Genomic DNA, 57,671 nt, shown 5'->3' with positions numbered 1-57,671 from the left:
AGTCACCGAGTCACCGAGGAAATCAAGAAGAAGAAAGAGGAGGAGCGGTGCGACCCCGCGCCACCTGCGGGCGCTAGGGAACGCGCACCAAGAGATTATGAGAAAGTTTTTTATCACTAATTATCCGAACATGATATAACATTACGAAACTAAATAACTTAAGCAGTAAGTATTACGTTGCTGTTTGGCTTCATAAAGTGCTTTATCTGCTCGACTAACTAGGGCTTCAAAGCGATTAGATAGGGTAGGAATTGTGGTGGAAATTCCAATACTCATCGTGACAAACTGACTCACCGAAGATCGAGAATGTTCTATCGCTAGTTTTTGAACAGCTTCGTGAATTTCTTGAGCGACTTGAATTGCACCTTCAGCATTCGTATTGGGTAAAAGCACAACAAATTCTTCGCCGCCATAACGAGCAACTAAATCGCTAGAACGTTTGAGGCTTTGCTGAATTGTTTTCGCGACTTGTTGCAAACAATAATCTCCAGCTTGATGTCCGTAGGTGTCGTTATAAAGTTTAAAATGATCGACATCTAGTAACAGTAATGATAAAGAATGTTGTTCTCGTTGCGCTCGTTTCCACTCCTGATCTAAATATTGATCAAAATATCGACGGTTAGCAATTTGTGTCAATCCATCGAGGATTGCTAATTGTTCGAGTTGCTGATAAAGTTCCGATTGTTTAATGGCAATTGCTAATTGATCTGCAACAGCACTCGCTAATTCAATTTCCCAGGTTTCCCAAGAGGTATGATGATCGTTTCTCACCAAGCTTAAACTGCCCCATAATACCGAATCAAAGTGTAACGGTATCATCAACCAAGTTCCCGGAAAAGAGTCAGCATAGTCTTGATTAAACGCTTCTGGATAATACTTAGCATTATCAATTCTAAACACCTTTAGCTGCTTTAGTCTCGTGGTCATTTCATTCTCTTGAGCGGAAAATTCTAACCCAAAAGCACTTGGAGCATCGGGAGAAAGATGGTAGTCAGCGACATTTCGCCACAGCTTTTGATCAGCTAAATATCGAGCAATAATGGTTCGTTCAACTTGCAGTAATTTACAGACTTCTTCGGTGGCAGTTGAGAAGATTTTTTCTAAATTTAAAGAGGTACGAATGGCTTGAATGACTTGATTAAGAGCTTGTTCTCGTTGAGCTTGACGTTGAGTTTGTTGATAAAGTTGGCTTTGTCCGATCGCAATTCCAACTTGAGTAGCGAGTTGTTCCAGCAATTCGGTTTCATGGGGTTGCCATTGTCTCGGTTGATCGCATTGATGAGCAATTAATAACCCCCATAATTTTTCCCCTTGCAAAATCGGAACGACTAAATTTGACCTCACCTGAAACTGAGATAATAAATTGATATAACAGTCAGTCAGATTTGCTTTTAAAATATCTTCTATCGCTCTAATTCGACCTTGTTGGTACTGTTCAATATAAGTTTTTGAAAAACAGGGATCGTAGATATTTGTGTCTAAAATTGATAATTCCGGCGTGATTACCGACTCGACGATCACAACCCCACTCCAGTCTGGTTCAAAACGAAAAATAACCGTTCGATCTGCTTGCAAAAGTTGTCGAACTTCCATTACAGTTGTATTGAGAATTTTATCTAAATCAAGAGATTGACGAATCCGTTGAGCGGTGGCGGCTAAAAGTTTCTCTCGTTCGATAGTTTGTTGTAATGTAATTTCTACTTGTTTGTGTTCTTTTAAAGCGGCTTGACGTTCACTAATATCAACCATAACGCCGCGAAGTTTGATAGCTTGACCGTTTTCAATTACAATACTCGCAATATCTTGTACCCATACAATACGTCCATCTGCGGCTATCATCCGATACTCGATTTGGCTATCCTGTAAAGACTCTACCATTTGATACTTAGAGTCAAGTACCCGTTGACGATCTTCGGGATGAATATGATTGTTCCAGAAATTAGCTTCACTCAACCAAAATTCGATGGGATATCCTAAAATTTGTTCGGCTTTTTGACTGACAAAAGATATTTTTTGAGTAGACAAGTCAAACTCCCAAACTAAGCCGTTGAGAGAATCAACTAACGACTGATAGACTTGTTGAGACTGTTGTAATTGATCATCGCTTTGGATGTTTTTCTGTTCGGTAATCTCAGAAAAATTATACAATATTGTTGTTTTATCGAAATATAACCACTTAATTTTGACTAAAATTCTGCGTTTTTTACCGTCTTTATCGGTAACTGGAGATTCGATATTACTTTGTTCTTCGGTTGTCTTTAATAAACTCTCATTCAGCCCTATCTGTGCGAACAGTTGACTCAAATTTCCCATGTTTTGGACTTCGGGCAGGCTATAGCCAAACAAAATATTAACGTTTGGGCTAATATAAATAAACTCTCCAGCCTGATCGGTAATTACAACAACATCAGAAATATTACTAAAAATATGCTGATGCAAAGCTTTTAACTGTTGCAGTTCTTGTTTAAGTGAGTCTCGTCTCAAGTTTGAGGTGAATTTCTGGACGTGATATCGATGGGATTTTTCTCTTTTTATTGATTTAAAATTTCGGGGATGTATTTTCATATAAATCAAACTTTTTTTGCGGGGTAATTTTCAAGATTAATGGGTTTTGGTAATTTGAAAAAATACAAATTTATTTTGATTAAACCCGGATTAAATATCCCAAATTATGCAAATTTAAGTACATATAACTGATTTGTTTTGTTTGAAAAATAACGAAAAAAGCCTTAGAACATACAATCTCAGCTAGCTGAAAACAGGGTTGACGATTGAAAAGCACAAAATCCATCCTTCTAATTTACCAGATTTTGAGTCTAATCAAAAGATATATTAAGAATTGTAAATCTAACTTTTCTAACATTTTTCAATGAATCTCTTTTTTGTTCTGGCTATAACAAAACATATAATCATTAGTGTTTTTTAATTTTTTCTCTTCCCCATAATCTTGATAACCCCTAAAAATTAAATCATTTTATTTTGGAGTTAACTTATATTTTTAATAACTAATTTTTACTATTTAAATATGTAAATTTTAGCCGTCATTAAGATTTATTTTTATATCTACAAATTTGCTGTCTATAAAATAAACCCCCGGCGTTTGCCGAGGGCTAATCTGTTGCCGAATTTATTCAAGATCAAAAAAGGATTATCGACGGAATTTAGTCTGAATTCCCCAAACTCCAATTGCTAGCAAACTTAACACAGAAACGGGTTCCGGCACTGTTTTCAGAGGAATCTGTGTGGTAAAAGTGATCCCAATAGGACGGAGTAACTTGTCATTCGGCGCAACAAAAACTGCACTGGTATTTCCGACAGAAGGCAACGGTTCGACCGTAATGCCATCGTAGCGCAGAATCGCTCCAACATTACCATTTGTAAAATCAAAACCGACTGCATAAAGGATGTTATTAGGGTCAAAAGTTAAATTCCCAATAAAATTATTACTTGGAATTGTTCCCGTGTAGTTTGTAGATAAAACACTCACTAAATCACCCGTTTCTAGATCGTAGCGGCGAATATCATTGGCAAAATCACTGACCCATAAATCTCCCTCAAACCCCAACGCTAACCCCAATAAACTGACAAAGCCAAAACTATCGGGTGAGGGCGTCGGTTCAGCAAATACCGTCGAGGTTTTTGTGGCAAGATCAAAACGCAACACCTGACTGGGAAGACCAGCACTAAAGTCAGCTTGACCATTGGTGGCAATACTCCCCTGAGTGGTCACATAGAGGTTGCCATCAGGGCCAAAATTCAAGTCATCTGAATTTGGCGTGGAGACCCTCGGCTATGCCGAGGGGAGGAAACGCCTCTTTAATTGCAGCTTTCACATACTATATGCTAAGATGTGACGCATGACAGAAAAAGCCTGCCGTTACCGATTCTATCCAACTCCCGAACAGGAAAGTCTGTTGAGGAGAACATTGGGGTGCGTAAGACTGGTGTACAACTTGGCACTGGCGGCGCGAACTCAAGCGTGGTACGAACAAAAGGAACGAGTGGGCTATTCTCAAACATCTTCAATGCTGACGGAGTGGAAAAAAGAGAAGGAATTAGACTTTTTGAATGAGGTCAGTTGTGTTCCACTTCAGCAAGGTTTAAGGCATCTACAAACTGCATTTACCAACTTCTTTGCGGGTCGAGCAAAATACCCAAACTTCAAAAAGAAACGTAACGGAGGCAGTGCTGAGTTTACCAAGTCAGCCTTCAAATTCAAAGAAGGTCAAGTCTATTTGGCTAAATGCTTTGAACCCTTACCTATCCGGTGGAGTCGTCAACTTCCTACTGGTTGTAGCCCGTCTACCATAACGGTTAAATTAGATCCGAGCGGAAGATGGTTTGTTTCTTTGAGGATCAACGACCCAACAGACCAGAAGCTCAGGCCCATCGATAAAAAAGTGGGAATAGATCTGGGAATTACCAGTCTGTTCACCACTTCTGACGGGGTTAAAGTTTCCAACCCCAAACACTTTAATAAACTACACAAAAAACTCCGACTTGCTCAAAAGTCTTTAAGCCGAAAAATTAAAGGCTCAAAAAACAGAGAGAAAGCCCGAGTTAAAGTTGCTAAAATTCAAGCTAAAATTGCTGATTGTAGGCGTGACCATACTCACAAGTTAACCACTCAACTCATTCGTGAAAATCAAACGATAGTGGTTGAGGACTTGGCGGTAAAGAACATGGTCAAGAATCACAAATTAGCTAGAGCAATTAGTGATGCTAACTGGGGAGAACTTGTCCGACAACTTACTTATAAAGCCTCGTGGTATGGACGAGAGTTGATCAAAATAGATCGATGGTTTCCTAGTTCAAAACGATGTTCCAACTGTGGATACATTGCAGAAAGAATGCCGTTGAATATCCGAGAATGGGATTGCCCTAAATGCAATTCTCACCACGACAGGGATATCAATGCAAGTATAAATATTTTGGCTGCGGGACTCGCAGTGTCAATCTGTGGAGCGACCATAAGAGCCGAACAGAGTAAATCTGTTAAGCCAGGTGCTAAGAAGCAGAAACCCAAATAGCGATGTTTGGGAATCCCTCGTCTCCGGCGAGGGAGGATGTCAACAAACAGGAGAATATTATTTCCTTCTGTATTCCCCACTAATAAAGCAGCTTGACTGGGTAAAGCATTCACACCGGGAAACGCTAAAGTCCCGATAATAGCCGCAGCAGAAGCAATGCGTGGCGTTTTTGTCATTGGGTTTTTCAAGTTCTTAACATTGGATTAATACAAGCAACACCCCCAAATCAGATCAATAAGGGGTTTGAGTTCGTATTGTCCCAATATAGATAGCCTAAACCCCAGAAAACCAGAGCCTTGTGTAAAATCCAATAGGGAGAGTTGTAAAAATCATGTAAATCTCTCAAAGTTCCTGGGTTGACCCTGCGACGGTCTCGCAAAAGGGCTGATAAGGCTTAAAATACCAGTGAACCCTCTTGATCAACTTTAATTGTTGTCCCTGGTCTTGATCTGATCAAGATGGCTATACCCGTGATGATCACTGTCTCTAATGTAAATTGGGCATGGGAGCCTATTGAATCGGATTCTCAGATCGACTGCTAATCTAAAATTTACTACACCCGACTCAACTTGAACCCTGAGTTTAATCCCTCAAATCCATGAGTACCTCCATTTATCCGGGCATGATCCTGCGAAATCATTATCACATTATGCGCCAATTGGGGCATGGTGGTTTTGGACGCACCTACTTAGCAGAAGATCAGTATCGGTTTAACGAACTGTGTGTGTTAAAGGAATTCGCCCCGCAAGTTCAAGGAAGTTATGGCTTGCAAAAGTCTCAAGAACTCTTTGAACGAGAAGCCCAAATTCTCTATCAACTCAAACATCCGCAAATTCCTTGTTTTCGAGAACTGTTCCGTGAGAAAATTGATGGCAAGGGTTATTTGTTTGTCGTTCAAGATTATGTCAAGGGTTCAACCTATCGAGAATTAATCACCCAATACAAAAGCCAGGGAACTCGCTTCAGTGAACTGGAAGTCACACAAGTTATGTTGCAGCTATTACCTGTGCTGCAATACATTCACTCTCATGGGGTGATTCATCGCGATATCTCTCCCGATAATGTGATTCGACGTCAAGCTGATGGATTACCGGTTTTGATTGATTTTGGAGGTGTAAAACAGATTAAAGCCAAGGTTGATTCGGAATTGGGTGTTCGTCAGCTTCCGCCCAGTCCTGCGACTCGTTTGGGAAAACTGGGTTATGCTCCCGAAGAACAAATGCAGATGGGAATTGCTTCTCCTCACAGTGATTTGTATGGCTTGGCGGCGACGGTGGTGGTTATGTTGACGGGAAAAGAACCCCAGCATCTGATTGATAGTTATCATCTCACCTGGAATTGGCGATCGCAAGCAACCGTCAATCCGAAGTTAGCCGCAATTTTGGATAAAATGTTGGCGTACAAACCCGAGGATCGCTATCAAAGCGCCTCGCAAGTCCTACAAGCGCTCAACGATACCCCAGTTGTACTCCCTCATATTCCCACACAAACCCCGCCCGAGATCGATCATTTGCCTGTGGTGTTAACCCAGCCTCCGCCCGTAGAAATGCCAATTCCTACCCCTGTTGCTGCGACTCCAAACACAGTTCTCCAAAAAACCCAATATCAATGGCTGAAACTTCCCTGGAATTTATCTTCAACTTGGAGAACGGTACTGTTAGTCTCGGTTTCTATGGTGGTTATGGGGGGAATCGGTTGGATGAGTGGTTCTTACTGGATGAATCGCCTCCCCAAATCAGAGGATAGCAAATTTACAGCGATGGGTGAACTGCAACGTCAGGAGTTTATCCAAAATCGCCGTCAAGAGTTAGGTGTCGATTATCAATATTTGATTGAACTGGTGAATGAGGAATTTTATCATCGTTATCCCACTCAAAGGGGCCGAACGTTAACGTCTGATTCTGCTGATGCTTCCTGGCGAAAACGATGGGATAAAACGGCTTATGATGTGTTAAATCGACTCGCTGTAATTAGTGATGAATCTCGCCGTAAATTAGGACAGTACACCGTCGCTGATCTTGAACAGTGGAAGAGGGATGCCGATGCGTTAAATTTAAGTAGTCGTGCCTTAGAAGATTTATCGGATGCTCGATTTTTCTATTTATTTTCTGAACAACCTCGTGGTCAAAATTTACTGGATTTGCCTATTGGTCAGGTTTGGCAAGCCTTAAGTGCGGATCAATTAAAGTTGTTACAGCAAGGGCAGAATCTAAAAGAGGTTCAGTTTGATGATAATGCCAGCAATAAACTGATACAAGGAGTCTTACAACCGGGTGAGGGAAAAGTCTATATTGCTTGGCTAAAACGGAAGCAAAATTTACGGATAAAATTAAACGTGCCACAGAAATCTACTTTTCTTTCTGTCTATACTCCGAGTCGCCGCAAAAAAGCTAAAACAATACTGGAAGATGCGAGACTTCAGAGTTGGTCAGGACAGTTAGATGATACAGGTTATTATGAAATTGTCGTAGTTTCTGATTCAAAAGATCCGATTAATTATGAGTTGATTCTCGACGTTGAATAAGGTTATCTAAAATCCTTAAATGTTGGCTATAGATGATTGATAGGGAGTTTTTACAGTGATCAGTCTTGTAGGGGTAATTCATAAATTACTCCTACCAGTTATAGCGCTACGCGCTAGGCAAAAGGCAACAGGCAAGAGGTGAAGCAGTGCGATCTTGGTGGTTTCCATCAAGGAGCAACTGCTGAACCCGAAGGGCAAAAGTGCCAGCAGAAAATATTTTCAGCATTTACCAATGTCCTAACCGTTATGCGTAGTGCTATAACAGTTATTTCCCTTTTGCATGAATGCAAGATTGTCTATTCCCTGTCTCCTGTTTCCTAACAGCATTTCTCGATTCTCAAACAGATTCAGGGTTCAGCAGTTGCTGTTGATTCTTTCTCAAGGGTGACATCTTCATAGAGGTCAGTTAAAGATACCGTTAAATTTAAACTTTGCAGAGGAAAAGTGGCTTCGCTAGGAGTATAGGTTTTAAAAATCCATCCCCCTTGTTCGTTGCGTAGGAAAATTTCAACTCGTTGATGTTTAGTGTTTACTAAAACATATTCTTCCAGACTGTCTAAAGTTTGGTAGTCGTTGAATTTGTCTCCTCTATCAAAGGCTTCGGTACTTGCAGAAAGCACTTCAATAATTAGTTTAGGAAAGCGTTTATAGGTAGCAGTTTCTTGGTCTTGGGGGTCACAAGTTACGAGAATATCGGGATAATAAAAGCAGTTGCATTGTTCGAGACGGGCTTTAATATCGGCAAAATAAACACGGCAGTTTGTTCCGCGTAGGTGGCTGCGAATGAGAGTAAACAGGTTTCCTGCAATTGTGTTATGGGTGTCGGTTGTTCCTGCCATTGCGTAGATTTCGCCATCAATATATTCGTGTTTGACAGGGCTTTGAGTTTCGAGTTCCAGGTATTGTTCTGGAGTTAGGGGATAATGGTCAGAAAGGGCTATCATCGTTTTGGTGTTCCGCGTAGGTGGTTTTGGACAATGGAAAAATTAAGGCTTGTTGGAGATCTTGTTTGTTTGAGGGATAATTCTAATATAGCGATTGTCTGTAGAATTTGAGGTGAATCGTTGACGTTGAATAGAATTGACTCTCCGTTATTAAGCCCCCATTCCTGAATATTGTCGCAGTCCTTTTCGCCATAACCAACGGTTCAATCCAAACATTACAATACCCCAACCTAACATGACTAATAATCCTCGCCCAATATCGGTTGTTGTTCCGACTAATACTGACGCGGGAAAATGGACTAAGTAAGGAAACGGTGTCCAGAGAATAATTTCTCGCAGGGTTGGCGGAAACATTTCTAGGGGGGCGATGATTCCAGACAAAAAGGAATAGGGAAGAAGCCAAATATTTTCTAAGGCGGATGCCCGTTCTATCCAGAAGGTAGTTAGGGCTAAGGTATATTGAATCACAAACCGCAAGCAAAAAGCAACTAAAAGTATTAAAATAAAGGTTAAAATTGTGGTAAAATTAGGTATCCAAAACGCTTGAGGATAAAGGCTAAAAAACAGCAATATCAATCCTATAATAAACGGAAATCGAGCAAATCGTTCGGCGATGTGAGAGATAAAATGATGCCAAACGGGATCAATCGGTTGTAATAATCGCGGTGATAATTTTCCTTGGACGACTTCTTGCTCAAATTCCCAAATCACCCAAACCACGTTAGATTGTCGAACAATAAAAGCCGCTAGAAAATAACGGGCAAATTCAACTGGTTCTAGGGCGAGTTCTTGAGATTGAGCGGCTTTTATCCAGATTCCCATGACTATAAAAGGCAATGAACCTGACAATGCCCATAAAAAAAGTTCTGCCCGATACTCTAACATATAGGCATAGTAAGTTGTAAGTAAAGTTTTGGCAGTTTTCCACATTTTTGAATGTTAATCTGTTGTTTTACTGAATTAAAATATTTTTCTGAATGGTAATAATCTCTTTATTATTTTCTAAAATCAAAAGATTCATAAATAGCTTTAAATTGCTAGGAGACAATAGGGAGGGAAATAAAAATTTTGAGGCTTTATTGATTTTTCCTCGTTGAACTGCCTTTAAACCCCCCTGAAGTTTAAGATAGGTTTTTAGTTGCTGAGAATCAGAAATCTCTGCTTCTAAATCTGGATTGACTGAGGAAGAATGACTTTTTAATTCAGAAGCTAATCCCGAGAGTTTAGACTGCTGACGAGTTGCTATTGATAACAACAGCATTTTCCAAGCTTTCGGTGATAAAATAGCAGAAGAAACCATCTTCAACGCCGGATTAATTTTCGCAGTTTTCAAGGCAACTAATCCCCAATGTAATCTTAAATAATTGCGAATCTGATCAAGTTCAGGAAGCCGATGATGATGCTTTTGATGAACCAGATGATAAATTTTCTCTTTCATTAAAATATTCATTTTTAGTCGCTTTTCTGGGGTCAGCTTTTGACTATAAGCTCCCGACCAAATCGTTCGGAAACCTAGACAACGATTAATAAAAATAGCATCACCAAACTGAGCTATTTTAATCCAAGAATCAATATCATCACAATTCAAATCTACACTGGAATCCCAACCCCCCGACTTAATAAACGCATCTCGCTGATAAGCCACTTGTACAGGAGTCCCAAAGGGAACTTGTTCCACTAACATTCCATAATGAATGTCTTCTTGAGGAATATAAAATGCTTTTCCGGGGCCAACAATTCGAGTTCGACTGAGTTCTCGTCCATTGGGGTCAATCTGTGCAGCTTGGCAAGAACAAATAACCGCTTTCGAGTGAGTTTCTGGTGTAATTGTCGTTTGATGAATGGCGATCGCTTGCCGAATTTCTTCTAAACAATTGGGTGCAAGATAATCATCATCATCAAGAGGCTTGATCCACTCTCCCGATGCCACACTTACGCCTAAATTCATGGTTTTGCAGTGACCACTATTGCTATGATTACGATGGTAAATTAAACGGCGATCGCTGTGTTGCGGCTGAGATTGACACAAACCCTTGACATATTCTTCAGTCCCATCGGAGGAACAATCATCTGCAACCACCACCTCACAGGGTATCGTTTGCTTTAAAGCTGAGTCAATCGCCCGTTTTAACAAATTCAAGCGATTGTAAGTGGTGATGACGATACTAAACCGGATTTCCACTGTAGACGCTTCTTGAGGCATCGCTGAATAAGAGTAGATGAGTAGAGGTTTCCCCAGAATCTTGCCTAGACCAACCTGAGTTAATCCCAGCTAGGAGTTTGACTCCACAGTAGCATTACTGGATCAGATTAGGCCAGATCGATTTGAACTGAGATCTTGCACCTGGATCACAAACCCGGTTTCGACTGCTTGATCACACCAATTCCACACCCTCCCCTTGAGGAAAAGGCATGGAATCTAATGCAGCGAAGACAACTTTAATCTTTAAATCTCAGCAAACGTCCCGTGTAAACCGTAGGGAATGTGATGTTTGAGATGCAGTTTAGCAACGGGCTGATTAATATCTTTTGCATCTAAAATCACTATATCAGATCTATGATAACACGCATCATAGACTAATGTCAACAGCCAGCCATCATCTTCATTCACACCGTTGGGATGAGGAACAAACACAGGTTCACCGGAAAAGCCGTGAGGGGCTGCACTCCAGAGTTGACGTTCACCTGTCTGTAAGTCTAGCTTGAGAACCGCTTGTAGGGGTGCATTTCCTTCCGCGTCATGGGCGGCGCCGATATAAACATAACGATAAGCACGCCCCACCCATTCGGGATGTAAGCTGGGAAATTCACAACAACGACTGTCGATTTGTTGACGTTCGACTTTACCTGTTTTTAGATTAATATCAAAATGCCACAATTGCCCCGGCGCGAGGGTGGTAAAATCAGTCTCTTGGAAATCAGCTTGCGGATCTACACCCGGAAGCGATTGATAACAAATAGAATCAACACAAATTTCATCCTCTTTTTCATAGGCATTGGCGTGATGGAAAACAAACCCAGACTGAGTTTCAAAACACCTAATTCCGGGTTGTTGTTTTTGATTTCGAGGAATCACTAAAATCCTTGTCGGTTGTTTCGGTTGAAATTCAACACATTCTCCCGCCCCACAAAACCCAAACAGAAAAGGTAGAGGATTAAAACGAACGGGATTTTGAAATAAAATACAGTAATTTGGAGTAATGGCGAAATCGTGAATAAAGGCAAATCCCGGTACTGAATGGGCGTGTTTGCGTAAAAGTTTGCCTTGGGGATTGAGTTCGTAGATTGTAATTGTAGTGGATAATCCGGGTTTAATCGAGAAGTTAACTAAACAAGGTTCACCGCCATCAAACTCACAATGAGGATCAATACAAGGATGAGCGGAAAACGCATCACCCGGTTGTAAAATGCCATTGAGGTTATCAAGTCCAATGGTTTCTAAAGTTTGGGGATGGAGTTCATAAGGTTCGGCAGCTTCCCACAAGGCTAACAATTTACCGCCCCAATAAATCACTTGAGTATTGGCAATATTTTTTAACCGAAAATCAAAGGCATTCGCCAACAAACCGCCCGGTTTCTGAGTTCCAAATACACCCCGATAGAGGGGTTTTCCTGCTTTTTGTTCTTCAACATAGGCCTGAGTCCGCACATAACGGTTACGATAATGGGCGCGACCCTGAGAAAATGTAATGGCTGAAATCATGCCATCTCCGTCAAACGGATGACGCAGGGGATAACCGTTAATATCTAATAAACCGGGGCCATTTCGATACAGGGTTCCTGCTAATTCAGGCGGAATTTCTCCTTCAATATCTTCTATGGGATAGTCGTATTCATTGGGTTGAGATTGATAGCCTTTTTGCCAGTCTTTGGTGTTGTAAGATAATCCTTTTTTAACAACAGGTTTTGGCGTTTCTAGGTTGGTCATTGTTCCTTGGGCGACTGTGAGAGGTTGAATAGAGGTTCAGACAAAAATTGACTCAGACGTTCTTGGATTTTACCCTAATCTCGAATTCCAATTCCTTCATATTCGGGGACATAATCGGGAACATGGTGATGTCCTATTTTTGCAGAAATGGGCGTTTGGGGATGAGAATCTTCTCCCTCATTTTGGGCGTTAACATGGGGCAACCAGTTAATAAAAGGCAGGGGAAGAAGTGTAGAAAGATTTGTCAGAATTACCAGTAACCAAAGGTTGTCAAATTGATTTTCGGTGACTCCAAACAGATGCGTTAATAATGCGCCAGATTCATAGGAGAGGAGTCCGGCTAAATTGGAAACCGACATTAATAAGGCAAATAATGTTGCTTCCACTCCTGGCGGACACAAACGCGCTGCTAACACTAAAACAGGCATATAGGCGATTTGTCCGATGACGGTTAAAATCAGACTATCGCCCAAACTAAACCAATAATCATCTATTCCTAAAGCACGGTTCGCATGAGTCACTAGCAACAGGGTTGTCATCCCGAGAAGTGATGATAAAATGGTAGACCAAGCGAATATTTTCCGAAAGGGAACGGTTTTAAAAAAGCGTTGAAACAGGAAAACGCCTAACAAAGAAGCAATACTGGTGACGAGGCGAACTCGCCCTAAAAATTCGGGTTGAAATCCCAGTTCGTTTGTGGTGAAATAAAAGAAGGCAGAATCCGCCGTTGGAGTGGCTTGCCAGATGAATACAAACGCCATCGGAAGCCAAATTGTTTTTTGGGTTACGGCTTGACGGAGTTGACTCAATTGTTGTTTAACAGTCTCTAAATTAGAGCGATCGCCATTCACTTTTTCTTCTGTAATTAACCAAGCCACACCGCAAACAATTAAAGGGAAACTTGCGGTAATCAGAAATATTGTTTGTACGCTAAAAATTTCTAAGAGAAAACCACTTAAATAGGCGGTAATTAATCCCCCTAAAGCCGAAGTTCCCCAACACAAAGATTGTAGCGAACCCACATCACTCAGAGATTCTTGACGCGCCCTTTCAACAACTAATGAGTCTACAATCACATCACTGATGGCGACAGAGAGGGAACTGAGGGTAATGACTAAAGTGGCTGCGAGGGGACTATTAACTACGGTTGCTAGAGCAATCCAGGCGATCGCACCGAGAAAACCTGATAAGATTAGATAGGGTCGGCGACGATAGCCCAAAATCGGTAAACCGTCGGAGATGAAGCCAAATACAGGTTTGATCACCCAAGGTAAAGCAATGATTCCCAACATCGCTGAGACTTCCGCAGGTGTCATTCCTAAATCATCTTTGAGAAAGAAGCTAACGGCGAGTCGTGCGAGTCCCAGAATGCCTTGAACGAAGTATACGAGTAAGATTGCCATCAGTTGCGGGGTTGGCTTGTTACCGAAAAATATATTTTTCTTGATATTGGCTTTGATTTCGGCTAGCCCCGTCGAAGATATAAGCATTTGGTAAACAAAAGTTAAGAAATATAAATACTTATAACACAGGTTTTGCCAGGACTGGTATCTGCCTATCGGGTTAATCTCCTCTCTCCGATGGCTGATAGTAGAGTATTTTAGCGGTTTTGCCAAAAATCGGGAGCAAAATCAAGGCGTTTGCAGTCTATCGATTCGGGATTCTACAAGTAAATGGAGTAATCCGAAACTGCTGATCGCTTTGGGTTGGCAGTTTTCCTAAGAATTTCCCCGTATTTTAGGGATATTGGGGATTGAGGGCGCAAGTTTGTGGAAAACGTTAAATAGATAGTTATTAAAAGGGCAAATTCAAGTCAATCGTTTGATAATGGGAATATTTTTGAGGGTTTTCTGGATCTTCAGACCAAGATAATGGATTTTCAACGATATATTTTCGGATATTATACAACGATAATTCATCTCGAATAATATGTTCATAATAGTTACGCTGCCAAATAGAAACGCCTGAAACTTGACGAATTTCATTAATTCGTTTTGTCACGACTGCTTTAAAACCCGAAATTAATGTAGACAAAGAACGGGGTTTTCTTGCGCCCGGATTGTTTTCAAACTGTTCGCCGAAACCGTTCTTAATTTCTGTTTTAATAATCACAATCGCGTGAAAATGATTCGGCATAACAATCCATTCATCCAATTCAATTTCTTCTCGGATTTCGGCAGATTTTAACCATTCTTTAGCCACAATAGAACCAATAGAATTCAGGTACATTTTCCCATTTTTTATTTCGCCGAACCAACATTGGCGATCGCGACTACATAAGGTGATAAAATAAAATCCCGTTTGAGAATAATCATACCCTTTAAGACGAATGGAACGGCGATGATGTTGGGAATGATATTGATTCATATTTGTTTAGTTTAATGGAATAGTTCTCCCCTATTTTTCCCTTCGTAGGGGCGCTCTTGTTTGCGCCCATACAGCCCCCAACCTAACATTTTTCCGAGAGATTAGGAATGATGAAATAGTTTTCCCCTATTTTTCCCTTCGTAGGGGCAGGGAGGGCGCAAGAGGGCGCAAGCAAGAGGGCGCAAGCCTTGCGCCCCTACAATAATTGAATTATTGGATATCGTAGCCGAATTTATTCGGGTCAACTTCGGTTAAATTCAAATCATTTAACCCGTATTCTACCCAACGTTGAGAAACCATCGCCGCCACATCAACATCAGACTCCAATGCTTCGCCCCATTCGTGATCGGTTTCGGGAGGAATTTTTGTGGTTGCATCTATTCCCATTCGTCCCCCTAAACCAATTTTTTCGCTAGCAAAATCTAACGTATCAAAAGGCGTATTGGGGAGAATAAATACATCTCGTGATGGATCAACTTTAGACGAAATTGCCCACACCACTTGACGCGGATCGCGAATATTAATGCTTTTATCGACAACAATCACAAATTTGGTATAAGTAAACTGAGGTAATGCACTCCAAAAGGCTAACGCCGCCCGTCTGGCTTGACCCGGATAAGCCTTATCAATCGAAATAATTGCCGCTTTATAACTTAACGCTTCCATCGGTAAGAAAAAGTCAACAATTTCCGATACTTGTTGTCGTAAAATCGGGGTATAAATGCGGTTTAAGGCGATCGCCATCATCGCTTCTTCTTTGGGCGGACGACCGCTAAACGTGGTTAAATAAATTGGGTCTTGGCGATGGGTCATGCAGTGAAATCGAATTAACGGGGAATCTTCAACACCGCCGTAATATCCCATATGATCTCCAAAGGGTCCATCGGGTAACATTTCACCGGGAGTAATGGTTCCTTCGAGTACAAATTCTGAGTCGGCGGGAACTTCTAAATCAACGGTTTTACACTTAGCCAATTGCACGCCAGAACCCCCATATAATCCCGCAAATAACCATTCGGATAAATCAACAGGAATGGGTGTAGCCGCCGCCATGATAATTAACGGATCAACGCCTAATGCGATCGCAATTTCTAATTTTTTGCCGTTTTCTGCGGCTTTTCTCAGGTGTCTCGCCCCGCCGCGAACCGATAACCAATGAACGGTCATGGTTGTTTTAGACTGCAATTGTAAGCGATAAACCCCAACATTTGGAGTTCCGGTTTCGCAGTCTTTTGTTATCACTAATCCCAAGGTAATAATCTTACCCGCATCTTTGGGATAGGGGCGAATCATGGGAATTTTGTTTAAATCTAAGTCTTCCCCTTCGAGGATAACTTGTTGACAAGGGGGAAAGAAATTGCGTCCGGGTTTGGCTTTAACGACATCAAATAAAACCTTACCAAAATCAACGGCTTGAGATAATTTTTTAGGGGGTTTGGGTTGTTGTAGCATTCCCAATTTTTTACCCAATTCTTCTAATTCTTGGGGGTTTGACTTGTTCATCGCCAAACACACTCGTTGTTCAGTTCCTAACAGGTTGATAGCGACCGGATGAGGCGATCCTTTGACGTTCTCAAACAGTAAACCCGGGCCACCCGATTGTAACATTCGGTTAGAAATTTCTGCAATTTCTAAGTCAGGGTCAACTAAAGCGTTAATGCGTCGTAATTGTCCCCGTTCTTCTAACAGTTTTAGGAATCCCCGTAAATCTCTCGCCATGATTTGATCTTAAAGATGAAGTCTCTTTAATCTATTATGAAGGGTTTTGCGCTAAAATCCTGCGATGCTTTTATCTTTTTCAAAATCAATCCCAAGATTCTCAAAAATAAAAACAGTTAACCAGATCATAACACAATTTACTCATTTTGATCTTGTATAATGATAGAAAGTTTTGGGGAGAGATTGCTAAATGTCTAATCAAACGCCATCCCTCAAACGTGAAATAGGGGTTTTTGGTGCAACCTTAATGGGGTTAGGTTCGATTATTGGCACTGGGGTATTTGTCAGTATTGGAATTGCAACGGGAATTGCCGGGCCATCTGTCATTTTAGCGGTGGCAATTGGGGCAATTGTGGCGTTATGTAATGGGTTAAGTAGCGCCCAACTGGCGGCTAATCATGCGGTGAGTGGCGGAACCTATGAATATGGTTACAAATATCTCAATCCGACTTTAGGCTTTATCGCAGGTTGGCTGTTTTTGTTGGCAAAAAGTGCATCTGCGGCAACAGCAGCGTTAGGATTTGCGGGTTATTTCCTGAATACTTTGGGTTTAAATTCGGGTTTATTAGTGCCGACGGCTTTCATTGCAGTGATCATGATAACGGTGATTGTTTTAAATGGGATTCGTCGTTCTAATGTCGCAAATTTAGGGATTGTTTCTCTAACGTTATTTTCCTTGATTTTATTTATTCTCACGGGTTTACCGATCGCCTTATCTCCGACGGGCGTTAACAATTTAACGCCTTTTTTTACGGATGAAAAGCCCATCGCCGCTTTACTCCAAGCCACCGCATTAATGTTTGTTGCTTATACGGGCTATGGACGTATCGCCACCTTAGGCGAAGAAGTACGAGAACCCCGCGAAACCATTCCGAAAGCGATGGTTGTCACGATGATTGTCACGATGTTATTGTATTTGGCGGTGGCAGTGGTGGGAGTGGCAGCCGTTGGCGTTGAGGGGTTGAGTGATGCGACGCAGAAGGCAGCCCCGTTGGAAGTAGCGGCGAGTCAGTTTGGTATACCGGGAATTCGTCAAATTGTCGCAGTCGGGGCGATAACGGCGATGTTGGGCGTGTTGCTGAATCTGATTTTGGGGTTATCGCGGGTGTTATTGGCGATGGGGCGACGGCGAGATATGCCCCCTCAAGTAGCCCGACTCAACGCTTCTGGGACGACTCCAGTCATTGCGGTGATTGTCGTGGCGGTGATTATTGGATTGTTGGTGTTGATTGGCAATGTCAAAACCACTTGGTCGTTTAGTGCGTTTAATGTGTTAATTTACTATGCGATCACCAATTTAGCGGCACTGCAAATTCCGCCCGAAGAACGACTTTATCCAAAGCCGATAGCGGTTATCGGGTTAGTCTCCTGTTTTTTTCTGGCGTTTTGGGTGGAGTGGCAAATTTGGTTAGTCGGGCTGGAATTAATTGCAGGGGGCTTGCTGTGGCGAATCCTGTTGGATATCTTTCAGCCTGAAAGCAGGTGAGTTTTCTAATGCGATCGCATTCCCTGCGTCCAACGTGCTACTCTTAAATATAGCATCAGATATCTTGATCGTGCGTGCAGGATCATGCCCCATCCAAATAGCCAACTTGGGACGAATGATTCTACTGTAGTTGATACGGTTTGCCATTTTCTTTACCGAACTCTGGTTTCCCTCCAGAAGCAGCATCCCCAATGGCTGAATCCTCGCTACCAAACTGTTCCCTGGCATCAACCCCACTACCAATCTATCTTTCTCAAGAAGATTTCACAAGGGTTGAGTCAGGTAAAGCCGCCTGAGAAATTATTGGCGAAAGTTCAAGACTATCTCAAGCTTTTGCTGAGTGAGGAATTTATTCTATCGACTCAGTATGAGGTTGTGATCGCCCAACTTGAACAACTGATTTATCCGAACCCGAAGCTTACTCCTTATCCGCATCCGAGTGAAATTAACCCTCAACCTCTGTATTTTAATGGACGCAGCTTTTCCAACAGTGGAATTAGTATTCTGTTGTTGGATGTGGAAAACCTACAACTTGATATCGAAACCGAGAAGTTTTTAGAAACCATTTGCACCTGTCCCCTACAAATTAAAGTGGCTTTTGCGAATTGGCGGAGTATGGGGAAAAAAGATATTGAATTTCACCAACGGGGCTATCAACTGATTCATGTTCCGCCGGGAAAAGACAGTGCTGATTTAAAAATGGCAACGGTCGGTTCTTCTATTTTTGTCTATTATCCCACAGCTCAGGAAGTTTTAGTTTGTTCGTCTGATCGCGCCTTAACTCATCTGTGCAATACGCTACAAGGTCATGGGTTAACGGTATATCAAGTTAAGAAGAAAAAAGATAAAATACTCGTGTTCAATAACCGCACAGGTGAAACACAACAATTTGCTTTAATCTCCGCTCCTGAAATTCCGCCATTAGATCAATTTATTATCCAGTTACAAGAATTAATCCGAGCTGAACAAAAGCGGATTCAGAGTCAATGGATTAAACTGTCACGACTTTCGGCTTTATATAAAGATACCTATCAAATCACAATTAGTCAAGTGGTTTCTGCCCATTATGCCGAATATAAAGCCAGAGACATCTTTATTAAGAATCCTCAAACCTTTGTACTGCATCAACCCTCTGACAAGTCCCAAACCTATGTCACCTTATTTGAAATCAGTTCAATCCCAGAAAAGTTAATCTCCCCTGTCGAAAATTCTACCAATGATTTAGGGCGGATTCAATCGGTTCAGCAGCTAGAAAAAGCCCTCGTTGAGATTGTCAAAGAACTCACCGCACAAACTTCTAGTCCTTGTATTTCGCTGTCAATACTAGGCAGTTACTTCAATAAAAAATACGGTCAAGCGATTACCCAAGTGATTAAACAGTTCCAGCCGGGAGGCAAATTTCCCAAGTTTATAGAATTGTGTAATTCCTTTAGTTTAGAACAAACAGAACGAGGTTTAACTGTTTGTTTATTAACGGAAAATCTCCCTTCATCTTCCGAAGAAGAATAAAGGGAGAAGGAGAAAGGCACTTAAAATCTGTTTATTTAATCGATATATAAAAACTCTTGCTTGAGAATTTCTCGCCAGGTCTTCGGCCCAACAATCCCATCCGCAACTAATCCAAACTTACTTTGAAATTGCTTAACTGCGGCTACCGTTTTCGCCCCAAAAACACCATCAATCACTAAATTCGCTTCAATATTATTCAGGCGAGTTTGTAAGTCTCTTACGCTATCTCCCGTATTTCCAGCCTTTAAAATCGGGAAAGAACGATCTGGATTATCTAAAGGGGCAGTTGTCATTTGTAATAAAATACTCCAAGTTTTTGGCCCAACAATCCCATCAATTGTTAAATTATTTTCCTTTTGAAACTGCTTGACTGCTGCTTCAGTACCAGAACCAAAAATACCATCTATTTTGAGACTGGAACCTACAATATTCAGGCGACTTTGTAGATAGGTGACATCATCTCCAGTTTTACCTAATTGTAACTTCGGTAAAGCATGAGCGGCTTCAGAATGAATACTGAGTGATTGCATGATTAATACTCTCTAAGGTTGGTGGACTGGAATAAATCTAATCTAATCTGCTTTTTAGGGAATGGGGAGTCACTCGTTTAAGCAACTCCTGCAAATATTCTCCACAAATTAGCAGCCAGAATACACTAAAGCATTCATGGTTTGCGGGCCAACAATCCCATCAACTGCTAATCCCATTTCTGATTGAAATTTCTTAACAGCCGCTTCTGTAGCAGCCCCAAAGATACCATCTACTTTTAATTTTGCCCCAAAAATATTAAGCTGTGCTTGGATATTTTTAACGGCTTGTCCTTGGCTGCCCCGACGTAGAATAGTTGTTGTTACTTGCATGATTGATTCTCCGATGAACTTGTTTCTATAGTTCTAATATAATTGACTAAAAACCGATTGTGTAGTCACTCATTTGAGTTAATTTATTTTTAATGCTGCAAATATAAGCTTCTGTGAATACAAGCAAGCGAGGACGCTTGCACTACTTCTGTACTCCTGAAATAAAGGTTATCTCAAGTCATAAAAAATCGGTACAAACCAGAAACTGGGTTTCTACCCACATTTGAGTTAATTGTTTTCCGTTGTTGTGATGATAATCTAATCTAAAACAAAAATTCCCCTTCATCTCTAAATCAGAGATAAAAGGGAGAGAAAGGGCTATTTGAGAGGGAAAATGGTTAATTCATTTAGAAAATGCAGCTATTAGAAAAATTCATGGAACAAAGCATTCCAAGTTAAAGGGCCAACAATCCCATCAGCAGCCAGCCCAAAACGGCGTTGAAATTGCTTAACAGCCGCTTCAGTGGTTGAGGCAAAAATACCATCAACAACTATATTAATCTCAAAATTATTCAAACGATTTTGTAACCGAATCACATCATTTCCGACCCGTCCAAAACTGAGAATCGGTAAAGATTGTAGAACCTCAAAAGGAACGCTAGTGGCTTTCAATAAACTATTCCAAGTTTGCGGCCCAACAATCCCATCAACCCATAATCCACTCTCTTTTTGAAATTGTTTCACTGCGGCTTCTGTGGCAACCCCAAAAATACCATCAATCACTAACTTCGGGGTAAAAATCTTCAAACGTTCTTGTAAATTTTTAACGATTTTCCCTTGACTACCCCGACGCAAAATCGGCAGAGATTGAATCGTTTTAGGGAAAAAATCTGTGGTTTGCATCTTAAAAACTTCCTGTGGATTTGTTTTCATACTTCTAATGTAATCACCGGCTTATACATTGGACAGTCACTTCTTTGTGCGAATGTCTGGCAAAATTATCAATATTGTCGTTAATTTGAGGGACAGATTGAGTCTATTTTTAAGGAATTTTGAATAAATCTACCCTTTGTCTTTCCCAGACTCAGGCGGTTGTGACTATACTAAGAAGGGAGTTTTAAGAAATGTAACGAGATGCGAGACAAAGTTGCGGTGATTATTGGGGCCACAGGTGGAATTGGTTCAGCCCTTGCCCAGAAGTTAGCCCCATTGGGCGTTAAACTGGTGTTAGTGGCTAGAGACAGCCAAAAATTGCAGAATTTAGCCGAAGAATTAGCGACACCCGAAGTTTTGGCGGTTTCTACTGATATTACAGACCCGCAGCAAGTTGAGGGACTGATGCAGAAAGCCGAAAGTCACTTCGGACAGATTGATATCTTGGTGAATGCAGCCGGCGCCGGAATTCTCAAACAGTGGAATAAAATCGAACCTGCTGACCTGGATGCGATGTTGGACTTGAACCTCAAGGGCAGTTTTTACACGACTCAAGCCGCAGCAAACGTGATGAAACAGCAAAAATCCGGTCATATTTGTAATGTGATAGGAATTTTGGGCAAACACTCAATGGCGATGGGAAGTGCCTATTGTGCTTCTAAATTTGGGGTGGTTGGTTTTAGTAAATGTATGGCGGATGAAATGCGGCGATATGGGATTAAATTTACACTATTCTATCTTGGGGGAGTTGACACGCCCTTCTGGGATAGTGTTAGCTTAAAAGTTGATCGCGCAAAAATGCTCAGACCTGAAACGGCAGCCGATGCCATTTTATTTGCACTTTCAGCCGAACCTCAAGCGGTTCCAATGGAGATTAATATTCAGCCGGATAGTCATTTATTCTTCTAATCTGAGGGAATAGAAAATGAGGAACGGCCCATTGATTCCGAACACAAAATAGGGCGGATTATGATGCACTTTGATCATGTTCATTTTTATGTGACCAATGCCAAAGCATCACGGGATTGGTTTATTGACAAGTTGGGTTTTCAAAGTCTGGGATGCGTGACAAACCCTGATACTCATACGGAGATATTACAACAGGGAACGGTTGATTTTCTCTTGTCTTCTCCGGTGACTGCGGCGAGTCCGGTGGCTGAATATTTGCATCAGCATCCCCCTGGTGTTGTGGATGTGGCGTTTCTGGTTGAGGATGTCGAAGCTGCGGCAGAACAGATGATCGCTGAGGGTGTTAAAATTATTCAACCGATGCAACAATATTCTGTTGAGAATTATCTCCTCAAATGGTTTGTGATTGTTGGCTGGGGTGGATTGCATCATACCTTAGTCGAACGACAAAATCATCCTCATTTTAAATGGCTACCGCATATTCCTTTTGCAATTCCTCATTCTTCTATTCCTTCCTCTATTATTGGAATTGATCATGTCGTTTTAAATGTTGAGGCGGGAGATTTACAAGCGGCGGTTAACTGGTATCAACGGGTGCTAAAGTTTCTCCCTCAACAGACTTTTGATATTCAAACAAAGCGTTCCGGCTTGCAGAGTCAAGTGTTGGTCAACCAACAGAATAATGTCAAGTTTCCCATTAATGAACCCACTTCTAACAATTCACAAATTCAGGAATTTTTAGATTTAAATCGAGGTTCAGGTATTCAACATATTGCCCTAAAAACGAACAATATTATAGAAACAGTAGGTGAGTTGAGACAGAAAGGATTAGCGTTTATTTCTGTTTCCCCTCACTATTATAATCAGTTACAGGAAAAATTGCAAGATCATTTATCCCGCGAAGATTGGCAGAAAATCCAAGAGTATAAAATTTTGATTGATCTGCCGAGTCCTGAATCAATGTTATGGCAAATTTTCACCCAGCCTATTTTTGATGAACCGACATTCTTTTTTGAATTTATTGAACGTAAAATTACTTTAGTTAATAAAAATCCAGTCGAAGCTGAAGGGTTTGGAGAAGGTAATTTTCAAGCCTTATTTGAAGCGATAGAACAAGAACAAATTAACCGAAAAAAATAGCCTAATAAAGTCCATCTATATAATATTTCTCCGTCTCTCAAAAATCTTCGTGTCTTCCTGTCTTTGTGTTTAATTTCCCCGCCAATCATCATTCATCAGGGAGTTTGGCGTTAGAGGACAATAAAATCTCAGCATCAGATGAAGGAAGCGGTTTAGAAAACAGATAACCTTGCCCATATTCACAGTTTAACTGTTTAAGTTGTAGCAATTGATCACGGGTTTCAATACCTTCTGCAATCACTTCCATGCCTAAACTCTGAGCAAGTGTTACAATCGCTTGAGTAATCGCTCTATTTTTGAAAGGAGAATTAGCACGAACAACAAAAGCCCGATCAATTTTCAGGGTATCAATCGGAAAACTATGTAAATAACTCAAAGAGGAATAACCCGTCCCAAAATCATCTAAACTGAGTTGAATATTACGAGATTTAATGTGTTTCAACGTTGTTTTAACCACTTGGGGATTATCCATCAACATACTTTCAGTAATTTCTAACTTGAGACAGTCACTTCTCAAACCCGTTTGACTGATAATATTATCAATTTTATCAACTAAATCCGGTTCGCGTAACTGACGCCCCGACAAATTGACACTCATGGTTAAATCACCCAAATGAGGGAACCGTTCATGCCAACTTTTCAGTTGTGAACAAGCCTGATACAGTACCCATTCCCCAATTTCTACAATCAGCCCGGTTTTCTCGGTAATCGGAATAAATTTAGCGGGAGAAATCCAACTTCCATCGGGATGTTGCCAGCGAATTAAGGCTTCAAAACCTGCAATTTTATCAGTTTTAAAAGAAACAATCGGTTGATAATACACCTGAAATTCTTGCCGTTCAATGGCTTGCCTTAAATCCGTTTCCAATTGCAGACGTTCAAGCATTTTTTGGTGCATCTGGCGATTAAAAATCGAATAGTTTCCTTGTCCTTTCTCCTTGGCTGAATACATGGCAATATCAGCGTCCCGTAACAATTCTTCTGGCTGTTGATAGTCAGCCGTGAGTAATGCAATCCCAATACTCGCATTTGTAAACACCTGATGGGTTCCTAAATTAAACGGTAAAGTGAGTTCCTGCTGAATCTTTTGAGCGACTGTAATCACTTCCTTAAATTCTCCGACTTCCGCGAGTAAAATCGTAAATTCATCGCCGCCAAAACGGGCTAAGATATCCGTCGCCCGCAAGCAATTCTTCAGGCGATCTGTGAGTGAAATTAGCAATTTATCTCCTATCGCGTGTCCGAGACTGTCATTAATATATTTAAAGTCATCTAAATCAATAAATAAAACGGCAAATAAAGAATTATTTTGCTTTTCAACGATGTGAATGGCTTGCTGCAAGCGTTCCATAAAAAAAGCTCGATTTGGCAAGTTGGTTAAAGTATCGTGATAGGCATTATGTCGCAGTTGTTCTTCTGCCAGTTTACGTTCAGTGATATCTTCGGAAATACAAAGCAAATATTCCGGCTCATGTTCCTCATCATAAAGCGGTATTTTAACGGTATGTAGAATCCGATCTCCTAAACTATGACTGTTAATCAGTTCTTCGGGAATATCTTGCATGACTCCCCAGCCAAACGCCTCTTGATCTTGTTGAATCATGCGTTTGGCTTGATCAGGTGGGAACAATTCATCTACGGTTTTACCAATGACTTGTTCTGTGGTTAATCCAAATAATTTTTCACAGGTTTCATTCCAAAACTTGAACGCCCCAAACGGTTCTGACTGAGCCTCTTTGACAAAAACCGCCACAGGTAAATGATCGATCATCGTTTGCAGAAAATTTCGAGTTTGTTGAACTTGTCGCATCGCTTGATAACGTTCCGTGACATCTCGCAAGGAAGCTAAAGTTGCAGGTTCTCCGTCCCAAAGAATCTCCACCACCTGCATTTCTGCCATAATTAATTTCCCTTCGGGATGTAAAATGGTGACTTCAGTGGCTCGATCAAATTCCCCATACAACGAACCAAACCAATACCCCAAAAGTTCTAAACGAGGACGACTAAACAGAGATTCCCCCGCCGGATTAACAAAACGAATAATACCATTGTGATCAACAACAATTAACGCATCGGATATCGCTGTAATAATCGTACTGAGGCGGTGTTGACTCTCTCGCAGATCCATCTCAGCTTGCTTGCGATCGCTAATATCACGTAAAATAATCGTTAAAAAGACTCCCTCAGCCAACTCGAACTGAGAGACTGAAGCTTCTGAGGGAAACTCCGTTCCATCTCGACGCCGAGCCATAATTTCTAGCGGTTTATTCACCGGACTCGTTCGATTATCTGCACAGTATTCTTGAATATAACCTCGATAAACGGAGCGCTCAACTGAGGGAATAATCATCTTTAAAGGTTGAGCGATCACTTCTGTTGCGGAGTATCCAAAGATTTGTTCAGCCCCTTGATTAAACAATTGAATCACATTTTGTTCATCGACGCAGATAATGGCATCTTGAGCAATGTCTAAAATCCCTCTTAAACGGGCTTCTGAAGCTTGTAAAGCCACTTCGGCTTGTTTGCGTGAGGTAATATCATTCTGCACCCCAATAAAATGAGTCAGCACTCCCTCATCGTTAAACACAGGGGAAATGTGCAGTTCGATCCAAATTTGTTGACCATCGACCCGGTAATTTTGTAAGATGACATTACATTCTTGGGCTTGTTTAATGGCTTGTCTCAACTGGGCGATCGCAGGCTGTTGACGATTTTCTTGTTGAAAAAACCGAGGGTTACAACCGATAATTTCTGAGGGGGAAAAGCCTGTAATTCGTTCAACGGCAGAATTCGCGTAAATGATCGGATTGTCAGGTTTTGTGGGATCGGTGATAATAATCCCATTGCTGGTGGAGTTGATCGCCCGTTCTAACAGATACAACTGTTCGGTGGACTCAGCTTGTTCAACGCCTGTTGCCAGAATATTGGCGATCGCTTGCAGGAAGTTGACATCATCTTGGTTAAACAGTCGTTTTGTGCGACTATGCGCTCCTAACACCCCAAAATTGCGATCTTTTAGGCGAATAATTGTACTCATCCCACTCACCACATGATGATCATGCAGCAAAGCAGGCCCATTAAATCGCGTTTCTGTGCGTAAGTCTTCGACTACCACAGGTTCACTTTGTAGTAAGGTATAACCCGCTTGCGAGTCATTTCCGCTTCCGACTGTGGCGGTTCCGACGAGTCCCTCTAACCAACCGACTCCCGCCCGTAACAACAAGGCTTGACCATCGGGTAATAATTCCAAGACTTTGGTATACTCAACTTCGAGAACTTCTGCCATCAGGGTAACGGCTTCCGCAAACAGTTGATTGAGTGAGGGTTGAGCCTGAGCATATTGACCCAACCCCGCAACGGCTGCTTGTTGATCAACTCGACTGCGGAGTAAGGCTTCAACTTGTTTTTGTTCGGTAACGTCACGAGCGACTGCATAGACTAAAGTTTCTTCTACAGAAGATGCCGCTTTCCACGATAAGCAGATGTAAGATCCATCCCGACATCGATAGCGGTTTTCAAAGTTTTGGGTGGGTTTTCCGGTTGATAAGTTCTCAAGTTCGGCTAAAGTCGCGGCTCGGTCTTCTGGATGTACAAATTCAATCAATGGTTTCGCTAAAAGTTCAGCTTGTGTGTAGCCGAGTGTTTTTTCAAAGTAAGGGTTAACCCGTTTGAAATAGCCATCTAAACCAGCAATACATAACAGATCAGGTGAGAGTAAAAACAGGCGATCTCGTTCTTGTTCAACTTTTTGATATTGACGGAGTGCAGCTTCTCTTAAGCGAATTTCTTCGAGTAATTTTTCATTGGTTTTTTGGAGTTTTTCGGTTTGTTCCTGGGACGTTTGAGCCAGAGCGGTAATTAGTCCAACCAACAGAGAAATTGCAATTCCACCCCCAAGTAAAATTTCGGAAAGGGAGGAATCTTCAGAGGGAAAGGGGATTAAACTTGCATTGAACTGCAATTCTTTAACTTTTTGATTGATATTCTGACTAATCTGTTGAGTCCAGGTTGTTTGATTAGAATCCGCAAATGTCCAAACAAAACCTTGAGTTGAATAAAAGCTTACATATTGATCAATTTTCTGTTTTTTTAAATCGCTTAAAAACTCATCTATACTTAAAACACCCACGATAAAGCCTTGGATTTTTTCCTGTTGATAATCAGGAATATAAACCAAAAATAATCTTTCTTTTGAAGTTAAATAAAAAATCGGTGTGACCATCACATCATCAGACTTTTTGAGCTTTTTCCGGGCAACTTCCTCCCACTGAGATACAACTACATTCAAATCTTCTGGAGAAAATTCCCAATTCACCTTAGATATAATTTGTTTATTTTGATTGTTGATGTCTGTCAAAATAATAGCCTGATAGCCATCTATACTGTTGATGAATGAAGTCGCTTTGACTTCTCTATCTTGGGGTAATTTTGGATTAAACATCCAGTATTTGCTGACTTGAATTAGCGTGATAATTCGAGCTTTAATCTTTTCTTGGAGTTCGATTTTTAGATGGCTTTCTGCTAATAGAATGTTTCGCTCGATTTCACTTTCTTGTTCTTGCTTCAAGTTTTGCCAGAATATTACAGTTACGCTGAAAACAAAACTGGCTGCTAACATCGAAGAAGCAATTTTTTTCCATAATTTTAATTGATTTAAGTCTGACATTTTAATTCCTCTAGCGTTTTGATCGATAAAAATTTTGGGGTGTGAGTTTTACTCACTCAATTATATAGAATCATACAGAGAATTACTAAGTTTGTTGACAAACTCTGTCTGGAACTCGGTTCGAGTTATAATTGTATTGATTAACTTTTTCAATCAATTGATTGGATTAGCAAGTTCAATGATTTTAAGAATAGGCTGTTAATAGAGTTTTAGGTATAAACTGTACATTGAACGGGTATTAATCCACTTCAAGATCGGGTTTGAAAAAATCGGGAATATTAATATAGTAACAGATTAATAGAGCCTGTCGAGAGTCTTAAGTCTTTGAATAGACTGGAGAGAACATAAGTTTCCCTAACTTTATCCTTCTCCTCCTCTTTCTTCTTCTTCTTTATTTCCTCCTGACTCCTGACTCCTCTGTCGTTTTGTGATTAAGATTTACAAAATAAAATAAAAAGATAGCTGTCTTAAACTGTTGAAATAAAAAGACATATTTATTCAGTGTTAAAGAGTCTTTTTACGGAATAATAATAAAAAACTAATTTTCCGTCCATTAACCTTGAATAACACGGAGAAACGTTTCAATTTTTTGTGCGTCTACGGCTTTAGAAAATAAATTTCCCTGACCATATTCACAGCCCAAAGCTTTGAGTTTATCTAACTGAAAAACCGTTTCAATCCCTTCAGCAATCGCCTTCAATTCCAAAGCCTGAGAAAGCCTGAGAATCCCTTTCACAATCGCCGTATTTTCCTGTGATGGCTTAATCCGACTTACAAAAGAACGATCAATTTTCAAATAATTAATTGGAAAACGATGTAAATAACTCAAAGACGAATAACCCGTGCCAAAATCATCCAAACTCAACTGAACATTTTTGGCTCTAATGTCTCGAAGAATTTTCAGAGCCGTTGACGAATTTTCAATCAATAGACTTTCAGTAATCTCCAACTTTAGACAATAACTCGGTAAACCCGTTTCGGCTAAAATCCGATCAATCTGCTGTAATAAATCCGGTTCTCGTAACTGTTTACCCGAAAGATTAACACTCACCGTCAGATGCTTTAAATGCGGAAATTGTTGACGCCAAACCTGCAATTGCATACAAGCTTCACGCATCACCCACTGACCAATTTCACAAATTAATCCCGTTTCTTCAGCCACCGGAATAAACCGAGCTGGAGAAATAAAACCCTTATAAGGATTCAGCCAACGAATCAACGCTTCAAACCCCATCACCTCACCCGTCACCAACGAGACAATCGGTTGATAATACACCTGAAACTCCTGAAATTCTAAGGCTCTTCGGAGTTGACTTTCAAGCTGCAACCGTTCAACCGCTTGTCGGTGCATAATCGTATCAAAAATCGCATAAGCTCCCTTTCCAATTTCCTTCGCCCGATACATCGCCAAGTCAGCATTTCGCAGTAATTCTTCCGGGCGATCGCAACTGGAACTACTCAAAGCAATCCCAATACTCGCATTAGTAAACACCTCAATCCCATTCAAATTAAACGGAAGAATCAATTGTTGATGAACATGACGCGCCACCTGAATCGCATCCGAGACACCGCCTATGTGTTCAAGTAAGATGGTAAATTCATCGCCTCCCAGTCGAGCCAGGGTATCTCCCGAACGCAAACAAGCTTCTAAGCGACGGGCGATCGCCATCAACAGTTGATCACCAATATGATGACCTAAACTATCATTAACGCGCTTAAAATTATCCAAATCCAAAAATAAAACCGCAAACTTTTCTTGAGGTGAATGTTTCACCCCTTCTATCGCCATCGCCAAGCGCTCCAAAAATAAAGCGCGGTTGGGTAAATTCGTCAAAATATCATAAAAAGCATGATAACGAAGCTGTTCTTCAGCTTGCTTGCGTTGGGTAATATCTTCACAAATACAGAGTAAATATTCTGTATGATGATGATGATCGCACAGAGGTACCTTCACCGTATGCAAAATCCGTCGCCCCAGCTTAGGCGTCTCCACCTGTTCTTCGGGGATATCCTGCACCGTTCCGGCTTTTAACACGGCTTGATCTTGTTGGTTCAAAAATTCGGCTTGTTCAGGCGAAAACAAATCATAAACCGTTTTTCCCAAAACCCGCTCTACACTCAGCCCGAACAGGTTTTCACAGGCGTTATTCCACAGACGAAACCGCCCAAACTCGCCCAGATGAACCTCTTTAACAAACACTGCTACAGGTAAATGATCAATCATCGTCTGTAGGAAGTTACGAGTTTGACGAACGTCCTCTTGAGCTTGATAACGTTCGGTGATATCGTTCTGAATCCCGATAAAATGGGTAAGATGTTTTTCTTCGTTAAAAACTGGAGCGATGTGTAGTTCATTCCAGAATAGACTGCTATCTTTGCGATAATTTTGTAAGACAACACGACAATCTTGAGCTTGCGAAACCGCACTTCGCAGTTGTTCGAGTTCAGATTTTTTTGTCTTTGGTCCCTGCAAAAAACGACAGTTACGACCCAAAACATCATCTATACTGTAGCCTGTAATTCGCTCAAAAGCCGCGTTAACATAGATAACGGGATTATCAGACTGTGTTGCATCGGTAATAATAATCCCGTTGCTGCTAGCATTAATCGCCCGTTCCATTAAATAAAGGCGTTCAGTGGACTGCTTACGAGCGATCGCCGTCGCAATGATATTCGCGAGTGCTTGTACAAAATGGATATCATCGCTGGAAAAGCTGCGTTGAGTGCGGCTATAAACGCTTAAAACGCCGTAGGGTTGATTTTCTTCCCCGATAATGACGCTCATTCCACTAATAATGCGGTGGTTGTGGAGTAATGGATCTCCGGTAAAACGAGTCTCGACGCGCAGATCTTCAACGACGACAGGCTGTTTCTGAGCGAGGGTATAGCCCGCGTGAGACTGAGAACCTGTGCTAATACAAGCTTTACCGATCAGTCCAGGCGACCAACCCATTCCGGCTTTCAACTGGAAAGCGTGACCATTGGGTAACAGTTCTAGGATTTTGACATACTGAAGGTTGAGCGTATCCGCAACCCGAGTGACAATTTCCGCCAATAATTGATCAAGGTTCGTTTGACTCAGAGCATATTGACCCAGCCTCGCAACGGTGGCTTGTTGTTCAATCCGCGATTGTAATTGTGCCAGAGATTGTTTATATTCAGTGATATCATGGGCGACGGCATACAATAAACCTTCTTGGACAAAGGGTGCTGATGTCCAGGATAACCAACGATAATCACCATCCTGACAACGATAGCGGTTTTCAAAGTTGAAAGATGGTTTTCCTTGGGCGATTTGTTCGAGTTCGGCAAGGGTTGCGGCTCGATCTTCTGGGTGGATAAATTCCCATATCGGAACAGACAAAAGTTCGGCTTCGTGATAACCCAGAGTTTTTTGAAAAGCGGGATTAATACGTTTAAAATACCCCTCAAAACTAACAATACAGAGTAGGTCTAAAGAAAGGCTAAAAAAGCGTTCACGTTCTTGGATGAAAGGCTGACATTCTGGCGGAACTCTCTGTGGGCAATCGATGTCTGATGGTGTTTGGGTTTGAATGACAAATATCAGGATTGTTGCGATCGCCGCCAATAGAATACCTATTCCTAATATTAAAGAACTCAAGTTCAATTCTACGGTTGGCGGAGTGATTCCATTTTGTTGGAAACTGCCTATTGATTGCCATAATATCAGTGTTGCAACCCAAATTACAGCACCTACCAGTATTGCTAGCCGTCTTTTACCCAGAATTTTCCTAGTTTTCAGAGGGTTTACAGGGAGATCATCTCTCACCTGACGTAAAATTTGCATTGTTATAAAGCTAATAATTAACCGACTAAACTCTTGATCTTTGCTGAGAGTAGATGCACGTTCGTTAGTATCGCTTTGTCGTTAAGAAGATGAGTTAATCGTTCTCAGTGGTTCTATATTATAGCTGTGATACAATAGACAAAGCTTCAGTTCTCCGTTTCCCGAGCTTGAGCGGAACTCATTTTCAGCTCCCGCAATTCCTGGGGTTGATCAAATCACCCTGAACTGACTAAAAGTTTTATTTTAGATGAAAACTGCTAAAAGTTCAGTCTGATATCGTACCCTGTTGACAGACTAAACGCCATCTCACTTGAGATAGATCTTGATAATATCTACCCTGAATGAGAAATCCCCCATCCAATGACAGGGGATTTTGAACCGATGCTGAGACAACAGCGATAAAACCTTGTATAATCTCAGGAAAACATCTGAGCAAAAAAGGCGATCGCTTCTTTCAACTCGGTGATAAACACATCAACTTCTTCACGAGTATTGTAGAAATAAAAGCTAGCTCGTGCCGATGAATTGACGTTCAAATATTGATGCAAAGGTTGAGTGCAGTGATTTCCCGAACGAATGGCGACACCTGCATCATTTAGGAGTGTTGATAAATCATTCGCATGAACTTCACCAACTGAAAAACTCGCTAAAGCGGCTCGCCCTGAACCATCAGCCTGGGGTTGTGGCCCGTAAATTTTTAGATCGGGAATTTCTCGCAATTTACTAAACAAATAAGCGGTTAATTCCTGTTCATAAGCATGAATATTATCCATGCCTATTCCGGTTAAATAATCCACCGCCGCACCCAGAGCGATCGCTTCTCCAATGGCTGGGGTTCCCGCTTCAAATTTATGCGGTAATTCCCCAAAGGTAAACCGATCTAAATACACCTGATCAATCATTTCTCCCCCACCCATAAAAGGCGGCATTTCCTTCAGGATTTCGCGCTTACCATACAAAAATCCAATCCCCGTCGGAGCGCACATTTTATGACCTGAACCGACTAACCAATCACAGTCTATGGCTTGCACATCTACAGGCATATGAGGCAAACTCTGGCAAGCATCAATCAACACTTTGGCGCCATTTTCGTGAGCGATTTTGCAAATCTCCTCAACGGGATTAATGCAGCCTAAAACGTTAGAAACATGAACCACCGAAACGAGTTTTGTCCGGGGAGAAATTAACCGTTTAAACTGTTCTAAATCAAACTCTTGAGTCGCGGTTAGTTCGACAAATTTTAACACCGCTCCCGAGCGTTGGGCAAGCATCTGCCAAGGGACTAAATTACTGTGATGTTCCATCACCGAAAGGATGATTTCATCCCCGGCTTTAACATTATTCAACCCCCAAGAATAAGCCACTAAATTAATCGCTTCACTGGCATTGCGGGTATAAACAATTTCTTGATAAGAAGCTGCATTCACAAAGTTAGCCACTTTTTGACGAGCCGCTTCATATTCATCGGTGGCTTTTGCACTTAACGCATGAATACCCCGATGAACATTTGAGTTGTAACCTTCGTAATAGTTTCGTAACGCATTAATGACGGCTTTGGGTTTTTGAGAAGTCGCAGCGTTATCGAGATAGACTAAGGGATGACCATTAACTTCTTGATGTAAAATCGGAAACTCTGAACGAACTTTATCGGCTAAGGTTTTTTCTTGAATTAGAGTCATTTTTTTGTTCCTTTTTTGGCTGATCCTTAAAAATTAAGGGACTAAATAGCAGAGAACAGGTTACAGGAATAGGGGCAATTCCTGCATTCCCCCTACAAACCTGCAACTGTTAAGTTAATTCGGTGCGACAAGCCACGCAACGACTCAGTATTTTTTGCAATGAGTCTAACGGTAACTTCTGCAAAATTTCAGACGCAAAAGCATCAATTAATAAATGACGACTGGTGCGATCATCTAAACCTCGACTCCGCAAATAGAAGATTTCATCATCTTCTAATTGACTGACCGTTGCACCATGAGAACATTTAACATCATCGGCGACAATTTCTAACTGGGGTTTAGTATTAATTCTCGCGTGAGAGGAGAGTAACAAATTTTGACTCAGTTGATTGGCATTCGTTAATTGTGCGGCTTGCGACACGACAACACGGCCATTAAACACCCCTCTGGCGCGATCATCTAGAATACATTTATGCAGTTGATTGTAGATACCGTGAGGATGATTAAATAGCGTTGAACTATGGGTATCGGCTAACTGTTCTTCTTTGATCAAAGTTAAGCCATTGAGTGTCGTTTCGGTTCCCTCTCCGGTTTGATCAACATCAAGAGTATGACGGGATAATTTAGCCCCTAAACTTACTGCATTTAGAGTATAACGACTGTTGCGGGCTTGAGAAATAGCACTTCGACCAATATGAAAGGCGATGGCGGCGTCGCGTTGGACTCTAGTATGTTTAACTTCGGCGTTTTCTTCAACCCAAATTTCCGTAACACTATTAACAAAATAGGGGTGATGGGTTGGCGTCGATGAACAGTCTTCTAAACTGGCATAATGTTCAATAAAGTTTAACGCACTGCCTGCTTCGGCGACTACTAACACCCGAGGTTGACTAAATCTTGGGGCTGACTCTGCGGTAGAAATCAAGAGTAAATGTAGAGGAGTTTCTACGACTTTATTTTTCGCAACCCAAATGATCGCAGCATCGGTTAAGGCGGCGGTATTTAGGGCGGTAAAAATCTCTGTGTTTCCGGGTGTTTTAGCGAGATAATTGTTAATTTTTTCGCTGAAAGATGCAGGTAAATTTCCTAAATTTCCGGCAAATATTCCCGGTTCTTCTGTCCAGGTTGATAAATCCGGGGCATATTCACCATCAACAAACACTAAACAGCTTTGTTTAGCTTCAGGTAAAATGAGCGGTAAAATGTATTCTCTCTCGAGTTTAACAGGTTTTGCGGCTTGAAAGTTCACTTTTAACAAAGACGACAAATCCGTAAACTGCCAATCTTCATCTTTTTTCGTAGGAATTGCCATTTCCCCCAGCCAAGTTGTTGCCTGATCTCGAATTTCTTTGAGATCAAAATTATGCTCACCAACAATTGACTTCTGCGCTAAACTTAACAACTGTTTCAAATAAGAAACTTCGGCTTTTTCTTTAACTTGTGTAACCATTACACCCCCACTGTTGCTGCTTCAATCACTTCATCGTAGCCTTTTTCTTCGAGTTCTAAGGCTAATTCTTTGCTTCCGGTTTTGATAATTTGTCCGGCTTGCATCACATGAACAAAATCCGGCACAATATAATCTAATAATCGTTGATAGTGGGTAATCACTAACATCGAATTATCAGCCGTTGCTAACTGATTCACCCCACCTGCAACAATTCTCAACGCATCAATATCTAAACCGGAATCTGTTTCATCCAAAATGGCTAACTTCGGTTCTAATAATGCCATTTGTAAGATTTCATTGCGTTTTTTCTCGCCCCCCGAAAAGCCTTCATTAACGCTTCTTTCGAGAAATTCTGGCTTCATTTTCACGACGTCTAATTTCTCGTGAATCAGATCATCAAAATCAAAGGCATCGAGTTCTTCGAGTCCCCGAGACTTTTGACGAGCGTTATAAGCCGCCCGTAGAAAATCTAAGTTACTCAAACCGGGAATTTCTAAGGGATATTGGAAGGCTAAAAATACACCCAATAACGCCCGTTCATTGGCTTCGAGTTCTAACAGATTTTGACCTAAAAATGTCACTTCTCCGCCTGTCACTTCATAAGCCGGATGACCCGCTAACACTTTAGAAAAGGTGCTTTTACCGGAACCATTTTGACCCATAATGGCGTGAATTTCTCCGGCTTTGATTTCTAGGTTTAAACCTTTTAAGATCTGATTTCCGTCAACATTTGCCGTTAAATTTTTGACAGACAGAATCACTTCACTATTGTCTTGAATCATGCTAAACCTCTCATTTGACCTGCAACAAATACTCAAAAAATTCAACAAAATTGAGTTCTATTTCTAATCAAGAAATTTTCTCCGGGCGAATGGGAATAATATAGTTTTTGTTCGCCCTCACCCAACATTCTCGACGCCCTTCTTGCTCAAACAACCGCACCCGCAACCAAGGCTGATTTTGGGAGGATTCCTCACCGAGTTCAGACACTCCTCGCTCCCTCCGCACGGCGTTAATTAGGGTTCCTGTGGGAAAGATAGCCCTGATCTCTTTACTCCCTTCACCTGGAGGAATATAACGCCGACAATTTAAGCCTTTGGGATCGCGATCAACCACCTGCCAAGACCCGTGATATTGTTGTCGGATGGGATAATTCCCCTTACTATCCGGCCAGCTTCCCTGATAGAAATTGGGTGCTTCTTGAGCGAAAACGGGTTTGATTCCCAACATTAACGTTATGCAAACACTCAACAACAAAGTGAGTAAATTCAGCCACATCTTGTATCCTGCTCCTCTGTTTGGGTTCGTTCAAACCCCGAAAATTAACCGACTGTTCCTTCGAGTTTCAGACTGAGTAACTTATCGGCTTCGGCGGCAAATTCCATCGGGAGTTTATTGAAGACATCCTTACAGAACCCACTAATAATCAGAGAAACCGCATCTTCGGGAGAAATTCCCCGTTGAGTTAAATAAAACAGTTGATCTTCTCCAATTTTTGAAGTCGAGGCTTCATGTTCAACTCTGGCGGTGTTATTTTCCACTTGAATATAGGGAAAAGTATTCGCTTGACCTCGATCTCCAATTAACATTGAATCACATTGGGAATAGTTACGAGCGCCGTTTGCTTTCGGCCCCATTTTCACCAAACCGCGATAACTATTAGAAGAATTTCCGGCAGAAATCCCTTTAGAAATAATCGTGCTACGGGTATTTTTCCCAATATGCACCATTTTGGTTCCGGTGTCGGCTTGTTGTTTGTTATTCGTGAGGGCAACGGAGTAAAATTCTCCCACAGAATTGTCTCCAATTAACACACAACTGGGATATTTCCAAGTGATGGCTGAACCGGTTTCCACTTGGGTCCAAGAAATCTTTGAATTAACGCCTTTACAGAGTCCGCGTTTGGTGACAAAGTTGTAAATTCCGCCTTTGCCGTTTTCGTCTCCAGCAAACCAGTTTTGAACGGTGGAATATTTGATTTCGGCGTTATCCAATGCCACTAATTCTACGACTGCGGCGTGTAACTGGTTGGTGTCAAACATCGGGGCGGTACAGCCTTCGAGATAGGTGACAGAACTGCCTTCTTCTGCGACAATTAACGTGCGTTCAAACTGGCCTGAGTCGCCGTTATTGATGCGGAAGTAGGTTGACAAGTCCATCGGGCATTTGACGCCTTTGGGGATGTACACGAAGGAACCATCGCTAAACACGGCGGAGTTGAGGGCGGCGAAGAAGTTATCCGCGACGGGAACAACGCTTCCGAGGTATTTTTCGATCAGTTCGGGATGTTCTTTGACGGCTTCGGAAATGGAACAGAAAATCACTCCGTCTTCGGCGAGTTTTTCTTTGAAGGTTGTCCCAATGGAAACGCTATCAAATACGGCATCAACGGCGACATTGGCTAAACGCTTCTGTTCTGAGAGGGGAATTCCCAATTTCTCGAAGGTGTCGAGTAACGTGGGGTCTACTTCGTCGAGGCTGCCTTTCTTTTCGTTTACTTTCGGCGCAGAATAGTAAACAATGTTTTGGTAATTGATGGCTGGATAGTGAATGTGCGGCCAAGTCGGTTCGCTCATTTTTATCCACTGTTGATAGGCTTTAAGCCGAAAGTTCAACATAAACTCCGGTTCGTTTTTCTTGGCGGAGATCAGACGCACGACGTCTTCATTGAGTCCAGCCGGGATAGAGTCGGACTCGATATCGGTGACGAAGCCGTACTTATAGGGCTGATTGACTAGGTTTTTAACTGAGGAAGTCATAGGCTTAGTTTGTTTAGTGTTCTTCTCAATAGTGGGTAATCGATTGCTGACTGATGGCAGATAGGTGAGGGAAGAGAGTTGTTCATGGCTTTGAGCCTTCTGTCCTCCGTCCCTGGGCTGCAAACTTAAACAACAGATTTGTTACTTAAGTCTATTTTAAGCTACATTAACAATAAGTGCATTGTCAAAGTCTAATTTTGTAAATTTTTATAAAAAACACCCATGACCACCACTCAGCAACATTCTACGAAGCAAGATATTGTCCAACAACTGATCAAGCGAGGTCAAGCCACAGCCCATGAGTTGGCCAAATTTCTCGATATTAGTCCCCAAGCGATTCGGCGTCATCTCAAAGACTTAGAAGCTGAAGGGGCTATCGAGTACGAGTCTGTCCAGGTGGGGATGGGAAGACCGCAGCATATATATCAGCTTACCAGTCAGGGGCGCGATCGCTTTCCGAAACGATATGATGAGTTTGCGATTTCGTTTTTGGATACGTTAACTGAAACCGTTGGATATGAACAAGTCAGTCAAATTTTACAAAAACAATGGCAGCGTAAAGCTTTAGAATACCGGGAAAAATTAGGTAACGGTTCGGTTAAAGAACGAGTGGCAAAGTTGGTGGAACTTCGCAAAGCGGAGGGCTATATGGCGGAATGGTATCCGGTAGAATCTCCGAGTGAAAAAACCGAACAGTATGTGTTAACAGAGCATAATTGCGCTATTTCTAATGTGGCTGAGTCGTTTCCCAGTGTTTGCGGCCATGAATTAGAGATGTTTAGTGCAGTTCTATTTGATTGTACTGTAGAACGAACTCACTGGATTGTTAATGGTGAACATCGGTGTGGATATTTAATTAGTAGTGGACCGGGAACAGGAAATAGTGACCAGTTAACAGTTAACAGTTATCAGTGACCAGTTAGGAGTTTAGAATGTTCTATTCCCGATTCCCGATTCTCTCTTACCTGTTACCTAATTTATAATTCATATATTGTCAAATGATGCAACCGACAATGGAATTTTTGACGACGGAAGAAGCCATTAAAGTGGATGCGGCTTTATTGTCTTCTAAAGATAAATTTTCAACTCGATTGGCGATTTATGCCTTAAGATGTTTAAAACAAATTGCGGAAGTACAAGAAATTTCTGTAGAACAGATTACACCCGCACAAATTACAGATTGGATTAAGCAAGATCAAAATATTCAACAACAGTTAGAAGTCGATAGCAACTTTGAGAGTTTTTTTACTCGTTTAGTATTGTCTTCGTTAAAACCTTTAACACAAATAGCCCAGTCTGAAGAGATCCCGATAGAAATGCTAACCGTTGAACAAGTGATCGCAGGGTTTGAAAAACAGGGTAAGATTTAGCGATTATTGCCTCTCAAACTGTTGTGATTGTAGCAATTGTTCGGCTTCTACGGCACTGACAGGTTTAGAAAAAAAATAACCCTGTCCATATTCACATCCTAAAGCCTGAAGAGGTTCTAAATGTTCGGCTGTTTCTACACCTTCGGCGATCACATCCATTCCTAAAGTGTGCGCTAAGGTAATAATGGCTTGGACGATAGCAGCATTTTCAGGGTCTAAATTCATTCGCAGAATAAAAGAGCGATCAATTTTTAGAGTATTGATCGGGAAGTTATGCAGATAGCTTAAGGAAGAATATCCCGTGCCAAAATCATCGAGACTTAAACGGATATTTAGGGCTTGAATTTGGTATAATTTAGCTTTGACAATATCCGGATTTTCCATTAACATACTTTCGGTAATTTCTAACTTAAGCGTTTGCGGATTAATCTGAGTTTGTGTAATAACTTTATGAATATTTTCAACAAAATCATGTTCTTGAATTTGGCGACCCGACAAATTAACGCTCATGCTTAATTCCTGCATTTGAGGGAGTTGATGCCAAGCGTGCAGTTGACTACAGGCGATTTGTAGCACCCAATAACCCAAATCAATAATTAATCCTGTTTCTTCAGCAATCGGAATAAATTGACTCGGTGAAATCCAACCTTTCGTCGGATGTTGCCAACGCATTAAGGCTTCAAACCCGACAATTTGATGCGTTTGTAAACAGATGATCGGTTGATAATAAACTAAAAACTCTCGCTTTTCCCAAGCCCAACGGAGATCGGTTTCTAGTAGCAGTCGTTCCCGGCTTTTTTGGCGCATTTTTGAGTTAAAAAGAGCATAACAATTTTTTCCCCGTTGTTTGGCGGAATACATGGCAATATCTGCATCTCGCAACAGTTCTTCAGGGTAGGTATAGTCTGAACTGATCAAGGCGATCCCCATACTGGCATTACTAAACAGTTGATGACCACTAAGATAAAATGGAAAGGCTAATTTCTGCTGAACTTTCTGCATGACGGCGACAGCCTGATCAATGTGTTGAATATCTTGTAGGAGAAAGGTAAATTCATCGCCTCCTAAACGAGCGAGAGTATCGCCGGGACGCAAACAACTTTCTAGACGACGAGCGATGGCAATTAACAATTGATCACCGATAATATGTCCCAAACTTTCATTCACAAACTTGAAGCCATCTAGATCTAAAAAGACCACCGCAAATAAAGTCTGATTTAAGCTTCTGGTTTGATAAATTGCTTGTTCCAACTGCTTCATAAATAAAGCTCGGTTGGGTAAGTTGGTCAGCGCGTCGTAAAAAGCACTGTGTCGGAGTTGTTCTTCGGTTTGCTTGCGTTCGGTAATATCTTCAGAAATACACAAAAAATACTCTAGTTCGTTCATGTTGCCATAGATAGGAACAACTAAAGTATGCAGTACACGTTCTCCCCAACGGGGAGTATTAATGGGTTCAGAGGGGATTTCTTGCAAACTTCCTGAAGCTAATACTTCTCGATCTGCTTGCACAATTCGATTCGCTTGTTCAGGAGAAAAGACCTGATGAACTGTTTTTCCTATCACTTCTTCGGGGCTGAGTCCATAGAGTTTTTGACAGGTGGAATTCCACAGGTTAAACGTGCCTTCTATTCCCGTTTCTGAGTTAATTTTTCGGGAAAAAATAGCAACGGGAAGATGATCAATCAGGGTTTGGAGAAAGTTGCGAGTTTGTTGAATTTCATAGGTAATTTTATAACGTTCGCTGATATCTCGCAGGGAAACTAAAGTGGCTTGTTCTCCATCCCAGTCAATCTCAACCCCTCGCATTTCTGCAATAACTTGTTTCCCTTGTGGCTGTAAAATTGTTAATTCAGTCATGTTTTCATGGACGATAAAATTCCCGATCCAGTAACTAACAAGCACAGACTCAGAGCGACCAAATAAGACTTCAGCCGCCGGATTGATAAAACGAATCATCCCTTGTTGATTGACAACAACCAGTGCATCGGAAGTCGCCGAAATAATCGTTTTTAGACGGGCTTGAGACTCTTGGAGAGCGGCTTCTGATCGAATGCGATCAGTAATATCTTTTTGGATTCCGATGAAGTTGGTGAGTTTTCCCTCGGTGTTTAAAACAGGTGAAATAAACAGTTCATTCCAAAATAAAGTGCCATCTTTGCGATAGTTTCGTACAGTTACATGACATTCCTTTTGGGCGGCGATCGCGTCTCGAATGATGTTGAGTTCGGGTTGATTTCGATCTTTTCCTTGCAAGATACGACAGTTTTGACCGATGATTTCAGAGCCGGAATAACCTGTGTTCTCCTCAACGGCAGAATTGGCATAAATAATCGGGTTGTCGGATTGATTTGCATCGGTGATAATAATGCCATTGTTAGCAGAATTGATCGCTCGTTCTAATAGGTACAAATGTTCTTCTGATCGGTGACGTTCTACAGCCATTGCTAGAATATTGGCGATCGCTTGCAGGAAATTGATGTCATCTGTGCTAAATTGACGTTGTTTGATACTGTGAACGGCTAAGACTCCGAAGGGTTTTTCTCTCGAACCAATAACCACGCTCATTCCACTCATAATCTGATGTTCAAGCAGCAAAGATGACCCATCAAAACGGGTTTCAGTTCGCAAGTCTTCGACAATTACAGGTTCACTTTTAAGTAAGGTATAACCCGCTTGTGTATTGTATTGGACATCAATCCTTGCGCTGTCAACTATATCTATTTCCCAACCTACGCTCGCTTTGATATAAAAGTTGTTTTGCTCAGGGATTAGTTGTAGAATTTTGCTATACTTAACTTCTAGAATATCGGCTATTATAATCACTGATTGCTCAAATAATTGGTTAATGAGAGAGGTTTCATTCACACCCATTGTTTTTTCTAAGGCGAGTTGACCGAGTTGAGCAACGGCTGCTTGTTGACAAATTCGCGATCGCAGTTGAGCTTCGGTTTGTTTTTGAGCCGTTATATCACGACCGACTAAATAAGTTAAATTATTTTCCGGGTCGGGTATAGCAGTCCAAGATAACCATTTGTAAGAATTATCGTGACAGCTATAGCGATTTTCAAATTTAATGATAGACTTTTGATTGAGAAGCTGTTCAAAGGCTAGAAGTGTTGCGTTTTGATCTTCAGGATGAACAAATTCAATCCAGGGTTTTGCTAATAATTGCGTTGATGTGTAGCCTAATGTGGTTTCAAAGGCCGGGTTAACTTGCTTAAAATAACCATCAAACCCCCCTAGAGCTACTAAGTCAGGTGAGAGCATAAACAAGCGGTACAAGCTGTCATTCCTGACTTTTTTATTCGCAGCTATCAAATGATTTTTTCGATAGAGATTGAATATTTTTTGAAGAAAATTCCAGTGTCTCATCGTTTACCTATTTTGATTCAACACGATTCTAAATTGAAAAGCTTTGAATTGCCATTCTTCAGAGTTTAATTTGCCTAAGGAAAATTATTCCTTTGAATTTTACTTTGATTATTCTTTAAACTTGAGTTTTTTAGGCTATATATAGTGTATGATTTTTAGGTAAATAAAACGTAATTTATACAAAAATTAATGTTTTTTTAATTATTCTTAACAATTTCAGATAGGAAAATCAGAGATTGATGAATTCATCTAAAATGGTACAATTAGTCTGAGACATAAAATGTTTTTCTAAGCTTGTATTAATGTTTGAGCGTCCCATAACCTGTTGAGCATTCGTCTAGCCTTAAAAATGAAGATTGAACAACAACTTAAACTCGCTCTTTCCCATTTACAACAGGGACAAATTAAGAGTTCTGTGGAGATTTGTCAAGAAGTTCTCCGTCAATATCCCAACTGTGCGATCGCCTATCGCATTTTAGGCAATATCCGAGAAGCTCAAGAACAGTTAAAACAAGCAGCTTTAGCCTATACAAAAGCGATTGAACTGCAACCCGATGATGCGGTTGCCTATGCTCATCTAGCTCAATTATACCGCAATGCTGGATGGATTGATGATGCAGTTCTGCTCTATCAAACGGCCCTTCAGTTACAAACAAATTGGATAGAACTCTATTATAATCTAGGCGAGGCTTTGTATCAACAAGGAAATTTTGTTCAATCCATTTCTATCTACCAACAGGCGATCGCCCAAAACCCTAAATATGCACCACCCTACATGGGTTTAGCCCTTGTTTTCAAAGCCCAATCTCAGCTTGAGGATGCGATAAAACTCATAAAACAAGCTATTACTCTCGATCAAAATTATACAGAAGGTTACAATGTATTGGGTTGTTTATTGATTGAAAATCAGCAATTCTCAGAGGCGGTTGAAATCTTCCAACAGGCAATAACTCAAAAACCTGAATGGGCAATCCTTTATAATAATATTGGGCAAGCTTGGTTAGCACAGGAAAACAAAAGAAAAGCCATTTCAGCTTATCATCGCGCTCTAGAACTCAAACCAGATTTAACCGTTGCTTATCTTAATTTAGCCCAACTTTACCAACAACACAATAATTATAAAATTGCGGTTGATTATTTTCAAAAAGCCATCCAACACAGCCCTGAAAATATTCAGGCTTATAGTGACTGTGGTTATTTATTCCAAAGACAAGGTAAATTTGATCAGGCGATGGCTTGTTATCAAAAAGCGATCGCGCTTGAACCCAAATTTGTTGAAGCTTATTGTCATCGGCTGGAGGCTATGGCGTTTTCCGACACAGAAATCGATGAATGGCAACTTGCTAAACAGGCTTGTGTTCGTTTTCTTCGCAGTTTACAACAATTTAACTTTAATTTGGGGAACTTTAGCGCCTGTGATCCGTCTACAGAATCGTCCAAAAATCTACCCCTCTATGATCATTTAATAGAGTTTCATGTACATTTAGGAAATGCTCTGAGACGATATGGTAAATTTGATCAAGCCGCGAGACATTATCAAGATGCCTTGCAAATTCAGCCCCATCGAGTAGAGATTTACGGGCGGTTAGCTGACTGTTTAATTCAACAACAACAGTGGAATCATGCGATCGCTATCTGTCATTTATCCCAAGCGATCAGTCAGAAAACTCAACAGTTTATTCCCGAAGTTGATCTGCTTTTAGGCTATATCGCCGAAAAACAACAACGTTGGGAAACAGCGATTCATTATTATTCAAAAGTCTTGAAAAATGGCATCTCCAACTCTCACCTGATCACGGGAATGGTTGACTTAGACAGTAAAATTCCGCCTCAACAACAACCCCCAAAAGAGGTTTGTCTGTCTACAAAAGATTGGCAAAAACAGTTAGCTGTTAGCAGTCAGGAGTTTTGTAGGGGCGGGTTCTACACAGACATATCTCTCTCACAAACCACCAATATAAATCCGCCCTGTTTACAGTCTTCCCCAACTTCTTCTCAAGACTGTGGCGGTTTGGAATGTCAACGCTGCTTAAAACAGATTTGTAAACAGTTGGAATTAACAAATTTAGGGCATGGAATTTATAGAAATTCACCTGAAAAAGAAGTTCCGGTTCCTCACTTTGAAACCTTTGTGGCGATGATTCCAAATGGGCGGGCTTGGATTGTTCCTAAAGAAAATTATTGGATGGTTTGTAAAGCGATCGCAATTCTAACACCTGATCACCAATTATTAGCTGATGTTTCTCGGGAATATCCCGGCGAACTTCCGGGGTGTCAAGGTGATAATCCTCACCATCATCAAATTTTTCAACAGGAACAATTACCCCCAGTAAAATCAGTTAAAGGATCAGTAGCCGTATTATCTGGCTTATCAGGGCATATTTATTTTCATTGGATGGTAGATGTTTTACCCCGGATTGAATTGTTGCGTCAAAGTCTGATAAAATTAGAGGAAATTGACTGGTTTTTGGTGAATAGTTATCAGCTACCCTTTCAGCAAGAGACGTTGAATTTATTGGGAATACCGACGGAAAAAATATTAGAAAGTGATCGCTATTGTCATGTGCAAGCGGAACAGTTAATCGTGCCTTCCTTTGCGGGATATTTAGGATGGTTGCAGCCTTGGGCGATTGACTTTTTGCGAGAAACATTTCTGCCGTTAGCGGTTGAAAAAAAGGGGAATTATCCTGAACGAATTTATATCAGTCGGGCGAATGCTAGACATCGACAGGTGATGAATGAAGCGGAAGTAATGCAGGTGTTGCATCCTTTGGGCTTTGTAGAGGTTTTCCTGGAATCTTTGTCATTTTCTGAGCAAGTGCGTTTATTTGCCCAGGCGAAAGTAATTGTAGCGGCTCATGGAAGTGGTTTGACAAATATTGTTTTTTGTAGTAAAAAAGTTAAAGTGATAGAATTTTTATCCCCCCATTATGAGCGATATTATTACCGAGTAATCAGTCAATATATGGGGTTAGATCATTACTCGCTGACGGGAGAAGGATTCGTTTGCTATCCGATTCGGAGTCTGATGTATCCCAACCCACTCATAGAAGATATTTGGGTGAATATTAGCACGCTCAAGCGGTTAATTCAGCAAGCGGGGCTAAATGAGAGATGAATCTCGGGACGAGGGGAAGTCTACCGCTTGCGAAAAAAATATTTTTTTTGTGACACCGGAAATACTACAATAAAAAATAGGGAATTATATGAATGTGTCTAAACCCAATCAACCGATGCGAGCCGAAGAGATCCTGCGTAAAAGCGTTTTTTTCCTTCAGCAACAAGCTGAAGCCTATTTGAACCAAGGGCAGTTTGAGGATGCCCGCAAAGCAAGTGAGCAACTGTTAAAAATTCAGCCGAAACACGCCCCTGGGTATAAATTAATCGGGGATGTATTGTTGCGTCAAGGACAGCCAGAAGAAGCGCAACGTTATTATACTCAGGCGTTACAGTTGCAACCCGACTGGGCGGAAGTTCATGCAAATCTCGGCAGTATTCACGCCAAAGCGAAACAATGGCAACAGTCACTTGAATGTTATCAAAAAGCGATCGCGATCAAGCCGGATTTTGCGGGAGCTTATCGGAATTTAGCACGAGTTTGGACACAACTCAATCAACCCCAAAAAGTTAATCAATGTTGGTATCAGGCTTATACCCTCGAACCGCAACAGGTAACGGCAGCCGAACATTTACAGTTAGGAAAGGCGTTATTACAACAGGGTGAAGTCGAAGAATCGATCGCTTGTTATCGCCATGCAATTTCTAGCGATCCCAATTTATCATCAGCTTATCAAAGTTTAGCAGATGCGTTGAAACAACAGGGGAAAATGAAAGAGGCAGCCCCCTATTATCGCAAGGCAATTGAACTGAATGCTCAACAAAACATACAACAAAATATAACCGTTTTCAATACATCCGCAGATACATTAGCCGCCGCCCAAAAACCCCAAGATATCTCTCCTCAAGATACCTTAGCCGCAGCAGTCAGTTCAGCTTCAACTGAAAATGGCACGGCAGCTTCTGCTAAACCGCAACCCCAACCGCCTAAACCCGAAGAATTAATCACAAAAGCAACAGCATTTTGTGCCATTCAACAATGGGAAGCGGCAATTAACACTTGTCAAACGGCGTTAAAAATTAAACCAGATTTAGCCGTTGCTTATAAAATACAAGGCAATGCCCTACAAATGTTAGGGGAAATTTCTGCCTCAATTCGTTCCTATGAAAAAGCCTTAGCCATTCAGCCGCATTATCCTGAAGTTCATGCGAATTTAGGCAGTTTATACGCCCAGCAGGAACGGTTAGAAAAAGCCGTTTATTATTATCAACAAGCAATCACTCAAAAACCTGACTTTGCCGGGGCTTATCGCAATGTTGCGAAAATATTTACTGAAATGGGAGATCATCAAAAAGCCTCTCACTGTTTAGAAAAAGCCTACGAGTTAGAACCCGAAAAAGCCACCGCAGAAGATCACCTCAAACTGGGAAATACTCGCCTCAAACAAGGGCAACTGCAAGCCGCAATGACTTGTTATCGCCATGCTTTGCGCTTAAACTCTCAGTTAGCCGTCGCTTATCACGGAATAGGCGAAATTCAACGCTTACAGGGAGATGCGGTGAACGCTTTGCAATCTTACCGGAAAGCGACAGAACTTGCACCCAAACAACCCGAATTTTATCAGAGTTTAGGTCAACTGTTAGCCCAGCAAGAACAAACTCAAGAAGCCTTAGAAATCTATAAAAAGCTATTAGAGTTAAACCCGAATAATGCTTTAGCGTATCATCAAGTTGGGGAGATTTTCAAACAACAATGGCAGTTAAAAGAAGCAACCGCAGCCTATCGAAAAGCCATTCAACTCAATCCCAATACTGCCCCGTCTTACTACAGTTTAGGAAAAGTATTAGCCAAACAAGAACAATGGCAACAAGCAGCTTCTGTGTTGCGTCAAGCGATGCAGTTAGATGGGAATGCTGATGCAGAAGCCTATAAGAGTTTAGCCGATGCCCTCGTACAAGCGGGAGAAACAGAAGAAGCGATTAACTGTTATCAAAAAGCCACTGAGTTAGATTATAACTACGCAGAAGCCTATCAAAAACTCGCTAATTTATTACGCGATAAAGAACAGTTTGAACCAGCAATTTCTGCTTATCATCGGGCGATTGAATTAAAATCTGATGTGTGGTGGGTGCATAACGGATTAGCCGAGGCTTTGTTTAAGTTAGAACGCTGGGAAGACGCTATAGAATCTTACCTAAAATCAATAGAATTAAACCCTGAGTTTTCTTGGTCTCATAACAGTTTAGCCGATGCACTTGTTAAGTTAGAACGTTGGGAAGAAGCGGTTATTCCCTATCGCAAAGCCATAGAATTAAACCCCGAATTTCCTTGGTCACACTACAATTTAGGGGAAGTTTTAGCCAAGTTAGAAAACTGGGAAGAAGCCGTTGTCGCCTATCGAAAAGCCCAAAAATTGCAGTCAGACTTACCTGCAATTGAGGAAAAATTAGCCGATGCGTTGCGGGAACGGGCGATGATAGACTTAAACGAAGCGTTAGGGTATTATCGCCAAGTTATCCAACAAAATCCCGATCACGTTGCCATCTATCACAAGGCCTTAGAAATCAAACCCGATGATGCTCAATTATACAGTCAGTTGGCCGATACCTTAGTCCGATTTAATCAGTTAGACGGGGCGATCGTATTCTATCAGATGGCACAACAGTTAGAACCGGAGGATGCCAATATTACCTATCAGTTAGGTAAGGTTTTAGAAAAAAAAAATCCTCTTAAAACCGCAGTTACCACCGCTTGAAACCTCTGATTTATATCAAGAATGGCTTAAATACAATACTCCCACAGCAGACGATCTAAAACAGATCTCTGAGGCGGTAGAAAGTTTCAGGTATAAGCCTCTAATTACTGTGATTATGCCTGTGTATAATACACCTGAACAGTTTCTGCGAGAAGCCATTCAATCTGTTATCGATCAAGTTTATCCCTACTGGGAACTTTGTATCGCTGATGATGCCTCAACCCGTTCATCTATTCAGGCAATATTAGAAGAATATCAAGCTAAAGATAGCCGGATTAAAGTTGTTTTTAGAACCCAAAACGGTCATATTTCTGCTTCTTCTAATTCGGCGTTAGAACTAGCAACAGGAGAATTTATTGCGTTACTCGATCATGATGATGTATTAACACCGGATGCGTTGTACGAAATTGTACATTTATTAAATCAGCATCCCGAAGCGGACATGATTTATTCCGATGAGGATAAATTAAATGAAGAAGGTGAATTAGCCAGCCCATTTTTCAAGCCAGATTGGTGTCCCGATTCATTTTTATCGCGGATGTATACCTGTCATTTGGGTGTTTATCGGCGAGAATTCGTCAACCAAGTCGGTAACTTTAGAATCGGTTATGAGGGAAGTCAAGATTACGATTTAGTTCTAAGAATTACAGAAAAAACAGATCATATTTTTCATATTCCTAAAGTTCTCTATCATTGGAGAATCCATTCTGAGTCTGCTGCTTCAGGTACAGAAGCCAAACCCTACGCTTATCAAGCTGCTGTAAAAGCATTACAGGATGCTATTAATAGACGGGGTGAAAAGGGAGTTGTTCAACAAGTTAAAGGGTTTCCCGGACATTATAGAGTTCGCTACGAAATTAAAGAATATAAACAAGTTAGTATTATTATCCCGACTAGAGATTTAGGTGAAATTCTGGATAGATGTTTAGAATCAATTTTTACTAAGAGTACCTATCCAAACTATGAAGTCATTGTTATCGATAATGGTAGTGTTGAAGATTACACTCATCAAGTCATAGCAAAGTGGAGTGAGAAAGAATCCTCTCGATTTAATTGTTATCGATTAGATATTCCCTTTAACTATTCTAAGCTGAATAACTACGCGGTTAGTCAAGCCAAAGGGGATTATTTACTGTTTTTGAATAATGACACCGAGGTAATTACATCGGACTGGATAGAAGCGATGGTTGAACAAGCACAAAGACCTTCTATTGGGGCTGTAGGAGCTTTATTACTCTATCCAGATGATACTATTCAACACGCAGGTGTCGTGATGGGAATGAGAGATGTAGCAGCCCATAGCCACCAAAATTGTCAAGCAAGCCAACCAGGATATTATGGTCAAATTGCTTCTATGAATAATTATTTAGCAGTAACCGCAGCTTGTTTGATGTGTCGGCGAGAAGTATTTGAAAGAGTCGGTGGCTTTGATGAACAGTTGGCTATCGCTTATAACGATGTTGATTTCTGTCTAAAATTGGTACAGCAGGGCTACCGTAATCTCTATTTATCTCATGTTCTTTTGTATCACGATGAGTCAAAAAGTAGAGGTGATGAAGATACTCCCGAAAAGCTGTATCGCTATATGGAAGAAGTTAAATTGATCAGACAGCGATGGAGAAAGTTTATAGACAATGATCCTTGCTACAATCCGAATTTAACCCTTTCCCAGTTTGATTATAGCATTAAACAGTTTGCTAACATTGAAATTCAAGAAATTTCTAGTTTCAAAGCATCCTCTAATGCTATTGTTGATTTTGCTTTGGAAGTTCCCCAACCGGGAATTTTAGCCAAAATAACTGCGCTTCAGTTTATCGGTTGGGCGATCGCTAAAGACTCACCGATTGTTGCGATGCAACTGATTAATAGTAGAGATAAAGTGCTGAAAACATTTCCCTGCAATGGGTTTCGTCCCGATATTTTGAAACGATATCCTGATATAAAATCAGCAGAAAGTTGTGGTTTTTGTACAACAATAGAAATCAATCAAATTCAGGGTGAGGAGCTACTTTTACTGCAAGCGTTTCTGCCAAATGGACAATATGTTTCTTTTGGAATAGTCCGAATTAAATTGATGAATCCGGACTAAGCTTTCAATTACTTGCCATTTTGAGAAAACGCTAAATTCCTCACCATAGAACGGCGCATTAATTGTTGCCATTCTTCTGAGTTAACAAGGGTCTGAGTATCAAGCTGTTCGCCCTGTTCTGCTGAGAATCGGGTAAAACTCTCAATCCATTTTAGAACAGTTTCAGTCGGTGAAAACGGCTTATTTTTCAAAGATTGCTGAAGATATTTAGCCATTCCAACTTTGTCTTTATTCCGATAAGCTTGCCATGCACTCCACACTAACAACTCATGTTGATCATCACCTTTATAGGCAATCGTTTGTTGGAAACGAGCTTTTTCAACCTCTCCTTGAACCTGTCTAAATTGCAATTGAAACTGTTCCAATTCTTCTTGAACTTGGTGAAGTTGAGAATATCTTTGCTCTAGTTCTAATCGAGTTTTTTGTAATTCGTCTTGAGTTTGAGCGAGTTGCAGTTTAACTTCCTTTAACTCCTCAGTCACGACCTTATTTTTGGATTCAGCCTGTTTGAGATTTTTCCAGTCTAGAAATGCACAAACTCGATAAGGAGAAGACTTAATTTGATTCCGCCAGGAGAGATCTATTGATTCATTCGGTTGCCAAGCTCGGGCTTCGAGTTCCTGATACATTTCAATCGCTTCTGGAAAATAATGCTCAATCAAACTTGGTCGATTTCCTTGCAAATCTTGGGTTTTGAACAAGGTTGCATCGTAGAGATTTGAGGAGGGTTTTAACAGTTTAGTTTCAAATTTTTCATTGATCACATCAACATATTGCCCAGGTTCTTGAATAATCCCCTGGATATTGGCTAGCAGACAACGACGGGAAAAATAGTTGTAAAAATTAATAATTTTTTGGTTGTAATGTAGCCAGAATTTGACAGCCAGTTCCGGTTCTTGTTCAAACGTCTGATCGCTTCTACGATAGAGAGAATCCACAACATCCCAAGGGTTACGATAGATTAACAAAAAGTTGGCTTCTGGTAGCAAATTCGCCCAAAAGTCTAAGAACAGTGTAGTTCGGGGTTCTTTCCATCCCCAAATTGAACTCACCGCATTTTTGGCGACAATCTCTTTAGCTTGGGCGACATACTGTTCCTCAACGCTGATGTTTTCTTGTAACGTCCATCCTTCATGGGAAATTCCCTGCGATCGCAAAATTGCTTCGTGAAGTTTGAGAAAGTCTACATTTTCAAAATGACCTTTTTCATTTCCTCTATCCGAACCCAATAATTTCCGTCCAATGTGCAATCCTGAACTTTGTAGCAAGGATGTTATCAATGAACTTCCGGAACGGTGCATTCCTGCAATGACTAGAACTGATGATTTGGCTGTGGTTTTCGATTGGTTCATGGGTTGATTCTCTCAATACAAGTTTCCTAAACTCTAATCATGCCAGTAATTGGAAAAAAAGTGAAAACATTGCTCAAAACTTTCTCAGCGTCGAGTTGGAGTCTCCATTCTTTTTATGAAGATGAATGCCAGAGGTCTTCAATATTCTCTAGAATCTCTAAAAAGGCTTGTCGTTCTCTCGCTAGACTGTGCTGATTGGCTGTTTGTTGGGCGTTTGTGACCATGCGATGAATTTGAGGAATAGATAACTGTGAGGCTGCCTCAACAGCATTTAGAATACTTCTTATATTATAATCAGGACGGAAGCAATTATAACTCGGTAAACAAAAAGATCGATTGCCAATACAATCTGGACAAATCACGATTGATCCGAGTGCCATCCCTTCCAAAGCCGGGAGATAAAATCCTTCACCCTCGCTATAATTGGGTAAAAAGATTGCAATTTTAGCTGGGTTCAGTTGGCAAAGATAGTCCGATCTTGTTTGTTGAGTCATCAACAATTTGACTTTTTTTCCTTGGGCTTGGAGTTGTTGTTTTAACTGAAGTCCCAATCCGGGTTCTTTGAACGCTGAAATCAAAATTTCCTCTGTTTTTTCAGAGGTTGGTAAAGGTTGAGGTAAACTCCGCAAATTTAAGCCATTCGGAATCACAAATAACGGCCCATTGACTTGACTACATTTTAATAAGCTTTCTTTAATTTCCTGACTCACACAAATTCGGATAGCTTTTTTGTTCAGAAAAGCATAGCGAGGATCTTCGGGATAAGTATGACGAATTCCTTGGATTAAATTAAGAATTGGCACGGGCGAAGATTCTATAAACTTTTGTTCAAACTGAAGCCAGTCTAAGCCATCAATGAAGATCAAACCGGGATTTTCAAGGGGCTGAGATAAAATTAATCTCGGATCGGTTGTTAACCAAGGGTTGCTTTCATCCCAGCAGGTTTGCTGAGAATAGAAATAAATATAAGGAATAAACTTAGACGTGTAAAAAACATGATTAAAATAATCCCAAACTTTTAAATGTCCGCCACTCAAACCCGTAAAACTGCGGTAAAATAAGATCGATTTAGTCAATTTATCATCGATTTTATTCTCAATCTCTCTAAACTGACGAGAATCTATTTGGGGTTCTGCTAGGATTGATTTGAGTCTAACCAGAGAGACATTTAATTGAGTTTTAATTCGTTGAATTGGGGCGAGTTCATCATCCATGAATGAGTGAATTAAATTCAAATGAGTAGTTTTCAAATTGCCAATGAACTTTTAAGAGCTGGAAAACTAGACGAAGCAGTTGTTGCTTACCGCACAGCCATTGAAGAAAATCCTTGCTTTTCTTGGGCTTATCATAATCTCGCAGAAGCACTCACTCAACAAGGACGGTTTGAGGAAGCGATAGTTGCTTATCGTCAGGCGACTCAGTTAAACCCTCAATCCGCCTGGACTTATCATAACTTAGCAGTCGTTTTAACTCAACAAGGTTTATGGACAGAAGCGATCGCCGTTTATCAAAAAGCCACTGAAATCAATCCCGAATTCTCCTCTAAGGCTTTCTTTGCTGACCAGAATAAATTATCACAAGAACAGCAACAAGCCAAAATCATTGAATATCGCGATCGCATTCAAAAACACCCCGATCAAGCTGAATTTTATCATGTTCTGGGGCAACTTTTACAAGCAGTTGGACAATGGACAGAAGCAGTCACCTGTTTTCAACGGTACATTGAACTTCAGGGTGATGCTGTTCATCTAGAATTCTATCGCAATCTGGGAGAAGCTTTACTAGAAGAAACTCAGTTCCCAGAAGATAGACAGCAACAAATCAATAAGGTTTTCTAGAAGAATATCCTTTGTCTGAATGCTATTTAAAACAGCTTTATCTTTATAGGGTTTCTGCTAAAATTTTCGCCAAAGCTTTGACGTGTTCAGCATAATTAGTTTTCGGCTGATTTTGCAGTTCAACTTGAGCTTGTTGAAGTTTTGATGTAGTTTTTTCTAACTCTTGTTTGGTCTGATGAAGTTGAGATTGAGACTGTTCTAATTCGACTTGAATTTCATCAATTTGAAACTGAGTCAGTTCTAACTCTTCACGAGTTTGATGAAGTTCAGATCGAGATTGTTCGAGTTCTTTCTGAGTTTCTTGTTGCTGAGACTGAGTTTTTTTCAACTGTTCTTCAAGTTGTTTGAGTTGAGTTTGAGATTCTTCTAATTGAGTTTGCAGTTGTTGAGATTGAACTTGAGATTCTTCTAGTTCCGTTTGCAGTTGTTGAGATTGAACTTGGGATTCTTCTAGTTCCGTTTGCAGTTGTTGAGATTGAGTTTGAGATTCTTCTAATTGAGTTTGCAGTTGTTGGGAATGAGTTTGAGATTCTTCTAATTGAGTTTGCAGTTGTTGGGAATGAGTTTGAGATTTTTCCAGTTTCGTTTGCAATTGTTGAGATTCAACTTGAGATTTTTCCAGTTTTGTTTGCAGTTGTTTAACTTGAGATTGAGATTCTTCTAATTGAGTGTGAAGTTGTTTAACTTGAGATTGAGATTCTTCTAATTGAGTTTGCAGTTGTTTAACTTGAGATTGAGATTCTTCTAATTGAGTGTGAAGTTGTTGAGATTGAGATTGAGATTCTTCTAATTGAGTGTGAAGTTGTTGAGATTGAGATTGAGATTCTTCTAATTGAGTGTGAAGTTGTTGAGATTGAGATTGAGATTCTTCTAATTGAGTGTGCAGTTGTTGAGATTGAGATTGAGATTCTTCTAACTCCGTTTGAGTTTGTAGTTGTTGAAATTGAGAGCTTTCTAACTCTTTTTGTATTTGTTCGTAGCGAGACTGTAAATCTTCTAATTCCTGTTGAGTTTGCTGGAGTTGGGCTATAGTTACTGTCTTCTCAACTACTGGGGGAGTAGCTTCATCAGAATTAAGCTGAGGTTCGTCGCTACTTGGGGTTAGATATTCGCGGATATAGAAAGCCTCACCCCAAGCCGGATGATAGGGGTTAGCTTCGGCGATACGAACAAAGTGATGTTCAGCCAGGAAAGCGTCAACTTGGTCAATGAGGGCGGCTCCCTCGAATAAATCCTCGTAGCTAACAGTCGTGTAAATCGCTTCGATGTATTCTAACAGTTGAGTGGCACCCTGGAGGGCGAGGAGTTCAGCGCCTTGGATGTCGAGATATAGGAAGTTGAAGTCAGTCGGACGTAGGTTTAGTTCGTTGAGGAGGGTATCGAGGCTGCGGGACTCTACGGTAATTTCTTGGGTAACTTTCAGGTTGGGGTAAATTTCCCGGTATCCGGTTAGGGGGAGGATAGAACTATTAGACTCGATAGAGGTGAGGTTGAGGGTAACGGGAGTGTTGTGATTGGCGATCGCACTGTGAGCAACAATAACATTAGGTTTATCGGCGAAGTTGGCTTGCAGGTGTTCAACGGCTGTGGGGTTGGCTTCTATCAGCAGTATTTTGGCGGTGTCTGGGGTGGGGTAGCGTTTGAGGTCTTTTCCTTCATAGGCACCGATATGAATGATACCGCGTGGGGTGAGGTTGTGTTGCTGAGTGAGGGTGTGGAGGTCGAGTTTCATGGGGTTAACAGGAGTGGAAGTCTTGAGCCTAGTATTTTATCTTAGTTGTATTGGGGTCAGTTTTTTAATATTAACCTCTCCCCCTGCCCCTCTCCTACGAGGAGAAGGGAGTGATTAACCTGACCTCTCTCCCAGTCTCTCTCAAGCCGTTATGATCAATGAAATCCGAGGTGAGATATGTTTACCCAGATAGAAGAACAGAAAATTTCATTGACTTTAGAGGAGTTTCTGGACTGGTATCCTGATGGTTATGAGGGTCGATTTGAATTGCATGATGGGGAGATCGTTCAAATGCAACCGACGGGAACTCACGAACAAGTTGCTGGTTTTCTTGCATCAAAACTATCAGTTTACATTGAGCGTCTGAATTTGCCCTTTTTTATTCCCAGGCAAGGGCTGATTAAAGCGATTGATTCCGACAAATCGGCTTATATTCCTGATGTGATGGTCTTGGATTATAATGCACTAGAAAACGAGTCTTTATGGAAAAAGCGATCGACGATTACTCAAGGTACGAGTATTAAATTAGCCATAGAAGTGGTCAGTACGAATTGGCGGGATGATTATTTAATGAAGCTCGGAGAATATGAGAAATTGGGAATCGCTGAATATTGGATTGTTGATTATTTGGGTTTGGGAGGTCGCCGTTATATTGGAGATCCGAAGCAACCGACAATTTTGGTTTATCATTTAGTGGAGGGAGAATATATGGTCAATTTATTTAGGGGTCAAGATATTCTGCGATCGCCAACTTTCCCCGAGTTAAACTTGACGGCAGAACAGATATTTGCAGTGGGGCAGTAATTCCGAAAATGCGATCGCATAGCGTCTGGGAGCGAGAATCGTTTTATTTGAGCGAGTAATAAGAATTAAAAATAATATTATTTGTCAAGTACGGATAACCGAATGCCTTACATCGGCAAACCGAATCTCTAAGTCGCTTTTGTTTGGTTTCTGAATCGGAGTCTGTAGGTTGGGTTAAGGAACGCAACCCAACATTCAATTTCTGGGTTAACCTCTCCCCCAACCCCTCTCCTACAAGGCGAGGGGAGTTGGCTTGTAGGAGAGGGGAGAGTCGCTGACTTGATCAGAGATTTGTTGTTGTCTATAATCTGTTTAGCCGCAATTCTAGCTGCATATGAACTATTCCTCTGCATTAGCTGTACTTCAAGAAAAATACCCGAATTTAGCTGTGATTGAGGTTTGGGAGAATGTTCTGTTTTTACGAATGAGTAGGGGTCGTTGTGTTTTCCACCGGAAAAAAGGGACGATTTTTGCGGGTTTGGAAGTTGGGAGTTGGGTCTTGGCGGCAGATAATCAAGTTGAGGCTAGAAAGTTATATAAACAGATGGCGATTAAACTGCATCCTGATAAGCAGTCGGGGAGCCATGACAAGTTTATTCAGCTAAAAAATTGTTACGAAAATTATGAGACAATTAGAGCTAGACTTGGGGCCGGATTTTTTGAGTACGATGACTACCCAGAAGACCCAAAATACTCAAAATCTTATTACTACAGAGAAAGACAAACAGACCAGTGGTTCAGGGAAACCTACAGCAGCTATCAAGCCTGGGTTAAAAGACGCAAGGAACAAGACGAGTACGCCAGAAGGCAAGTCGAAAAGTGGGGGTGTCCTTTTTGATGAAACGAGTCGCCGGGTTTTAGATAGAAGACCTCGCTTTGAGAAGGATTATCAGCAACAGTTGGTTTATTATTTGACTAAGGCTTGTCAGTATCTGCCTTGGCGTTTATATATAGAATTGGAGGTTGATTTTCAGGGAAAGCAGGGTTTTATCGACTTGGTTTTAAAAACCCAAAGCCCTCAACATATTTTGATGGAGTTGAAAAAAACCACGATAACTGTTGCTCAGGTTAATAATACTTTATCACGGCATTATATAGAAGGGTATAAGCAACGGACTAAACAGGGTAAATATCCGATGCTTTATATTATTGGTTCTCAATTTGAACCGGAGGCTGAAGATTACGCGGATCAGCTTAACGAGGAATGGAATTGGCAGTTTAAAAGGTATAAATATAAGCCTCAAGTCCAGGTCAGGAATTATGAGCAATTAATGGAGTTTTTTGACTCTAAGTTGAGCGGAACTGATATCGGTGGTTTTGAGTTGGACCGGGTGAGGCGGGATGTTCCTTTGTTGTATGAGTTGAAAACGGGGGATTATTTAACATAAAAACTAATATTTGTCAAGTACGAATAACCGAATGCTTTATTCAGGGAAACCGAATCTCTAAGTCGCTTTTGTTTGGTTTCTTAACTCATTCGGAGTCTGTAGGTTGGGTTAAGGATCGCAACCCAACATTCTATCTTTGACATACTCCCCATTTCTAAAGAAAGGGGATTCTTAGCTATTGCTAATTCTTGGTTCATCAACACCACTTATTAAGTCGGATGTCTCCTGATTAACAGAGGTGGAATCTCCCCAAGCGTTTCCT

Annotated in this window: 37 protein-coding genes; 14 read left to right on the top strand and 23 right to left on the bottom strand. The window is 41.0% G+C overall.

What is annotated here, in order from left to right; translation table 11 throughout:
- Positions 1-141: 141 nt before the first annotated feature.
- Both VB836_RS13640 and VB836_RS13635 read right to left on the bottom strand, forming a co-directional pair.
- Entirely contained in the window at positions 142-2,484 is a 2,343-nt protein-coding gene (locus tag VB836_RS13640) for a diguanylate cyclase domain-containing protein (RefSeq protein WP_323219819.1), read from the bottom strand.
- 664 nt (positions 2,485-3,148) lie between these two features.
- Positions 3,149-3,760 (bottom strand): NHL repeat-containing protein, encoded by a 612-nt coding sequence (locus tag VB836_RS13635; protein ID WP_323219817.1) that lies wholly within the window; start codon positions 3,758-3,760, stop codon positions 3,149-3,151.
- Positions 3,761-3,857: 97 nt separating this feature from the next.
- Here VB836_RS13635 and VB836_RS13630 point away from each other — a divergent pair, with 97 nt between their 5' ends.
- Positions 3,858-5,030, top strand: a complete 1,173-nt coding sequence (locus VB836_RS13630) for an RNA-guided endonuclease InsQ/TnpB family protein (protein WP_323219816.1) — start codon at positions 3,858-3,860, stop codon at positions 5,028-5,030.
- Positions 5,031-5,628: 598 nt separating this feature from the next.
- Positions 5,629-7,554, top strand: a complete 1,926-nt coding sequence (locus tag VB836_RS13625; protein ID WP_323219815.1) for a serine/threonine-protein kinase — start codon at positions 5,629-5,631, stop codon at positions 7,552-7,554.
- 347 nt (positions 7,555-7,901) lie between these two features.
- Here VB836_RS13625 and VB836_RS13620 read toward each other — a convergent pair whose 3' ends face one another.
- The 7 genes from VB836_RS13620 to VB836_RS13590 all read right to left on the bottom strand — a co-directional run bounded on the left by VB836_RS13620 (position 7,902) and on the right by VB836_RS13590 (position 16,512).
- Complete coding sequence (locus VB836_RS13620) at positions 7,902-8,498, bottom strand: Uma2 family endonuclease (RefSeq protein WP_323219813.1); 597 nt, start codon at positions 8,496-8,498, stop codon at positions 7,902-7,904.
- A 150-nt stretch (positions 8,499-8,648) separates the two neighbouring features.
- The gene (locus VB836_RS13615; protein WP_323219811.1) at positions 8,649-9,428 is read right to left on the bottom strand and encodes an ABC transporter permease; all 780 of its coding nucleotides are present in this window, start codon (positions 9,426-9,428) and stop codon (positions 8,649-8,651) included.
- Positions 9,429-9,450: 22 nt separating this feature from the next.
- Positions 9,451-10,701 carry a glycosyltransferase family 2 protein gene (locus tag VB836_RS13610; protein ID WP_323219809.1) on the bottom strand — a complete coding sequence of 417 codons (1,251 nt, stop codon included), beginning with the start codon at positions 10,699-10,701 and terminating at the stop codon, positions 9,451-9,453.
- A gap of 243 nt (positions 10,702-10,944) precedes the next feature.
- On the bottom strand, positions 10,945-12,426 hold the full coding sequence (locus tag VB836_RS13605) for a carotenoid oxygenase family protein (RefSeq protein ID WP_323219808.1): 1,482 nt from the start codon (positions 12,424-12,426) through the stop codon (positions 10,945-10,947).
- Positions 12,427-12,500: 74 nt separating this feature from the next.
- Complete coding sequence (locus tag VB836_RS13600; protein WP_323219807.1) at positions 12,501-13,916, bottom strand: folate/biopterin family MFS transporter; 1,416 nt, start codon at positions 13,914-13,916, stop codon at positions 12,501-12,503.
- Between the two features lie 304 nt (positions 13,917-14,220).
- Positions 14,221-14,793, bottom strand: coding sequence for a transposase (locus VB836_RS13595; RefSeq protein ID WP_323219806.1), 573 nt, complete (start codon positions 14,791-14,793; stop codon positions 14,221-14,223).
- A gap of 210 nt (positions 14,794-15,003) precedes the next feature.
- Positions 15,004-16,512 (bottom strand): UbiD family decarboxylase, encoded by a 1,509-nt coding sequence (locus VB836_RS13590; RefSeq protein WP_323219805.1) that lies wholly within the window; start codon positions 16,510-16,512, stop codon positions 15,004-15,006.
- 190 nt (positions 16,513-16,702) lie between these two features.
- On the opposite strand from VB836_RS13590, the gene VB836_RS13585 reads away from it, so the two are divergent.
- Both VB836_RS13585 and VB836_RS13580 read left to right on the top strand, forming a co-directional pair.
- Positions 16,703-17,998: an APC family permease gene (locus VB836_RS13585; RefSeq protein ID WP_323219803.1), complete on the top strand. Its 1,296-nt coding sequence runs from the start codon at positions 16,703-16,705 to the stop codon at positions 17,996-17,998.
- Between the two features lie 84 nt (positions 17,999-18,082).
- Positions 18,083-19,507: an NYN domain-containing protein gene (locus VB836_RS13580; RefSeq protein ID WP_323219802.1), complete on the top strand. Its 1,425-nt coding sequence runs from the start codon at positions 18,083-18,085 to the stop codon at positions 19,505-19,507.
- Positions 19,508-19,542: 35 nt separating this feature from the next.
- Here VB836_RS13580 and VB836_RS13575 read toward each other — a convergent pair whose 3' ends face one another.
- The 3 genes from VB836_RS13575 to VB836_RS13565 form a co-directional block, all read right to left on the bottom strand.
- Positions 19,543-20,037: a peptidoglycan-binding domain-containing protein gene (locus tag VB836_RS13575; protein WP_323219801.1), complete on the bottom strand. Its 495-nt coding sequence runs from the start codon at positions 20,035-20,037 to the stop codon at positions 19,543-19,545.
- Positions 20,038-20,145: 108 nt separating this feature from the next.
- A complete protein-coding gene (locus tag VB836_RS13570) occupies positions 20,146-20,367 on the bottom strand; it encodes a peptidoglycan-binding domain-containing protein (RefSeq protein WP_323219799.1) in 222 nt (73 codons plus the stop codon).
- Positions 20,368-20,730: 363 nt separating this feature from the next.
- A complete protein-coding gene (locus VB836_RS13565; RefSeq protein WP_323219798.1) occupies positions 20,731-21,210 on the bottom strand; it encodes a peptidoglycan-binding domain-containing protein in 480 nt (159 codons plus the stop codon).
- 231 nt (positions 21,211-21,441) lie between these two features.
- Here VB836_RS13565 and VB836_RS13560 point away from each other — a divergent pair, with 231 nt between their 5' ends.
- A complete protein-coding gene (locus VB836_RS13560) occupies positions 21,442-22,149 on the top strand; it encodes an SDR family oxidoreductase (protein WP_323219797.1) in 708 nt (235 codons plus the stop codon).
- A gap of 60 nt (positions 22,150-22,209) precedes the next feature.
- Positions 22,210-23,289, top strand: coding sequence for a 4-hydroxyphenylpyruvate dioxygenase (hppD, locus tag VB836_RS13555; RefSeq protein ID WP_323219796.1), 1,080 nt, complete (start codon positions 22,210-22,212; stop codon positions 23,287-23,289).
- 88 nt (positions 23,290-23,377) lie between these two features.
- Here the strand turns inward: hppD and VB836_RS13550 are convergent, their stop codons facing one another.
- The 7 genes from VB836_RS13550 to sufB all read right to left on the bottom strand — a co-directional run bounded on the left by VB836_RS13550 (position 23,378) and on the right by sufB (position 37,651).
- Complete coding sequence (locus tag VB836_RS13550; RefSeq protein ID WP_323219795.1) at positions 23,378-27,955, bottom strand: bifunctional diguanylate cyclase/phosphodiesterase; 4,578 nt, start codon at positions 27,953-27,955, stop codon at positions 23,378-23,380.
- 553 nt (positions 27,956-28,508) lie between these two features.
- The gene (locus VB836_RS13545) at positions 28,509-31,763 is read right to left on the bottom strand and encodes an EAL domain-containing protein (RefSeq protein ID WP_323219794.1); all 3,255 of its coding nucleotides are present in this window, start codon (positions 31,761-31,763) and stop codon (positions 28,509-28,511) included.
- Between the two features lie 416 nt (positions 31,764-32,179).
- Positions 32,180-33,442, bottom strand: a complete 1,263-nt coding sequence (locus VB836_RS13540; RefSeq protein ID WP_323219793.1) for a SufS family cysteine desulfurase — start codon at positions 33,440-33,442, stop codon at positions 32,180-32,182.
- Between the two features lie 109 nt (positions 33,443-33,551).
- Positions 33,552-34,892 (bottom strand): Fe-S cluster assembly protein SufD, encoded by a 1,341-nt coding sequence (gene sufD, locus VB836_RS13535; protein ID WP_323219792.1) that lies wholly within the window; start codon positions 34,890-34,892, stop codon positions 33,552-33,554.
- The gene (sufC, locus tag VB836_RS13530; protein ID WP_323219790.1) at positions 34,892-35,674 is read right to left on the bottom strand and encodes a Fe-S cluster assembly ATPase SufC; all 783 of its coding nucleotides are present in this window, start codon (positions 35,672-35,674) and stop codon (positions 34,892-34,894) included. The genes sufD and sufC overlap by 1 nt, the downstream gene beginning before the upstream one ends.
- Positions 35,675-35,741: 67 nt before the next feature.
- Positions 35,742-36,170: a hypothetical protein gene (locus VB836_RS13525; protein ID WP_323219789.1), complete on the bottom strand. Its 429-nt coding sequence runs from the start codon at positions 36,168-36,170 to the stop codon at positions 35,742-35,744.
- Positions 36,171-36,214: 44 nt separating this feature from the next.
- Complete coding sequence (gene sufB, locus VB836_RS13520; protein ID WP_323219788.1) at positions 36,215-37,651, bottom strand: Fe-S cluster assembly protein SufB; 1,437 nt, start codon at positions 37,649-37,651, stop codon at positions 36,215-36,217.
- A 222-nt stretch (positions 37,652-37,873) separates the two neighbouring features.
- Between sufB and sufR the strand changes: the two genes are divergently transcribed.
- Both sufR and VB836_RS13510 read left to right on the top strand, forming a co-directional pair.
- Complete coding sequence (gene sufR, locus VB836_RS13515; protein ID WP_046280381.1) at positions 37,874-38,566, top strand: iron-sulfur cluster biosynthesis transcriptional regulator SufR; 693 nt, start codon at positions 37,874-37,876, stop codon at positions 38,564-38,566.
- A gap of 86 nt (positions 38,567-38,652) precedes the next feature.
- A complete protein-coding gene (locus tag VB836_RS13510) occupies positions 38,653-39,021 on the top strand; it encodes a hypothetical protein (protein WP_046280380.1) in 369 nt (122 codons plus the stop codon).
- 3 nt (positions 39,022-39,024) lie between these two features.
- Here VB836_RS13510 and VB836_RS13505 read toward each other — a convergent pair whose 3' ends face one another.
- Positions 39,025-42,393: an EAL domain-containing protein gene (locus VB836_RS13505; protein ID WP_323219787.1), complete on the bottom strand. Its 3,369-nt coding sequence runs from the start codon at positions 42,391-42,393 to the stop codon at positions 39,025-39,027.
- A gap of 349 nt (positions 42,394-42,742) precedes the next feature.
- On the opposite strand from VB836_RS13505, the gene VB836_RS13500 reads away from it, so the two are divergent.
- The 3 genes from VB836_RS13500 to VB836_RS13490 all read left to right on the top strand — a co-directional run bounded on the left by VB836_RS13500 (position 42,743) and on the right by VB836_RS13490 (position 50,295).
- Positions 42,743-45,511, top strand: a complete 2,769-nt coding sequence (locus VB836_RS13500) for a tetratricopeptide repeat protein (protein ID WP_323219785.1) — start codon at positions 42,743-42,745, stop codon at positions 45,509-45,511.
- A gap of 88 nt (positions 45,512-45,599) precedes the next feature.
- Positions 45,600-48,206: a tetratricopeptide repeat protein gene (locus VB836_RS13495; protein ID WP_323219784.1), complete on the top strand. Its 2,607-nt coding sequence runs from the start codon at positions 45,600-45,602 to the stop codon at positions 48,204-48,206.
- A gap of 115 nt (positions 48,207-48,321) precedes the next feature.
- Positions 48,322-50,295: a glycosyltransferase family 2 protein gene (locus VB836_RS13490; RefSeq protein WP_323219783.1), complete on the top strand. Its 1,974-nt coding sequence runs from the start codon at positions 48,322-48,324 to the stop codon at positions 50,293-50,295.
- A gap of 8 nt (positions 50,296-50,303) precedes the next feature.
- On the opposite strand, the gene VB836_RS13485 is transcribed toward VB836_RS13490, so the two are convergent.
- Together VB836_RS13485 and VB836_RS13480 are read right to left on the bottom strand one after the other, a co-directional pair.
- Complete coding sequence (locus tag VB836_RS13485) at positions 50,304-51,647, bottom strand: sulfotransferase (RefSeq protein ID WP_053221496.1); 1,344 nt, start codon at positions 51,645-51,647, stop codon at positions 50,304-50,306.
- A gap of 113 nt (positions 51,648-51,760) precedes the next feature.
- Complete coding sequence (locus VB836_RS13480; protein ID WP_323219781.1) at positions 51,761-52,882, bottom strand: glycosyltransferase family protein; 1,122 nt, start codon at positions 52,880-52,882, stop codon at positions 51,761-51,763.
- Here VB836_RS13480 and VB836_RS13475 point away from each other — a divergent pair, their 5' ends adjacent.
- Entirely contained in the window at positions 52,883-53,485 is a 603-nt protein-coding gene (locus VB836_RS13475; protein ID WP_046276863.1) for a tetratricopeptide repeat protein, read from the top strand.
- A 43-nt stretch (positions 53,486-53,528) separates the two neighbouring features.
- On the opposite strand, the gene VB836_RS13470 is transcribed toward VB836_RS13475, so the two are convergent.
- Positions 53,529-55,217 (bottom strand): FkbM family methyltransferase, encoded by a 1,689-nt coding sequence (locus tag VB836_RS13470; RefSeq protein WP_323219779.1) that lies wholly within the window; start codon positions 55,215-55,217, stop codon positions 53,529-53,531.
- A gap of 177 nt (positions 55,218-55,394) precedes the next feature.
- Here VB836_RS13470 and VB836_RS13465 point away from each other — a divergent pair, with 177 nt between their 5' ends.
- Positions 55,395-56,021 (top strand): Uma2 family endonuclease, encoded by a 627-nt coding sequence (locus tag VB836_RS13465; RefSeq protein ID WP_323219778.1) that lies wholly within the window; start codon positions 55,395-55,397, stop codon positions 56,019-56,021.
- A gap of 623 nt (positions 56,022-56,644) precedes the next feature.
- Positions 56,645-57,409, top strand: coding sequence for a hypothetical protein (locus VB836_RS13460; protein WP_323219777.1), 765 nt, complete (start codon positions 56,645-56,647; stop codon positions 57,407-57,409).
- The last annotated feature ends 262 nt before the right edge of the window (positions 57,410-57,671 follow it).

Source organism: Limnoraphis robusta BA-68 BA1, from assembly GCF_034932365.1.
In the GTDB taxonomy this organism is placed as follows: Bacteria; Cyanobacteriota; Cyanobacteriia; order Cyanobacteriales; family Microcoleaceae; genus Capilliphycus; species Capilliphycus robustus.
The sequence above is the reverse complement of the archived record's forward strand: the minus strand, read 5'-3'. Positions and strand labels throughout refer to the sequence as shown.

Excerpts from the sequence above, each read along its gene's own strand:
- sufD (WP_323219792.1), bottom strand. The coding sequence starts at position 34,892 with ATGGTTACACAAGTTAAAGAAAAAGCCGAAGTTTCTTATTTGAAACAG.
- sufB (WP_323219788.1), bottom strand. The coding sequence starts at position 37,651 with ATGACTTCCTCAGTTAAAAACCTAGTCAATCAGCCCTATAAGTACGGC.
- sufC (WP_323219790.1), bottom strand. The coding sequence starts at position 35,674 with ATGATTCAAGACAATAGTGAAGTGATTCTGTCTGTCAAAAATTTAACG.
- VB836_RS13630 (WP_323219816.1), top strand. The coding sequence starts at position 3,858 with ATGACAGAAAAAGCCTGCCGTTACCGATTCTATCCAACTCCCGAACAG.
- VB836_RS13560 (WP_323219797.1), top strand. The coding sequence starts at position 21,442 with ATGCGAGACAAAGTTGCGGTGATTATTGGGGCCACAGGTGGAATTGGT.
- VB836_RS13570 (WP_323219799.1), bottom strand. The coding sequence starts at position 20,367 with ATGCAAGTAACAACAACTATTCTACGTCGGGGCAGCCAAGGACAAGCC.
- VB836_RS13550 (WP_323219795.1), bottom strand. The coding sequence starts at position 27,955 with ATGTCAGACTTAAATCAATTAAAATTATGGAAAAAAATTGCTTCTTCG.
- VB836_RS13615 (WP_323219811.1), bottom strand. The coding sequence starts at position 9,428 with ATGTGGAAAACTGCCAAAACTTTACTTACAACTTACTATGCCTATATG.
- VB836_RS13580 (WP_323219802.1), top strand. The coding sequence starts at position 18,083 with ATGCCCCATCCAAATAGCCAACTTGGGACGAATGATTCTACTGTAGTT.
- VB836_RS13545 (WP_323219794.1), bottom strand. The coding sequence starts at position 31,763 with ATGCAAATTTTACGTCAGGTGAGAGATGATCTCCCTGTAAACCCTCTG.
- VB836_RS13505 (WP_323219787.1), bottom strand. The coding sequence starts at position 42,393 with ATGAGACACTGGAATTTTCTTCAAAAAATATTCAATCTCTATCGAAAA.
- VB836_RS13585 (WP_323219803.1), top strand. The coding sequence starts at position 16,703 with ATGTCTAATCAAACGCCATCCCTCAAACGTGAAATAGGGGTTTTTGGT.
- VB836_RS13605 (WP_323219808.1), bottom strand. The coding sequence starts at position 12,426 with ATGACCAACCTAGAAACGCCAAAACCTGTTGTTAAAAAAGGATTATCT.
- VB836_RS13465 (WP_323219778.1), top strand. The coding sequence starts at position 55,395 with ATGTTTACCCAGATAGAAGAACAGAAAATTTCATTGACTTTAGAGGAG.
- VB836_RS13490 (WP_323219783.1), top strand. The coding sequence starts at position 48,322 with ATGCCTGTGTATAATACACCTGAACAGTTTCTGCGAGAAGCCATTCAA.
- VB836_RS13565 (WP_323219798.1), bottom strand. The coding sequence starts at position 21,210 with ATGCAAACCACAGATTTTTTCCCTAAAACGATTCAATCTCTGCCGATT.
- VB836_RS13600 (WP_323219807.1), bottom strand. The coding sequence starts at position 13,916 with ATGCTTATATCTTCGACGGGGCTAGCCGAAATCAAAGCCAATATCAAG.
- VB836_RS13575 (WP_323219801.1), bottom strand. The coding sequence starts at position 20,037 with ATGCAATCACTCAGTATTCATTCTGAAGCCGCTCATGCTTTACCGAAG.
- VB836_RS13475 (WP_046276863.1), top strand. The coding sequence starts at position 52,883 with ATGAGTAGTTTTCAAATTGCCAATGAACTTTTAAGAGCTGGAAAACTA.
- sufR (WP_046280381.1), top strand. The coding sequence starts at position 37,874 with ATGACCACCACTCAGCAACATTCTACGAAGCAAGATATTGTCCAACAA.
- VB836_RS13485 (WP_053221496.1), bottom strand. The coding sequence starts at position 51,647 with ATGAACCAATCGAAAACCACAGCCAAATCATCAGTTCTAGTCATTGCA.
- VB836_RS13470 (WP_323219779.1), bottom strand. The coding sequence starts at position 55,217 with ATGAAACTCGACCTCCACACCCTCACTCAGCAACACAACCTCACCCCA.
- VB836_RS13500 (WP_323219785.1), top strand. The coding sequence starts at position 42,743 with ATGAAGATTGAACAACAACTTAAACTCGCTCTTTCCCATTTACAACAG.
- VB836_RS13625 (WP_323219815.1), top strand. The coding sequence starts at position 5,629 with ATGAGTACCTCCATTTATCCGGGCATGATCCTGCGAAATCATTATCAC.
- hppD (WP_323219796.1), top strand. The coding sequence starts at position 22,210 with ATGATGCACTTTGATCATGTTCATTTTTATGTGACCAATGCCAAAGCA.
- VB836_RS13510 (WP_046280380.1), top strand. The coding sequence starts at position 38,653 with ATGCAACCGACAATGGAATTTTTGACGACGGAAGAAGCCATTAAAGTG.
- VB836_RS13590 (WP_323219805.1), bottom strand. The coding sequence starts at position 16,512 with ATGGCGAGAGATTTACGGGGATTCCTAAAACTGTTAGAAGAACGGGGA.
- VB836_RS13595 (WP_323219806.1), bottom strand. The coding sequence starts at position 14,793 with ATGAATCAATATCATTCCCAACATCATCGCCGTTCCATTCGTCTTAAA.
- VB836_RS13610 (WP_323219809.1), bottom strand. The coding sequence starts at position 10,701 with ATGCCTCAAGAAGCGTCTACAGTGGAAATCCGGTTTAGTATCGTCATC.
- VB836_RS13495 (WP_323219784.1), top strand. The coding sequence starts at position 45,600 with ATGAATGTGTCTAAACCCAATCAACCGATGCGAGCCGAAGAGATCCTG.
- VB836_RS13460 (WP_323219777.1), top strand. The coding sequence starts at position 56,645 with ATGAGACAATTAGAGCTAGACTTGGGGCCGGATTTTTTGAGTACGATG.
- VB836_RS13540 (WP_323219793.1), bottom strand. The coding sequence starts at position 33,442 with ATGACTCTAATTCAAGAAAAAACCTTAGCCGATAAAGTTCGTTCAGAG.
- VB836_RS13620 (WP_323219813.1), bottom strand. The coding sequence starts at position 8,498 with ATGATAGCCCTTTCTGACCATTATCCCCTAACTCCAGAACAATACCTG.
- VB836_RS13525 (WP_323219789.1), bottom strand. The coding sequence starts at position 36,170 with ATGTGGCTGAATTTACTCACTTTGTTGTTGAGTGTTTGCATAACGTTA.